The 57,671-nt window shown below is 43.4% G+C and carries 59 protein-coding genes (1 of these 59 running past the window's edge); 22 read left to right on the plus strand and 37 right to left on the minus strand.

All coding sequences use genetic code 11. The features are described from left to right. A partial coding sequence (locus K1X84_02410) for an acyl-CoA carboxylase subunit beta (protein ID MBX7150465.1) occupies positions 1–1,244 on the plus strand: 1,244 nt, incomplete at its 5' end. 575 nt (positions 1,245–1,819) lie between these two features. Here the strand turns inward: K1X84_02410 and K1X84_02415 are convergent. Together K1X84_02415 and K1X84_02420 are read right to left on the minus strand one after the other, a co-directional pair. Beyond that, positions 1,820–4,126, minus strand: a complete 2,307-nt coding sequence (locus K1X84_02415; GenBank protein MBX7150466.1) for a TonB-dependent receptor — start codon at positions 4,124–4,126, stop codon at positions 1,820–1,822. 10 nt (positions 4,127–4,136) lie between these two features. Then, complete coding sequence (locus tag K1X84_02420; GenBank protein MBX7150467.1) at positions 4,137–5,303, minus strand: hypothetical protein; 1,167 nt, start codon at positions 5,301–5,303, stop codon at positions 4,137–4,139. Between the two features lie 185 nt (positions 5,304–5,488). On the opposite strand from K1X84_02420, the gene K1X84_02425 reads away from it, so the two are divergent. Both K1X84_02425 and K1X84_02430 read left to right on the plus strand, forming a co-directional pair. Beyond that, positions 5,489–5,959: a DUF4442 domain-containing protein gene (locus K1X84_02425; protein ID MBX7150468.1), complete on the plus strand. Its 471-nt coding sequence runs from the start codon at positions 5,489–5,491 to the stop codon at positions 5,957–5,959. After that, positions 5,956–6,942: a nitronate monooxygenase gene (locus K1X84_02430; GenBank protein ID MBX7150469.1), complete on the plus strand. Its 987-nt coding sequence runs from the start codon at positions 5,956–5,958 to the stop codon at positions 6,940–6,942. Before K1X84_02425 ends, K1X84_02430 begins: the two co-directional genes overlap by 4 nt. Here the strand turns inward: K1X84_02430 and K1X84_02435 are convergent. From K1X84_02435 to K1X84_02450, 4 genes are all read right to left on the minus strand, one after another. Then, complete coding sequence (locus K1X84_02435; GenBank protein ID MBX7150470.1) at positions 6,939–7,883, minus strand: bifunctional helix-turn-helix transcriptional regulator/GNAT family N-acetyltransferase; 945 nt, start codon at positions 7,881–7,883, stop codon at positions 6,939–6,941. The genes K1X84_02430 and K1X84_02435 overlap by 4 nt on opposite strands. 66 nt (positions 7,884–7,949) lie before the next feature. After that, entirely contained in the window at positions 7,950–9,038 is a 1,089-nt protein-coding gene (locus tag K1X84_02440; GenBank protein MBX7150471.1) for a hypothetical protein, read from the minus strand. Positions 9,039–9,040: 2 nt separating this feature from the next. Further along, positions 9,041–9,514 carry a peptidylprolyl isomerase gene (locus K1X84_02445; protein ID MBX7150472.1) on the minus strand — a complete coding sequence of 158 codons (474 nt, stop codon included), beginning with the start codon at positions 9,512–9,514 and terminating at the stop codon, positions 9,041–9,043. 34 nt (positions 9,515–9,548) lie between these two features. Then, a complete protein-coding gene (locus tag K1X84_02450) occupies positions 9,549–10,148 on the minus strand; it encodes an arylesterase (protein MBX7150473.1) in 600 nt (199 codons plus the stop codon). A 161-nt stretch (positions 10,149–10,309) separates the two neighbouring features. On the opposite strand from K1X84_02450, the gene K1X84_02455 reads away from it, so the two are divergent. The 4 genes from K1X84_02455 to K1X84_02470 all read left to right on the plus strand — a co-directional run bounded on the left by K1X84_02455 (position 10,310) and on the right by K1X84_02470 (position 15,110). Next, positions 10,310–10,996: an ABC transporter ATP-binding protein gene (locus tag K1X84_02455; protein ID MBX7150474.1), complete on the plus strand. Its 687-nt coding sequence runs from the start codon at positions 10,310–10,312 to the stop codon at positions 10,994–10,996. A gap of 82 nt (positions 10,997–11,078) precedes the next feature. Beyond that, entirely contained in the window at positions 11,079–13,571 is a 2,493-nt protein-coding gene (locus tag K1X84_02460) for an ABC transporter permease (protein ID MBX7150475.1), read from the plus strand. 107 nt (positions 13,572–13,678) lie between these two features. Continuing rightward, positions 13,679–14,554, plus strand: coding sequence for a hypothetical protein (locus K1X84_02465; GenBank protein MBX7150476.1), 876 nt, complete (start codon positions 13,679–13,681; stop codon positions 14,552–14,554). Between the two features lie 115 nt (positions 14,555–14,669). Then, entirely contained in the window at positions 14,670–15,110 is a 441-nt protein-coding gene (locus tag K1X84_02470; GenBank protein ID MBX7150477.1) for a hypothetical protein, read from the plus strand. 98 nt (positions 15,111–15,208) lie between these two features. Here K1X84_02470 and K1X84_02475 read toward each other — a convergent pair whose 3' ends face one another. Both K1X84_02475 and K1X84_02480 read right to left on the minus strand, forming a co-directional pair. Further along, positions 15,209–15,649: a hypothetical protein gene (locus tag K1X84_02475; GenBank protein ID MBX7150478.1), complete on the minus strand. Its 441-nt coding sequence runs from the start codon at positions 15,647–15,649 to the stop codon at positions 15,209–15,211. A gap of 19 nt (positions 15,650–15,668) precedes the next feature. Then, positions 15,669–15,953, minus strand: a complete 285-nt coding sequence (locus K1X84_02480; protein MBX7150479.1) for a hypothetical protein — start codon at positions 15,951–15,953, stop codon at positions 15,669–15,671. Positions 15,954–16,334: 381 nt separating this feature from the next. Here K1X84_02480 and K1X84_02485 point away from each other — a divergent pair, with 381 nt between their 5' ends. The 6 genes from K1X84_02485 to K1X84_02510 all read left to right on the plus strand — a co-directional run bounded on the left by K1X84_02485 (position 16,335) and on the right by K1X84_02510 (position 23,203). Continuing rightward, positions 16,335–17,516 carry an alanine--glyoxylate aminotransferase family protein gene (locus K1X84_02485; GenBank protein ID MBX7150480.1) on the plus strand — a complete coding sequence of 394 codons (1,182 nt, stop codon included), beginning with the start codon at positions 16,335–16,337 and terminating at the stop codon, positions 17,514–17,516. 131 nt (positions 17,517–17,647) lie between these two features. Continuing rightward, positions 17,648–18,877 (plus strand): hypothetical protein, encoded by a 1,230-nt coding sequence (locus tag K1X84_02490; protein ID MBX7150481.1) that lies wholly within the window; start codon positions 17,648–17,650, stop codon positions 18,875–18,877. Between the two features lie 38 nt (positions 18,878–18,915). Beyond that, positions 18,916–19,944, plus strand: coding sequence for a serine protease (locus K1X84_02495; GenBank protein MBX7150482.1), 1,029 nt, complete (start codon positions 18,916–18,918; stop codon positions 19,942–19,944). A 66-nt stretch (positions 19,945–20,010) separates the two neighbouring features. Then, on the plus strand, positions 20,011–20,940 hold the full coding sequence (locus tag K1X84_02500) for a DNA-3-methyladenine glycosylase (GenBank protein ID MBX7150483.1): 930 nt from the start codon (positions 20,011–20,013) through the stop codon (positions 20,938–20,940). 9 nt (positions 20,941–20,949) lie between these two features. Next, positions 20,950–22,092 (plus strand): glycosyltransferase, encoded by a 1,143-nt coding sequence (locus tag K1X84_02505; GenBank protein ID MBX7150484.1) that lies wholly within the window; start codon positions 20,950–20,952, stop codon positions 22,090–22,092. Between the two features lies 1 nt (position 22,093). Next, on the plus strand, positions 22,094–23,203 hold the full coding sequence (locus tag K1X84_02510) for a glycosyltransferase (GenBank protein ID MBX7150485.1): 1,110 nt from the start codon (positions 22,094–22,096) through the stop codon (positions 23,201–23,203). A 41-nt stretch (positions 23,204–23,244) separates the two neighbouring features. Here K1X84_02510 and K1X84_02515 read toward each other — a convergent pair whose 3' ends face one another. Further along, positions 23,245–24,378 carry an alanine--glyoxylate aminotransferase family protein gene (locus K1X84_02515; protein MBX7150486.1) on the minus strand — a complete coding sequence of 378 codons (1,134 nt, stop codon included), beginning with the start codon at positions 24,376–24,378 and terminating at the stop codon, positions 23,245–23,247. Between the two features lie 11 nt (positions 24,379–24,389). Continuing rightward, complete coding sequence (locus K1X84_02520; GenBank protein MBX7150487.1) at positions 24,390–25,232, minus strand: WYL domain-containing protein; 843 nt, start codon at positions 25,230–25,232, stop codon at positions 24,390–24,392. A gap of 164 nt (positions 25,233–25,396) precedes the next feature. On the opposite strand from K1X84_02520, the gene K1X84_02525 reads away from it, so the two are divergent. The 5 genes from K1X84_02525 to K1X84_02545 all read left to right on the plus strand — a co-directional run bounded on the left by K1X84_02525 (position 25,397) and on the right by K1X84_02545 (position 29,537). Further along, positions 25,397–25,819 carry a single-stranded DNA-binding protein gene (locus K1X84_02525; protein MBX7150488.1) on the plus strand — a complete coding sequence of 141 codons (423 nt, stop codon included), beginning with the start codon at positions 25,397–25,399 and terminating at the stop codon, positions 25,817–25,819. Between the two features lie 184 nt (positions 25,820–26,003). Then, positions 26,004–27,092 carry a recombinase RecA gene (gene recA, locus K1X84_02530; GenBank protein MBX7150489.1) on the plus strand — a complete coding sequence of 363 codons (1,089 nt, stop codon included), beginning with the start codon at positions 26,004–26,006 and terminating at the stop codon, positions 27,090–27,092. Positions 27,093–27,196: 104 nt separating this feature from the next. Beyond that, complete coding sequence (locus K1X84_02535; GenBank protein MBX7150490.1) at positions 27,197–27,655, plus strand: single-stranded DNA-binding protein; 459 nt, start codon at positions 27,197–27,199, stop codon at positions 27,653–27,655. Between the two features lie 541 nt (positions 27,656–28,196). Then, the gene (locus K1X84_02540; protein MBX7150491.1) at positions 28,197–28,472 is read left to right on the plus strand and encodes a hypothetical protein; all 276 of its coding nucleotides are present in this window, start codon (positions 28,197–28,199) and stop codon (positions 28,470–28,472) included. Between the two features lie 132 nt (positions 28,473–28,604). After that, the gene (locus tag K1X84_02545) at positions 28,605–29,537 is read left to right on the plus strand and encodes an EamA family transporter (protein ID MBX7150492.1); all 933 of its coding nucleotides are present in this window, start codon (positions 28,605–28,607) and stop codon (positions 29,535–29,537) included. A 13-nt stretch (positions 29,538–29,550) separates the two neighbouring features. Here the strand turns inward: K1X84_02545 and rny are convergent, their stop codons facing one another. The 4 genes from rny to pheT form a co-directional block, all read right to left on the minus strand. Further along, on the minus strand, positions 29,551–31,113 hold the full coding sequence (gene rny, locus K1X84_02550) for a ribonuclease Y (protein MBX7150493.1): 1,563 nt from the start codon (positions 31,111–31,113) through the stop codon (positions 29,551–29,553). A gap of 162 nt (positions 31,114–31,275) precedes the next feature. Next, positions 31,276–31,560 (minus strand): cell division protein ZapA, encoded by a 285-nt coding sequence (locus tag K1X84_02555; GenBank protein ID MBX7150494.1) that lies wholly within the window; start codon positions 31,558–31,560, stop codon positions 31,276–31,278. A 92-nt stretch (positions 31,561–31,652) separates the two neighbouring features. Then, positions 31,653–32,123, minus strand: a complete 471-nt coding sequence (locus K1X84_02560; GenBank protein MBX7150495.1) for a hypothetical protein — start codon at positions 32,121–32,123, stop codon at positions 31,653–31,655. 21 nt (positions 32,124–32,144) lie between these two features. Then, positions 32,145–34,559, minus strand: a complete 2,415-nt coding sequence (pheT, locus tag K1X84_02565; protein ID MBX7150496.1) for a phenylalanine--tRNA ligase subunit beta — start codon at positions 34,557–34,559, stop codon at positions 32,145–32,147. Positions 34,560–34,763: 204 nt separating this feature from the next. Between pheT and K1X84_02570 the strand changes: the two genes are divergently transcribed. The 3 genes from K1X84_02570 (at position 34,764) to msrA (ending at position 38,625) form a co-directional block, all read left to right on the plus strand. Next, the gene (locus K1X84_02570) at positions 34,764–35,567 is read left to right on the plus strand and encodes a polyphosphate kinase 2 family protein (protein MBX7150497.1); all 804 of its coding nucleotides are present in this window, start codon (positions 34,764–34,766) and stop codon (positions 35,565–35,567) included. 153 nt (positions 35,568–35,720) lie between these two features. Beyond that, complete coding sequence (gene tkt, locus K1X84_02575; GenBank protein ID MBX7150498.1) at positions 35,721–37,829, plus strand: transketolase; 2,109 nt, start codon at positions 35,721–35,723, stop codon at positions 37,827–37,829. Between the two features lie 193 nt (positions 37,830–38,022). Beyond that, positions 38,023–38,625 (plus strand): peptide-methionine (S)-S-oxide reductase MsrA, encoded by a 603-nt coding sequence (gene msrA, locus K1X84_02580; protein ID MBX7150499.1) that lies wholly within the window; start codon positions 38,023–38,025, stop codon positions 38,623–38,625. A 100-nt stretch (positions 38,626–38,725) separates the two neighbouring features. Here msrA and K1X84_02585 read toward each other — a convergent pair whose 3' ends face one another. The 3 genes from K1X84_02585 to K1X84_02595 all read right to left on the minus strand — a co-directional run bounded on the left by K1X84_02585 (position 38,726) and on the right by K1X84_02595 (position 42,081). Further along, complete coding sequence (locus tag K1X84_02585; protein ID MBX7150500.1) at positions 38,726–40,684, minus strand: 2-oxoisovalerate dehydrogenase; 1,959 nt, start codon at positions 40,682–40,684, stop codon at positions 38,726–38,728. A 217-nt stretch (positions 40,685–40,901) separates the two neighbouring features. Further along, on the minus strand, positions 40,902–41,579 hold the full coding sequence (locus K1X84_02590; protein ID MBX7150501.1) for a heme exporter protein CcmB: 678 nt from the start codon (positions 41,577–41,579) through the stop codon (positions 40,902–40,904). 19 nt (positions 41,580–41,598) lie between these two features. Next, positions 41,599–42,081: a GNAT family N-acetyltransferase gene (locus K1X84_02595; protein MBX7150502.1), complete on the minus strand. Its 483-nt coding sequence runs from the start codon at positions 42,079–42,081 to the stop codon at positions 41,599–41,601. A gap of 162 nt (positions 42,082–42,243) precedes the next feature. On the opposite strand from K1X84_02595, the gene K1X84_02600 reads away from it, so the two are divergent. Beyond that, positions 42,244–43,044: an acyltransferase gene (locus K1X84_02600; protein ID MBX7150503.1), complete on the plus strand. Its 801-nt coding sequence runs from the start codon at positions 42,244–42,246 to the stop codon at positions 43,042–43,044. A gap of 64 nt (positions 43,045–43,108) precedes the next feature. Here K1X84_02600 and rsgA read toward each other — a convergent pair whose 3' ends face one another. The 20 genes from rsgA to ffh form a co-directional block, all read right to left on the minus strand. Continuing rightward, complete coding sequence (rsgA, locus tag K1X84_02605) at positions 43,109–44,170, minus strand: ribosome small subunit-dependent GTPase A (protein ID MBX7150504.1); 1,062 nt, start codon at positions 44,168–44,170, stop codon at positions 43,109–43,111. Positions 44,171–44,337: 167 nt separating this feature from the next. Continuing rightward, complete coding sequence (locus tag K1X84_02610; GenBank protein ID MBX7150505.1) at positions 44,338–45,315, minus strand: hypothetical protein; 978 nt, start codon at positions 45,313–45,315, stop codon at positions 44,338–44,340. A 124-nt stretch (positions 45,316–45,439) separates the two neighbouring features. After that, positions 45,440–46,474: a 2-oxoacid:ferredoxin oxidoreductase subunit beta gene (locus tag K1X84_02615; GenBank protein ID MBX7150506.1), complete on the minus strand. Its 1,035-nt coding sequence runs from the start codon at positions 46,472–46,474 to the stop codon at positions 45,440–45,442. Then, positions 46,458–48,311: a 2-oxoacid:acceptor oxidoreductase subunit alpha gene (locus tag K1X84_02620; GenBank protein MBX7150507.1), complete on the minus strand. Its 1,854-nt coding sequence runs from the start codon at positions 48,309–48,311 to the stop codon at positions 46,458–46,460. Before K1X84_02620 ends, K1X84_02615 begins: the two co-directional genes overlap by 17 nt. Positions 48,312–48,345: 34 nt before the next feature. Beyond that, positions 48,346–48,879 (minus strand): CBS domain-containing protein, encoded by a 534-nt coding sequence (locus K1X84_02625; GenBank protein ID MBX7150508.1) that lies wholly within the window; start codon positions 48,877–48,879, stop codon positions 48,346–48,348. A gap of 7 nt (positions 48,880–48,886) precedes the next feature. Then, on the minus strand, positions 48,887–49,297 hold the full coding sequence (locus tag K1X84_02630) for a CBS domain-containing protein (GenBank protein ID MBX7150509.1): 411 nt from the start codon (positions 49,295–49,297) through the stop codon (positions 48,887–48,889). A gap of 119 nt (positions 49,298–49,416) precedes the next feature. Then, positions 49,417–49,971, minus strand: coding sequence for a hypothetical protein (locus K1X84_02635; GenBank protein MBX7150510.1), 555 nt, complete (start codon positions 49,969–49,971; stop codon positions 49,417–49,419). Then, on the minus strand, positions 49,972–50,610 hold the full coding sequence (locus tag K1X84_02640; GenBank protein ID MBX7150511.1) for a ribonuclease H-like domain-containing protein: 639 nt from the start codon (positions 50,608–50,610) through the stop codon (positions 49,972–49,974). It lies immediately after the preceding gene. 3 nt (positions 50,611–50,613) lie between these two features. After that, entirely contained in the window at positions 50,614–51,138 is a 525-nt protein-coding gene (locus K1X84_02645) for an adenine phosphoribosyltransferase (protein MBX7150512.1), read from the minus strand. Between the two features lie 98 nt (positions 51,139–51,236). Beyond that, positions 51,237–51,512, minus strand: a complete 276-nt coding sequence (locus K1X84_02650; protein ID MBX7150513.1) for an acylphosphatase — start codon at positions 51,510–51,512, stop codon at positions 51,237–51,239. After that, positions 51,509–52,498, minus strand: coding sequence for a diguanylate cyclase (locus K1X84_02655; protein MBX7150514.1), 990 nt, complete (start codon positions 52,496–52,498; stop codon positions 51,509–51,511). Before K1X84_02655 ends, K1X84_02650 begins: the two co-directional genes overlap by 4 nt. 17 nt (positions 52,499–52,515) lie before the next feature. Beyond that, complete coding sequence (locus K1X84_02660) at positions 52,516–53,211, minus strand: SDR family NAD(P)-dependent oxidoreductase (GenBank protein MBX7150515.1); 696 nt, start codon at positions 53,209–53,211, stop codon at positions 52,516–52,518. A gap of 89 nt (positions 53,212–53,300) precedes the next feature. After that, positions 53,301–53,600 (minus strand): hypothetical protein, encoded by a 300-nt coding sequence (locus tag K1X84_02665; protein MBX7150516.1) that lies wholly within the window; start codon positions 53,598–53,600, stop codon positions 53,301–53,303. A 9-nt stretch (positions 53,601–53,609) separates the two neighbouring features. Further along, positions 53,610–54,440, minus strand: coding sequence for a geranylgeranylglycerol-phosphate geranylgeranyltransferase (locus tag K1X84_02670; GenBank protein ID MBX7150517.1), 831 nt, complete (start codon positions 54,438–54,440; stop codon positions 53,610–53,612). 68 nt (positions 54,441–54,508) lie between these two features. Then, positions 54,509–54,883: a 50S ribosomal protein L19 gene (gene rplS, locus K1X84_02675; protein ID MBX7150518.1), complete on the minus strand. Its 375-nt coding sequence runs from the start codon at positions 54,881–54,883 to the stop codon at positions 54,509–54,511. Between the two features lie 28 nt (positions 54,884–54,911). Further along, the gene (trmD, locus tag K1X84_02680; protein MBX7150519.1) at positions 54,912–55,643 is read right to left on the minus strand and encodes a tRNA (guanosine(37)-N1)-methyltransferase TrmD; all 732 of its coding nucleotides are present in this window, start codon (positions 55,641–55,643) and stop codon (positions 54,912–54,914) included. 24 nt (positions 55,644–55,667) lie between these two features. Next, positions 55,668–56,189: a ribosome maturation factor RimM gene (gene rimM / locus K1X84_02685; GenBank protein MBX7150520.1), complete on the minus strand. Its 522-nt coding sequence runs from the start codon at positions 56,187–56,189 to the stop codon at positions 55,668–55,670. A gap of 29 nt (positions 56,190–56,218) precedes the next feature. Beyond that, positions 56,219–56,449, minus strand: a complete 231-nt coding sequence (locus K1X84_02690; GenBank protein MBX7150521.1) for a KH domain-containing protein — start codon at positions 56,447–56,449, stop codon at positions 56,219–56,221. A 70-nt stretch (positions 56,450–56,519) separates the two neighbouring features. Further along, positions 56,520–56,933 (minus strand): 30S ribosomal protein S16, encoded by a 414-nt coding sequence (rpsP, locus tag K1X84_02695; GenBank protein MBX7150522.1) that lies wholly within the window; start codon positions 56,931–56,933, stop codon positions 56,520–56,522. A gap of 135 nt (positions 56,934–57,068) precedes the next feature. Then, a protein-coding gene (gene ffh, locus K1X84_02700; protein MBX7150523.1) for a signal recognition particle protein crosses the window boundary here: on the minus strand, positions 57,069–57,671 show its end. Its footprint extends 732 nt past the window's final position; the window shows 603 of its 1,335 coding nt (coding positions 733–1,335); the start codon falls outside the window, past its right edge; its stop codon occupies positions 57,069–57,071.

The following is a 57,671-nucleotide window of genomic DNA, read 5'->3' on the forward strand; positions in this document are numbered from 1 at the left end:
AAATTGCGATGAAAAATAATCTGCCGATCATTTATCTGGTCGATTCGGCTGGCGTTTTTCTTCCTTTACAGGATCAGGTTCTTCCCGATGAAAATCACTTCGGCAGGATTTTTTATAATAATGCGCGCATGAGTGCGATGGGTATCACACAGGTCGCTGCAGTGATGGGACCGTGTGTAGCCGGCGGCGCTTATCTGCCGGTCATGTGCGATAAATTTATCATGGTTGAAGGCTCAAGTTTATTTCTTGCAGGACCGGCTTTAGTGAAAGCGGCCATCGGTCAAGTGATCGATGCGGAAACACTCGGCGGTGCGACGACTCATAATGCCATCAGTGGTACGGCTGATTATCACGAGCCGAATGATGATGCCGCTTTACAAAGAATTCGTGACATTCTAGGTAAAATTCAGCATCGTCCTTTTGCTCCTTTTAATATCATTGAATCGGCTGAGCCTTTCCATGCCATCGAAGAATTGATGGGCCTTTTGCCTGAAGGTTTAGGCCAATACGACACGCGGGAAATTATTGCGCGTATTATTGACCGCTCGGAATTTGACGAATACAAAGCGACCTACGGAAAGACAATCGTTGCGGGTACCGCGCGAATAGGAGGTTATGCTATTGGTATCGTTGCCAATCAAAAAATCGTTCAGCGGACGGCTAAGGGTGAGATGCAAATGGGGGGAGTCATGTATAATGAAGCTGCAGATAAGGCTGCACGGTTTGTGATGAATTGTAACCAGGACGGTATCCCGCTTTTATTTTTGCACGACGTTAACGGATTTATGGTGGGAAGAGATGCCGAGCATGCCGGCATTGCCAAAGACGGTGCGAAACTGGTAAATGCGGTGGCCAATTCCATTGTGCCTAAGATTTCAATAGTCATCGGCGGTAGTTATGGCGCGGGTAATTATGCGATGTGCGGTAAAGCGTACGATCCGCGGTTTATTTTTGCCTGGCCTACGGCCAATATTTCCGTCATGGGCGGCAATCAAGCGGCTTCAACGATCACTGAAATCAGGCTTGCGGGGAAACAGGTGAGTGATGAAGAAAAGAAAAAATTGTACGAAGAGATACGGTCTAATTATGAAAAGCAGGGAAATCCGCGATACGCCGCGGCACGGCTGTGGGTCGATGCGATCATTCATCCGGTCGAAACAAGGAAAGTAATTATTCGATGCCTTGATGCGGCTAAAAATAATCCGAATATTCCGCCTCCGACGTTTGGAGTGCTGCAGGTGTAGCAACTAAATTGAAATCAACATTTCGTAGTTTATTCCATTACTGAATTACTGCAAATTTAACGGTTGTGTTGCCGATGCCCGGTGCTTCTATGAGGGTAATATACATACCGCTTCCAACCGGCTTACCTCAGTCATTCGAGGTCCCACATTCAAGTAAATTTCAGAGAAAATTTGAGTTGATGATTTACGAGTAGCGAATTGCTCAATCAATTTTTTTAAAAATAACAATGGGCCTGTTGCTGGCTTACCTACTCGGATCGTGTTAACAAGAGGACGATTATGCAAAAATATTTTGAGAACCCATCGCATTCCAGCATTATCAATTCGACCCATTGGCCATCGATTAATTTGTCCCGGTGATAATTGGCATTGCTATTGCCAACATTAAGAACAATGGCTTCGTCGGTTCCATTGTCGATTGTTAAAACGACCATTTCAGGCCTAAGGTATTCAATTTTGTTTGTGTAGATGTGCAACCATCGCCATTAGAATAATCCAGATGACCTCCTTCCCAATAAGTGAAAGTCTTATAAAAGTTAGTGAACTTGCAATACAAAACAAATAAATTTTGCGAATTATTTTGGGGATAGTGGAATATCAAGTTCTAGGGCTAATCCGATCGAAAAAAAACGCGGAAAATAAACTTGTTCGTCGATTGAAAAGCCGGTTAATCGCTCATTTTCAATATGACGTTTCCATCCGTATTGACGGATATTTTTATGATTCAGGGCATTGATGATGTTTGCGTATGTAATAAAGCTCATTTGGTCAACATACCATTTTTTTTCGAGCTTAATATCGAGGCTGTAAAATATCGGGAGCCGTTTGCTGTTTTTGGTGTCGGTTAAGTAGAATATTTTACTGTTTTCAACAGCACTATCGCCGATAATGCGTACAAGGCTGGGTGTATAAGGGTCACCTGTATGGTATCGTAACAAAGTGCTCAGCGTAAATTGACGGCTAAAATTGATAACGTTGTTCAGTGTCAGGACATGGGTACGGTCGATATCACGGGCCGTTGTCTGATTCAAATAATTGGTAATGCGGCTAAAAGCTAAAGAATAACTCAAGCTGAAGAGATTGGACCGTCCGTACCGGATGCGAACAAAAAAATCTGTTCCAGCAGAGTAGCCTTTTTTTGTATAATAAGGCTTATCAATGATACCAATCCCTTCGATACGGTTGAAAAAATCGAAGCGATAGTCATCTGAAAGGTGTTGATAATCTTTATAATAAAGATCCAGCGTCATGTCAGTTTTTTCATTGTAAGCATAAGCCAAACTTCCTACATAATGAACGCTTTTTTCGGGCTTACCATCGAGTTTAGATTGATTCTGGTAAGTCCGCATTTTGTAGAAACTATCGGGTTGATAATACCACCCGTAGGCCAGCTTTGCATTTAAGTTATCCGCAAAAGCGTAACTGAAAGCTATTCTTGGAGCTAATTGGACATAGTCGCTATAACTTTGTTGGGAGACTCGCCACCCGCCCAATATATTTAATTTATCGGTGATTGTCCAAGTATCTTGAAGATACGCAGCGAGGGTATGACCGTCAAAATCCGTATCAACAAATATTACGTCCGTTGACACTGCAATGTCTGAAGTTTCTGTGGGATTTATGCGAAATTCTTGGTAATAATAATTAGTAAAAAATTTATTAACTTCAAACCCTGCTTCGATGGCATGACGGTCCCGCAACTTCCAGTAATGATCCTGTTTAAGAGTAATGATTTGAGTAGAACGCTTATCAATATTATTGTTCGAGAAGCTGCCGTCGAATGAAAAATCAGATTTTTTTGATAATTGCTGAAAACCCAGTGTTGTTACGAAAAACCTATTTTCACTGGATACATTCTGCCAGTTAATCCATCCGTATAGATTCTTTTTGTAACTATCAAAAAACTCACGACTGATAAATGAACTGTCTTGATCATAGGCGATTCGATCGCTCAGAAATATGGTATTGAATGATAAAGTATTTCTTTTATCAACTTTGTAATCGAGCTTATTCCAGATGTCATATACAGTTGACGGAAAATTGGTTTCAGTTGCTTTTTCGATGAAGTACGTATAAGTTCGACGACCACTAAAAAAATTATTGACCCGATTGCTAATTTGTTGGTTCAGTCCCACCGAGGCATTCATGAAATCAATAGAGCCTTTGAGATAATCGTTATCGACGCGGTCGATCGTTTTTGCTTTAAGAATACCTGACATTTTATCGCTGTATTTGGCTGAAAACCCTCCTGTGATAAGTTTCATATCTTTGACGAGGTCGGAACTAATAATACTGAAGGGGCCATCGATTTCTTCAAGATGAAAAGGTTCATAGATTTCGAAATTATCGATCAAAATTGATGTTTCATCGGGGTTGCCACCTTTGATGTAAGGTTTGGAACTCCACTCGCTATTTGATACTCCAGGCAGCACCTGAAGACTTCGATAGACGTCTTTTGAAAAAAGTGTAGCCGTTGTCGTGATTTCTTCCGACGTCACGCTCGATGCTGTTCCACCATCAGATGACAATTCAATAACTCCGGGCGTAATTTCGATTGGCTCAAAAAGCAGGGACTGCTCTTCGAGACTGACATTGTAAGTAACATTACGTCCGATATATATTTTACGTGAAAATTCTTTATATCCGATCAAAGTAAATACTAACGTATAGGTCCCGGTTTTAATATGTTCAATTTTGTAATAGCCGGTTGTATCGGAGATGTCGCCTTTTTGAATTTCGGGAATTTGAACACTGACGTAGGATAATCCATTACCCGTAAATTTATCCTTCACTATTCCTTCAATCGAATATATCTTTTCTTGAGCTGTTAACGATAATTGAGTCGCGAGGAGTGTTAACAAAATCAACCGGACATATCGCATAGTAGTTCCCTTATTCCAAATTACCTTCGGCGTCTAATTTCATCATATAAATGTCGGAATTGCCGCGCGCTTGAGTGTATCCAGTAACAATGATGCTTCCGTCGTCTAGAGCCAAGCAACCGGTAGCCACATCATCTCCCTGTTTACCATATAGTTTTTCCCATAACAAGTTGCCATCAATTCCAATTTTCGCTACATACAGTTGCGCATTCAGGCCATGAACCAACATTGATCCCACAATGATAAAACCGTCAGTGACTTCTGCGATGCCGAAGCCCTGATCAATATAACTTGAGCCTAGAAGATTTGACCACACCATATTGCCACTGGAGTTTATTTTAAAAACCCAAATGCCCGTGTCTCCGCCAGGATCCGGTATGTATGAACGAGATGTAACAACAAAGCCTCCATCTTGCGACTGAATCACAGAATAAGGTTCATCTTGATTTCTATTATCATATGTCATCTCCCATATCGGATCGCCGGAAGCATTTAATTTAATCAATAGGACGTTCCAGTTATTATTGGTATCGACTCGATACCCAGCCACTAAAAAGCCTCCATCGGGTGTGACTAAAATTTTCCGCACTTTTTCTCGCAATGCACTGCTTAGCGGTTTGGTCCACACCGTATTACCCGTTTGATCGAGGTGCGTAATAAAAATATCCGTATTATACGAAGGTGGAACTGATACGGTATAAGCGATGACAAATCCGTTGGCAACGCGAACTATAGATCGACCTTCATCTTTTCCGTTATCGCCGAAATTTTTGGACCACAGTAACTGACCATTTTTATCTAACCGAACCACCAAGGCATCACTATTGTCGCCTTTTAAAAAAACAGTTCCAACGGCGGCCATGCCGTTATCATCAGTAGCTACCAGTTCTTCACATCGATCCAAAAATGAACTGCCAATAGTTTTTGACCAGATTAAATTAAATTCTTGATCAATTTTCAGGAGATAAAAATCATAATTGTGTCTGATGCTGTTGGTATATCCTGCTAAGAAAAATTGTCCATCTTTGGATTGGACAATAGCTTGAGCAAAATCTTCACCGTCAAATCCCAATGTCTTATCAAAATATTTTTTCCCCGGTGGGCCGGTAAAAGCATCGCAAGCCGATATCAAGAAAACGATCCCTAAGAAGGGCCATACTTTTTCAAAAAACAGCATAATTTTGTCTTTCCAGGACGGGTAGTGTCAATGAGAAAAGGAAACAATAGGCAAAACGATAATAGAAATTTTTTTTAAAAGTGTCAATGACATAACTTATGTTACAATAGCATTGATTTAAACCATTGCTTTCCATGTAACGTTTTGCGACTTTGTTAAAGGTTCAAAATGGTTTTAGGAGTCGCATGCCATCTACTACAAATTCATTGGTCAAACAATGGCAATTCGTCAATCGTTTGCCATTAGGTAAACATATTTTTAGCAGGATGATCGGCTTATATATTCCATACACAGGGAGTATTTCTGCAAAAGTTATTGAGCTAAAGCCCGGTTATGCGCGAGTACAATTACGGGATCGCCGAAAAGTTCGCAATCATCTGAATTCAATTCATGCAATTGCCCTGGCAAATTTGGCAGAATTTACAGGGAATTTGGCTGTTGTGGCCGGGATGCCGAGGGATGCTCGCTTTATTGTCAAAAACTTTTCTATCGAATATCTGAAGAAAGCCCGGGGTACTTTGATTGGTGAATGTTCTTCTGCAGTGATCGAATCCAATGCAAAACAGGATATTGAAGTAAAGGTTGCCATCAAAAATAAAGACGGAGAAATTGTGGCAGCGGCCGTAATGCAAACATTGATAGGACCAAAAAAATGATCACACGTTTTACGCGCCACGCAGGCGTTGATTATCCCATTATTTGTGGCGCCATGTTTCCATGCAGTAATCCCGAATTGGTAGCTGCTGTGTCTGAAGCCGGTGGTCTGGGAATCATTCAGCCGCTCTCCATGGTGTATGTTCACGGGCATGAGTACCGTGAAGGTCTTCGTTTCATTAAGCGGCTGACAAAAAAACCGATTGGGCTGAATGCCACAGTGGAGAAATCATCGAAAGTATATGAAGACAGACTTAAGCGGTGGATTGATATTGGAATTGAAGAAGGGATTCGTTTTTTTGATACGTCACTGGGTAATCCGAAATGGATTGTCGAAAAAGCTCATGCCGTCGGAGGAATCGTCTATCATAAAGTGACTGAACGCAAGTGGGCGCTTAAAGCGGTGGAGGCCGGGGTTGATGGATTGATCGCGGTCAACGATCGCGCGGGCGGACATGCCGGGACATTGTCCATGCAACAACTGCTCGACAGCATTCGCGATCTGGGTTTACCGGTGATATGCGGTGGCGGAATCGGGGATGAGAATGATTTTGTTGCTGCACTTAAAATGGGATATGATGGCGTAATGATGGCGACACGATTCATAGCGACGGAAGAATGTACGGCTCATGGTGATTACAAACGTGCTTTGGTTCAGGCAGGGGAAAACGATATTGTGTTGACTGAACGCGTGACGGGTGTTCCGTTGTCGGTTATTCGGACAGAGTACGTCGAAAAAATAGGATTGAAAGCAGGGCCGATCGCCCGCCGAATGCTAAAGCACCGTCAATTGAAAAAATTGATGCGCATGGTGTATGCGTTACGATCGATGCGGCAATTGAAACATTCCTCAATCAACGGTAATCGTTCTACCAAAGATTATTATCAGGCCGGTAAAAGCGTTCACGGCATCCATGCGATCGAACCCGTTACAGCTATCGTCCGACGATTTGTTCAGAAAGCCGAAATGCCGGTGAGCAGTTAAAGAGCAAGGCGCATTGCGATGGTTGTGCGCCGGTAAGGCGACGGTGATGTAAAAGGTGTTTCAACAAAACCCAATTTTTTATACAAGGCGCAGGCGGCGATCAATTTACGGTTGGTTTCCAGAACGATTGCTCGCGCTTTTTGTTTTTTAGCCCATTCAATAGCCGTCACCGCCAGTTTTTTTCCAATCTGTAATCCTTGTACTTTCTCCGTCACAGCCATTTTGGCCAATTCGTATTCACGCGGTTGATGGAGGATCATTGCACAAGTGCCGACAGCTTTTCCATCGTGTAATGCAATGAATATTTGCCCTCCTGATTTTAAAATCGATTCCGGACGCGATAGAATCTTCTTGTCTAAATCCTCAATTTTAAAATATTTTTTTAACCATTCATAGTTAAGTGATTTGAATACGGATTTATATTGGACTGAATACAGGACTATTTTCACTGCATCCATTTTTCGCTCTTTGATTTTTTCTTCTACACGCTGAAATAAGCTTTTTCGCTGAAGAACCGTTTCGATATTGTCGAACATATTAAGTATATCAATCCGGGTTTCCTGTATGGCCTCCCTCGCTGCCTTTTCAATGTCCTCCCAGGTTTTTTGCAAATCGGAGCTCATATCATGTCCTTTTTCCGTCAAAGCAAGTAATCGCCGGCGTTTATCCTTCTTATCCTGAATGCTTTTGATCAAACCTGCTTTTTCCATCTCTTTGGACAATTGAATGATGGCTGGATGAGAAAAACCGAGCGTGTCAGCTAATTCTGTGATCGATTGCGGGGATTGTTGAATCAATGCGTAAAATATCAAGAACCAACGGGATTCAAAATCGAAATGTTGTTCTTTATAAATAAGATTTACATCCTGCATCAGTCGGTCGCTGATACGTTTGAAGCGGCTTCCAAGAGCCAATTCTCCCAAAGATTTTGTTAGGTCCATTTTTTTATATTGTCAATTACGTAATTACTTACATAAAATATATAATTGATCGTAAATGTGCAACGATTAGTTTTGGACAAACAGTCCGGCGGGAAGATAAGCGATGGTCAGACCGAATACGAATCGGTGAGATTCATCGTAGGATGTATACAAGCCCGGCATAAACTTTTTAGGACGAATAACGGCTGGATAGATGTTTAATTGTGCGGTATAATATTTCGGACCCTGAAGAAGCAGTGAGGTCATCAGGGAGTGGTTTTTATCGTAAAAAAAGCCAATCGCACCATCCAGGTTCGGCGTGATATAACGAGATTGTTCCGTGCCACGCACGTTCAATTTATTCACTACCACTCCGCCTCCTACAGAAAAATAATGCAAACGATCGGGAGTATAGGTCAAACCTGCCATCGCGTGAATGCCCCAATAGATGAACGCGCCGTAGTGGCTTTCGGAAGAAAAAGGTTTTTTGATGGCAAATTGTTGTCCGGCGTTTTCCATAAAATGATTGGACGGATTGTACACCGGTTGCAACGACCAGTCGTATAAGGGCAATGTGTGTGAGAAAAAATATCGCACGCGATGAGAACTAAAGAGCAGGAAGCCTAACGGGTTAAAGATCAACATGTCGGAAATCGGATCCACGTTGGTGCCTTGATAGGCTCCGTTCTCATTAACTTCATTCATGAATTGATATGTAGTGGTCGTAAGGAAGGACCAGACATAAGGGAGTGGAATCTGATGATAATCAAACCACTCGGCCAGTTTTACGTACTGCATACCATTACCGATAGTGTGGTTCATAAGATTCGGTGCAAATTGCATGGATTTAGGCTTAAGTGTAAAATTAAAAAATTCTCTCTCCCAAAAATTACCCCAACCGTAACGATTGATATTTTTGATAGGATGAGAAATATTTTTCCAGACGCCTTTCATACCATCACGGTAGGAAATGCTTGTAATATCCTTGCTATGCGCTCCATTACGCAGGATATCATAAGAACCGTTGAGAATTAGCGATCCGGGGTTGAAATATAAATCGGAGCCGAATTGGTTAGCGGGGTTGTAGAAATAATATTGTTTATCCTGCCCTGATGAAGGGCAGGATAGCATCGCTGACATAAAAAAAAGAAAAGCCCCAAATTTTAAAAAACGCATCGCTATTTTTTAGTCGCCTTAATAATTTTTTGTTCAGCGAGCGGTCGATCCATTTTATCCGTCGCCGTTTGTTCAATTTTTTGAACAATATCATAACCGGAAATGACTTCGCCGAAAATGGTATGTTTGTCATTAAGCCATGCGGTCGGAACGGTGGTTATAAAAAACTGGCTGCCGTTTGTTCTCGGGCCGGCATTGGCCATTGCGAGCAATCCTTTGCGGTCGAATCTTTCCTTGGGACTGAATTCATCTTCAAACGGTTTGCCCCAAACCGATTGCCCACCACGACCGGTGCCGGTAGGGTCGCCGCCTTGGATCATAAAATTTTTGATCACACGATGAAAAATAATGCCGTCGTAATATCCTTTTTCAACCAGCTTTTCAAAATTTTCGCTCGCTTTTGGAGCCGCGTCAGGTTTAAGCTGTACTTCAATGGTACCTTGCGTGGTTTCCAAAATGATAATCGATGCGCTCATAGAATCTCCTTCTTAATGGATGAATGATTAAAAATTATTTTACAGATTGAAGAATGGGTTTCAAATACTTCCAGACAGTCTCGGCAACGATTTTGTGGCCTTCAGGTTTGGGATGGATTCCGTCGGATAAATTCAAATCGGGTTTGTCGGCAACACCTTCCAACAAAAAAGGAATCCTTTCAATGCCATTCGTTTTTGCAAGATCGGGGAAAATTTTTCGAAAAGTTGTCGTATAGGTTTCACCCATGTTAGGCGGAACTTCCATACCAGCAATGAGAATTTTTGTTCCGGGATATTTTTCTTTAGTTTTAGTAATAATCGCCTGTAAATTTTCTTTAGTGAGATTGAGAGGAATACCGCGCAAGCCGTCGTTGGCTCCCAATTCTAAGACCAACACATCAATTTTTTGTTTCAGAAGCCAATCCATTCTGCGTAGTCCGCCGGACGTTGTTTCGCCACTGATACCGGCATTAATAATTTTAAAATTTAATCCGGCTTGATCGATTTTATTCTGAATCAACGAGGGGTATGCTTCGGAAGGTTCAACACCAAAACCGGCCGTAAGACTATTGCCGAGGAATACAATGTTTTTTTGATCTTGCGAAAATACCGTGGAATAAAAAAAGAAAAACATGGTGATGTATCGAAACAAAATCAGACCTTCCAGTATTTTGTCATCGGAAGTTGTAGTAAGAACAAATTACTTCGAAAATGCGTATTGTGATTCTAATAACGGATCGTTATGTTATTTCCGTTTTTAATCGGGCGAATCCAACATACTAAAATTCATTAACTATGTCCACAGTTTTAAGCGTCACTCATCTTACTCAATCTTATCGAAGCGGTCATCGCGAACTCACTGTTGTCAAAGATATTAGCTTTTCGGTGGAAGCAGGTGCGTCGTGTGCGATCGTAGGCCCTTCGGGAAGCGGCAAAACCACGTTGCTAGGTTTATGCGCCGGTTTAGATCGTCCGACGGCCGGTTCCGTCGCACTTAACGGGGTTGTTCTCGACGGGCTTGACGAAGACCAGCGTGCCATAATTCGCAATCAATCCGTCGGATTCGTATTTCAGAATTTTCAGTTGATTCCAACGTTGACGGCGCTAGAAAATGTCATGGTGCCGATGGAATTGCGCGGCGAAAATCATGCCGAGGTACGTGCCAGAGAATGGCTTGAACGCGTGGGACTGGGCGACCGACTGGACCATTATCCGGTTCAACTTTCCGGCGGCGAGCAGCAACGTGTAGCGCTGGCACGCGCCTTTGTTACCAAACCCACTATTTTGTTTGCCGACGAGCCGACCGGTAATTTGGATGATGAAACAAGTCACAAAATTGAAGAACTGCTTTTTGAACTTAATCACGAAGCCGGTACGGCGCTAGTCTTAGTTACACACAATTTAGAACTTGCACAACGGACGCAACGAATTATCCAATTAAAAGGGGGGCATGTTGTTAACGATAGTCCCTTTAAAAAATGATTGGTAATAATAAGAAATTAACAAACCAAAATTATTCGATATTCTTAATTGCTCATTATTCATTATGAAGTGGCTTCTAAAAATGGCTATTCGTGATAGCCGGCAACATCGCGGTAAATTATTATTGTTTACACTGTCGATTATCATGGGCGTCGGAGCTATGGTGGCCATCGGATCGATGAATGATAATTTTAAACGCGATGTGGACGATCAAGCCAAGTCGTTGCTCGGAGCCGATTTGGTGTTATCCAGCCGTCAGCCTTTTAAACCTGAGACGGAAACATTGATCGATTCGATCGGCGGCGAGCAATCGCGCGAGATCAGTTTCGCGTCGATGATTGTTTTCGTTAAAAACGGCGGAACGCGGCTGATTCAAGTGAAAACCATCGAAGGTAATTTTCCATATTATGGCGCATTAGAGACGGAGCCGATAGAATCGGAAAAAAAATTCCGTGTTTCACAACAAGCGCTTGTCGATGACGGGCTGATGATTCAATACGGCGCCGTTTTGGGTGATTCAATTAAGTTAGGTGCGATGACGTTTCAAATTGCCGGGAGAATCAAAAAGATTCCGGGCGAATCGGCGGCCACATCCCTCGTCAGCCCGCCGGTGTACATTCCGATGAAATATTTGAATGAAACCAACCTCCTACAACGCGGCAGCAGGGTTCTTTATAAAATATATTTCAAAATAAATGATTCTGAAAAAATTGTCGAATCGATTAAACCGCATATTCAGAAATATCAATTATCGTACGAAACGGTCGAGAGCCGGAAAGCCGCCTTAGGAAGATCGTTTGATAATCTATATCGGTTTTTGAACCTGGTGGCGTTCATTGCCTTGTTATTGGGCTGTGTGGGAGTGGCCAGTTCCATTCATGTGTTTATCAAACAAAAATGGTCAACCATTGCAGTGTTGCGATCGATGGGAGCGAAATCGTCGCAGGCGTTTTTAATTTATTTGATACAAATCGCAGCGATGGGTTTCTGGGGTTCTCTCACAGGCGTCTTGCTGGGTATCGGCATTCAAACGATTTTGCCTAATGTGTTTAAAGATTTTTTACCGGTAGAAGTCAATTGGAGTTTATCATGGGTGGCTATTGGTGAGGGATTTGCCATTGGATTTTTGATGGCCATGCTGTTTGCCCTGTTGCCTTTGTTGAGCGTACGAAAAATTTCGCCGCTCGTCACCTTACGTTCGTCTTACGAAGAAAAAAAATCCGGATTCAGAGAGCCGTTGCTCTGGATCGTCATGACGGTTATCACAGCCGCCGTATGCGGATTTGCCGGAGCGATTACCGGTGATTGGGTACAAGGCGTATTCTTCACCATTGCGATTGCCTTGGCATTCGGGCTGATAATTCTTGCGGCGCGACTATTGATGCGAGTTGTTAAACAATTTCTGCCGCGGGCCTGGGGGTACGAATGGCGGCAGGGTTTGGCGAATTTATATCGCCCGAACAATCAGACGATCATTCTGATGCTGTCCATCGGACTCGGTACATTTTTAATTTCAAGCTTATATCTCACGCAGCAAATGCTGGTGGACCAATTATCCATCGCAGGGAGCGGCACGCAACCGAATGTCGTGCTGTTTGATATTCAAACCGATCAGGCCGAAGGTGTTGCTGAAACCGTACAATCGCTGGGTCTTCCGATCATGCAGCGCGTGCCGATTGTCACCATGGGACTTGCCGGCGTAAAAAACAAAACAATTGAAGAAATCCGAGCCGACACAACATCGCGCGTGCCCCGCTGGGTCAGAGAATTCAGATGCACTTACCGCGATACGCTGACAAATACGGAAACGATCATTCATGGGCAATTACAAAAAGCGGTACGTCTACCGTCGGATACCATTTTCATTTCCATCGAAGAAAGTATGGCTGAAAATCTTGATGTTGCTATCGGTGATACGGTCGTTTTCAACGTGCAAGGTTTGACCGTGAACACGTTGGTCGGAAATATCCGAAAAGTTGATTGGCGCCGCGTGCAGCCGAATTTTTTTGTAGTCTTTCCAACCGGCGTTCTCGAAGGCGCGCCGCAATTTTCTGTACTCGTAACGCGCGTAACATCGAATGAGGAATCCGCTCAGTTACAGCAAATCGTTGTTCAAAAATTTCCTAATATTTCCATCGTTGATCTTACGTTGATTTTAAAAACCGTTGACTCACTTCTTAGTAAAATTTCCTTTGTCATTCGTTTTATGGCGTTTTTCAGTATGCTGACGGGATTTATTGTTTTAATCAGCGCTTTGATCACAAGTCGTTATCAAAGGTTGAATGAAAGCGTACTGTTGCGGACTTTAGGCGCTGTGAGACGGCAAGTGTTACGAATCATGGGAATTGAATACTTATTTTTAGGAGGGTTGGCTGCGCTGACAGGATCCATTTTGGCGCTTGGCGGTGCGTGGGCGCTGGCTTATTTTGTATTTGAAACGCCATACGATCCGGCGTGGTTGCCGGTTGTGAGTGTTTGGCTTGTAGTGACGGCGATGACAATCATGATCGGTATATTCGTCAGCCGCGATGTACTTGAAAAGCCGCCGTTGGAAGTGCTTCGTTCTGAAGTGTGATAAAGGTTATTTAACCGTCAGGTCTGCAAAAAATTTTATTTACATCTCTGATCGATGCTGCATGCATAACACTTATCGCTGTTCATAACTAATTGAGAGGAATTATTATGAAGTTTAAAAATTTTATTACCGTTTTGTTATGCATTTTCTTTATAGCCACAGGCTGTGATTCCGATAAAAAACAACCGGTTGAATTTTCTACACAAACTGAAGCTGAGCAATCGTATGAACAGCTTCAATCCAGCCAGACCGATCCTCTGGAGATTGTTAATAAAGTTTTAGAGGCTGCATCGTTCAGCGAATCGTTTGACGGGAGCGCGGATGGCCTGAGTAAACATCGGCTCGGTAAACGCCGCACAATGATGAAGGCAAATTCCGTCAGCTTTACATACAACAGCAATACGGGATATTGGACGCTGGATGCCGATACAACTGAGAATGGCGTAAATTTTTCATTATTTTATAAAGTTCGCTACACACCAAGAGGATTATTCGGTCTTGCGACGGAACTGACTGATCGAATGGAATATGAAACTCATGTTAATGTGAATGGCGTTGTCGTCGATTCCAGTGAAGGCGCGTTGGGCGATTCCGTCGACGTCACGCTCGATTATTCGGAAAATTACGATATTCAGAGCGACGAACCTTTTGTGACGAATACGAATTTTATTACAATCACGGGATCGACGAGTGCGTCGAGTGAATTCTCCGTAGCGCAATTGACGGCCACAGCAAGTTATAATTATGACGTCCATGCGTTGAAGATTTTCGGGCCATTTAATGACGCAGAGGATGAACCGGAATATCCGGAAAGCGGATCGATCCATTTTACAGTCGATTATTCGGTTACCGCACCGGAATTGTCAGGCTCCTATTTCATCGAAGGAACCATAACCTTCGATGGCGATAATACGGCAACACTGGAGTACGGCGGATTCACTTTTATTCTCAATCTGGATGATGGAACGGTAACGCCGGTGTAGTTTTTAGTAGAAAATTCAATTAATGAAATAGCGTGGCGAAAAAAATTGCCGCGCTATTTTTTTAGGCGCCCAATCTGCATGTTGTATAAAATAATGATATGAAGTATCTTCCACGATGAATATTGCTTCTTACCTCACACAACGCGGCTCGATATATTTCTGGAAATACAAAACCGACGGATGGCTTGGCAGTGAATGGCATTTTACGGCCAATGCCGTAGGTTGGAATTTTTTTGTCGAGTTATTGAATCAAATCGAAAGATCAGATTCTGACTGTACTTTTTTGATTAGCACAAAAGCCGTGACTCAAAAAATTCTGCGTGTACCGGATTTTAATTCGCCTTATGAGAATCGGGATGGATTAAGACTGACTTATTCGCCATTCGAATCGAACTATTATGAATGGAGTTTAAGCGATAATGAACATATTGTTGACATTTCATTCGGCAAAGCCATTCTTCATGAATGGCGGCGTGTTATGACGGAGTCTGAAGAAAGGGAAACGAGCATCGGGCTCGAGGACGATCACACGATTTTTGTGTGGAGGATCGCTTAATTAACGGTAAATTCGTTCCAATATACGAGGAAACGTATTTACGATTGAATGCGTGATTATGTGACGACCGAATTGTAGGAATTCTTTATACAAAAAATTTAGGGTTTTGGAAATGATAGGTGTAGGCCCATGGCTAACCATAAGCCGTTATTATCGAAACTTCTACGCCCTGATATTGGAAATGAAAAACCGACTTGTGAGGATAATTTAAAATACTCAAATCCGAAACGCAGCGTGGCCGCAGGCTCGGCGAAAACAGCATAATGACGTCCCTCCGTCGATAATTTTTCAGCGCCATCGTTTAAAATTTCGGTCTTGGTATAGTTTGAAAACTTAATTCCGGTTATTCGAAAAGAGAGAATCCGTTCAAATCGACGGTTTATCCATCCTTCGTTGCCTTGAACAAAAAACTTATAATAATTTCCCTCTACTAAAATGCTTGCGTCAGGGAAAAGTTTTGGTTTGGGTTCCAGATGATCAATCGAACCAAGACCGATACCTGCCAAAAAATTAATGCGTGTTTTTTGTGCTTCAGGCAATGAGAATCCAAATCCAAGTTCAACATCTTTTTTTTTCTAAATCTCGGCATTCATCGCATTGATTATAATCAATCCACTCTCCGTTGAGAATTGCAAAAAAGTTATTGGTTAAGTATTTACCGTTTTGCAATGTAATGTTGTTGAGGCCGGATTCGTTATAATTATAATGGATATTAAAATCCCATGGAATATTTTTTTCAGGGAATGAAATATTGAGAATGTTAGGTTCATAGGCAGAGATTTGAGATAAAACTATTTTATCTGAAAATAAAGCCAATAAAAAAAGCACGATGATTTTTTTCATTGTAAACCCTTTATGGTTACTGCTTACAAAATATAATAAAACATAATAAGATATAATACTGATATGTCTCAGTATACAGTAAATATGTGATAAGGCAACTAGCAAAATTGGTAGTTTTTCATGTAAAATATTGCGAATATGTATAAAATGACAACCAAAATTGGTTGTTTTTCAGTTTGAGACACTACCGCAAAAAATTGACAAAAACCTTTTAAAAAACGTATTATTGTCATGTGCTCCGCTTAATTAGAACTTTTTAGTAATTTTCAATTTCCAATTTTCAATTTATTCCATTATCTTTAGCTGCTTTCAAAAAATGCCACTAATCCGGCATTCCTTTCTTTCCCGCATTTCATTAAATTGCATTAAATAAGGCATACTATGGTAACGAAATCTTTTCATCCTCCGATGCGAACATTGATGGGTCCCGGGCCATCGGATGTCTATCCGCGCGTGTTGGAAGCATTATCACGTCCGACCATCGGCCATCTCGATCCTAAATTTGTCGAAATGATGGACGAAGTCAAAGCGCTTCTGCAATATGCTTTTCAAACTAAGAACGAATTGACTATGGTCGTTTCCGCTCCCGGCTCGGCCGGTATGGAGACGTGTTTTGCCAATTTAGTTGAACCCGGTGACAAAGTAATCATCTGTCAAAACGGTGTTTTCGGCGGCCGTATGAAAGACATGGCCGAACGTTGCGGCGGTCAGGCTGTTCTGGTTGAGGATGCCTGGGGAACAGCGGTAAGTCCCCAAAAATTGGAGGACGCGCTGAAAAATAACCGTGACGCCAAGTTGGTTGCTTTCGTGCAGGCGGAAACGTCGACGGGCGCTTTATCCGATGCGAAAACGCTGGTTGATATCGCGCATAAATATGATTGCATCGCTATTGTCGATGCGGTGACGTCGCTGGGCGGCGTTCCGGTGAAAGTGGACGAATGGCAAATTGACGCGATTTATTCCGGAACGCAGAAATGTTTGTCATGTATTCCGGGGTTGTCGCCGCTGAGTTTCGGTCCGCGCGCCGTGGAGAAGATCAAAAACAGGAAAACGAAAATTCAAAGCTGGTTTATGGATTTGAATTTAGTCATGTCCTACTGGAGCGGAGGGACGAAACGTGCGTATCATCATACGGCGCCGATCAATCCTTTGTATGGACTCCACGAAGCGCTGGTCATTTTGCAGGAAGAAGGATTGGAAAATTCTTGGGCGCGGCACAGGAAACATCATTTAGCGCTCAAAGCCGGTTTTGAAGCCATGGGATTACAATTCATTGTTCCCGAAAATCAGCGGTTGCCGCAACTCAATGCGGTGACCATTCCACAAGGTATGGATGATGCGACTGTGCGAACGGCATTACTTAATTCGTATGGCCTTGAAATCGGCGGTGGACTGGGGTCGCTCGCCGGAAAAATCTGGCGCATCGGTTTGATGGGCTATGGGTGCAATATGAAAAACGTCGTGACTTGTTTGACAGCCATGGAAACGGTTTTGAGTGGACTCAGAGCAAAGATTAATAAAGGCGTTGGATTACATGAGGCATATTCAATATTTCATCAATGACAAATTATCAATTAACAACGATCAATAGACAATTAATCAATACGGAGAAGAAAATGTCACGAAAATTTATACTATTAGTTATGGCGTGTGGTTTGTTTGTAACCTCCTGCAGTAAGGAAAATACTATGACCATGAATCAGGTTGCCGAAAAGTATGTTAAATTGACCTTAAAAATCGGATTGTATGATGCCGATTACATTGATGCGTATTACGGACCGGCGGAATGGCGTCCTGCACCGGATACCGTCAAGTCTGACGATACAACTCAAATTCGTGCGCTTGAAAAAGAAGCCGATGAATTGCTCAATCAACTTCAGGCTATTCCGCGGACGAATATTTCTGAAATGGAAGAATTGCGTTATAAGTTTCTTTATAAGCAATTGGTTGCTGCACGTACTAAAACACAGATGTTACTTGGACGTAAATTGACCTTCGATGAGGAAGCCGCAGAATTGTACGATGCACAGCCTCCGAAATACGATCAACCGCATTTTGAAGAGATCCTGAAAAAATTGGATGCTGCGCTTCCCGGCAAAGGCAATATCATTGACCGCGCCAATAACTTTCGCAATCAATTCGTCATTCCTAAAGCGAAACTCGACACGGTTTTCAAAGCTGCCATTGCCGAGGGGCGTCGTCGTACACTGCAACATATTAAAATGCCGACGAATGAAAATTTTGTCGTCGAGTACGTGACGGATGTTGCGTGGAGCGGATATAATTGGTTCAAAGGCAACAGCTTCAGTGTAATTCAGGTGAATACCGATTACCCGATTTTTATCGATCGTGCTGTTGATCTCGCCAGTCATGAAGGTTATCCGGGACATCATGTATTTAATACACTGGTTGAAAACAGGATGATGAAAGAAAAAGGTTGGATGGAATATTCCGTGATGCCGCTGTTTACCCCGCAGGCATTGCTCATGGAAGGCAGCGCAAATTACGGCATTGACGTTGCCTTTCCGGCCGCTGACCGCATGCGGTTTGAAAAAGAAGTCCTTTTTCCGCTTGCAGGCCTTGATTCGAGTTTAGCCGATAAATATTATGAGATCGAACACCTTAAAAAAGAATTGGCGTACTCCGGGAACGAAGCGGCCCGTGCTTATCTGAATGGTACGATGAGTAAAGAAGACGCGATTGAATGGCTTATTCAATACGGATTATATCCGCGTGAACGTGCCGAACAACGTATCCGATTTATGGACAAATACCGTGCGTACGTGATTAATTATAATCTCGGTCAGGATATGGTCGCTCAGTATATCGAACGCAATGGCGGCACGCCCGATAATCCCGATAAGCGTTGGCAGTTGTTCGAACAATTGCTGTCTACACCACGTACGCCGTCCGGATTAAAATAAATCACGCTGACAATCCCGTTAAACAAGGGAAGGCGTTTATGAACACAGTAAGATGGTTGCTGTTGCTGACGTTCGTGCATATTTCATGCGCGAAGCGAATTTATGACGTTGCTTATCCGACGCTTGGTGATGGAAAGTATGACAGCGAATTTCCATACAAAGATTGTTCGAAGCAGTTGGCTGAAATAAGCGAAACTGTGAAAATGATCTATTCCACTGCGTTTTACAAAACGTATCTTTTTCCCGAAGAAGCACAAGTAAGACCGGTGGACTTTAAGGACGAAGCCATTCTGAAAAAATCGAACAAAACTTTGTATTCGCATAACTCAGTTTCAGGAACGGCTACGATTCTGTATTATCAGGATAAAAAAATAGCACTGCTGACGTGCGCACATATCGTTGATTTTCCGGACACAACGTATAGTTATTATTCACGGGGTCAGGAAGGTGATGTCATTAAAAGTGTATCCATTCGGGAAAGACAGACCAACTTTGTCCGTGATTTACCGGAGGGCGGCGAAGTTGAGATTCTGGCAAGCAATGTCGCACTCGATATTGCCATCATTGGACAAACTTTAAAGTCACTGCCTGAGCAGCCTTTGTCGATTTTTAAATATCCGATTGGTAAGTCCAAGGAGCTTGAATGGGGAACGTATTTGTATATCATCGGTTATCCGATGGGGTATAAGATGATCACCAATGGTATCGTTAGCAGTCCTAATCGCGATAAAAAAGGATCGTTTCTGACGGACGCACCGTTCAATCGCGGTTTCAGCGGCGGTATCGTGCTGGCTATCCGCGACGGCGTGCCTAACTTTGAATTAGTCGGGATGGCCAAGTCGGTGGCGGCTAACTATGAATTTATTTTGACGCCTTCGAAAGAATTCGATCAGTCGCTCTACAATCCGGGCATGCCGTATGAAGGTGAAGTTTTTGTCGAACAAAAAACGGATATCCGGTACGGTATCACCAATTCAATTTCCACCGAGACGATAGGCCAGTTTATCCGCGACCATAAAACGGATATTGAGGCAAAAGGATTCTATTTGCAAACCTTATTTCCATGAGCTTGGAAATATTTTGAAAGTGCATCAAAAATTTTTATATTGCCCGCCAAAAAATGGCGGGAGTCAATGAATACTTTTTCAACGACATTACATCCTTTACCTCCGTACGATTTTAATATTTCCATTCACTCACATCGGAATAAACGTTATCATTACGATCAATACGATCGTAGCGGTTCCGTATATAAATGTGCGATTGATATACGCGGCAATGCTGCCTTGATTACTTTATCCGATAAAGGAACGCCTAAAGAGCCTCGGTTAAAACTGTCCATTTCCGGCGGTCACATCACCAAAAACGATTTGAAATGGGTCAAAACTATTGTTGGCAGACAATTTCTTCTCGACCTGGACTTGAAAAAATTTTATTCAGGGATTAAGCATGATTCGGTTATGCGTGCCGTCACCAAACAATTCTACGGGCTTAAACCGAATTCGTCCGGAGATCTGTTTGAATGTGTTACACGGTGTATCATGAGCCAGCAAATCAGCGTGCACGTCGCCGATAAAGTTGAAATGGAATTTGTCAGGAAGTTCGGTGCATCGATTGATTCCAATAACGATACATTTTATGTTTTTCCGACGGCACACCGGGTAGCGGAATTGACCAAATCCGATTTACGCCGTGTAAAATTTTCAGAGCGTAAAGCCGAATACTTGATCGATTTGGCTAAAGCCATTGTACGCGGCGATATTGATTTGAATGCGATGGAAACATTGCCGAATGATGAATTTCGGGCTGAAATTACTAAAATCCGAGGGATCGGGCACTGGACGGCAGAATGCTGCTTAATGCATCTTGGGCGTTGGGAAATATTCCCGCGCGGCGATTTAGGATTGCATCAAGCCGTGCGACTTTTTTATGGTTTTAAAAAGAAAATTGGTGAAAAAGAAGTCGTCAAAATTGCCCGTCAATGGGCCGGCTGGGAGTCGTTGGCAACTTATTATTTATGGCACGCGTTGACGCATGCAAGAGCGAACGGCCAACAGAGTTAGAAAGGATTCATGGAATACAACATCATCGATATTTTTCTTTCGTGTATGGCCACGGTATACGGTTTATTTGTTCTCATCCTGACAGGCGCGTTATTGATCTATCGTTCGCCACGCTCTCAAAAAGACTTTTTTGTCAGCGTATTGATCCCTGCCCGAAACGAAGAGCGCCATATCGGCGAATGCCTCGAAGCTCTGGCGCTCCAAGACTATAATCAGGATAAATTCGAAATTATTGTGATCAATGATCGTTCGACGGATCGAACTTCGGCGATAGCGCGAGAATTTGAGAATAAATTTAAACACTTTACCATCGTTGACATTAAAGAAATGCATGCAACGATGGCTCCCAAAAAAAATGCGCTCAATGAAGGTATTAAAATTGCCAAGGGCGAAATTATTGTGTGCTCGGATGCCGATTGTTATGCCGAAGTCTCGTGGATCCGTTCGATGACTGAATGCTTCACGTCCGAAGTAGGCATGGTCATAGGCTATTCACCGATCAAACCGCTAAACCGCTGGTCGGTATTTCACCATTTTGTGGCGTTGGATTCATTAGCCCTGGCATCAGCCGCGGCGGCAAGTTGCCTGTGGAATAAACCGGTCACGGCTACAGGACGGAGCCTGGCGTATCGGAAAGAAGTTTTTAATGAAGTCGGCGGCTTTTCAAAGATCGCTCATTTTGTTTCCGGCGATGACGATCTGCTGCTGGGCCTCGTAAAAAAGACGAAATGGAAAATGGCGTACACTATCCGGCGCAATTCTCTGGTCGAAACACATCCGCCATTGACGTTCAGGCAATTTGTTAACCAAAAAATTCGTCAGGCGTCGAAAGGACGGCATTATTCGGTGAATATGGTTATTACATTAGTTTTATATTACATATTCAATCTCATGCTGATGGCGTACGCACCGCTGTATTGGTTGGATGGGCACAAGGATTTTTGGAAATGGTACCCATGGATAATGAAATTTTCCTCTGATTTTGTTTTACTTTTTGTCGGCGCCGTACGATTTAAAAAACTCTTTTACCTGAGTATGTATCCGATATTGGTCTTTTTACATCCATTATATATCGCTGTTTTTGGTGCGTGGGGACAATTTGGAAAATTTGACTGGAAAGATACCACGCATGATAAGCATTTGAAAGTTTAGTATGACGGCAATTATTATTCTATTTGCGATGGTCTTGGGAATCTACGTTGTAACGGGATTACTCTTTGTTATGGGGCTATTTATGCCGGCATCGCAGAGGAATGCCGTAAGGCCTTTCGTGTCCGTTATTATTGCGGCTCGTAATGAGGAACAATCGATACCGGATTGTTTAAATAGTGTTTTGAATCAAACGTATCCTTCCGATTTATTTGAAATCATTGTCGTCGATGATCGTTCCAATGATCGTACACCTGAAATAATCCGTGACTTAACAAAAAGAAATCCATCTGTAAAATTGATTCAAATAAAAGAAAAACCTGAGAATATTTCCGGCAAGAAAAATGCATTGGAGCAGGGTATCAAAGCTTCGCGGGGTGAGATCCTGCTTTTTACGGATGCGGATTGCGGTGTAAAAATTACATGGATCGAAGGTATTGTTAAATATTTTACGAAAGATGTTGGTTTGGTCATAGGAGCGTCGTTTACGAGGGGAGCGACGTGGTTTGAGCGGCAGCAGTCGTTTGATTTTGCAGCGATGAAAGCGGCGGCGTGCGGGATTACTAATTTAGGATTGCCGTTTGCTGCGAGCGGGCAGAACCTGGCCTATCGGCGCGTCGCGTTTGACGAAGCAGGTGGGTTTGAAAAAATCCGGCATCGTATTTCCGGCGATGATGTTTTGATGATGCAATTGATCAGACAATTAAAAAAATGGAAAATTGTTTTTGCCGGTGATGCCGGAACTTTTAATTCAACGCGCTCCGAGCCGACATTGAGCGCTTTTATTCATCAACGCGCACGATGGGCGTCGAATACGGAAATGATGCTGACAATGAGCCCGTTATTTTTTACGTATCTCGTCAGCGTCTACGGACTTAATGTGTTTTTAGCTGGCGGGTTAATCTGGGGCATCTGGAATAAGTTGATGCTGGGACTCGTAGTATTCGGCTGGATCAACAAACTGATCATTGATTTCCTTGTAACATATCTCGGTTTTCAAAAATTTCAAAAACCGTTTTCATTTTCGTTTTTTTTGACATGGTTTTTTCTGCAGGCGCCGTACGTTCTATGGGTTGGTTTGCAAGGTGGATTACGATTATTTAAATGGAAATGAGTTACCACACTTTAAAACTGCGTTGCAAATCCAGTAAAATTTTACGAATTCACATATTCCTGAAAAGTTTTTACTCCGGCGCCGGTTTCAAATTTCCATCCTAAACGATGCAGCGCATTTTCAATTCCGGCGATAACCGTCACCATATCAAATACATCATAATAACCTAAATGTGAAATTCTGAAAATTTTACCTTTCAGATGATCCTGGCCGCTCGCTAAAGTCATACCAAAATCGCTGCGCAGAATTTTGAATATCTTATCCGCATCGAGCCCTTCAGGAACTTTAACCGGCGTGACGGAATTGGCCGGCTTTTCGGCAAATACTTGCAATCCCAACGCTTTTACCGCACGGCGGCAACCTTCGGCCATAACGCTGTGGCGTTTCCATACGTTTTCAATACCTTCTTCTTTGATCATCCGCAGCGTTTGTTGTAATCCTAGGATCAGGGAAATTGCCGGCGTGAAAGGCGTTGTATTAGCCCCGAGTTCTTTGGCGGCGCGTTTGAAGTCGAAATAAAATTTAGGTAAATCCGACGATTCGCGTGCTTTCATCGCCCGTTCGCTCACGGCACAGAAGGCCAAACCGGGAGGCAACATCAATCCTTTTTGCGATCCGGTTACGACCGTATCAAGTCCCCATTCATCAAAACGTAATTCCATAGCGCCGACAGACGTCACGCCGTCGACCATGATCAACGCATTGGAATTTTCCCGTATAATTTTCGCCATTTCTTTTACATCCGTAAAAGCACCGGTCGAAGTTTCGCTATGCGTCATGACAACCGCTTTAATGTTCGGGTTATTTTTTAATTTTGTTTTGACATCGTCGGGATTAGCCGATTTACCCCATTCAATTTTCATGACGTCTACATTAATTCCGTAGGCTTGCGGAATTTTTGTCCAACGTTCGCCGAATTTACCGCCCTCGATATTTAAAATCGTATCGCCTTTGGAAAGGCAATTCACAAAAGCGGCTTCCATTGCTCCTGTGCCTGAACTGGCAAATGTCAAAACCGGTTGTTTGGTCTGGTAGAGATATTTCAGGTTCTCATTCACTTCGATAAAAATGTCTTCAAAATCTTTGTTCCGATGGTGAATGATCGGATGGGCCATGCTGAGTTGGACATGCTCGGGAATCGGCGTTGGTCCGGGAGTAAAAAGTCGCTTTTTCATAAAGACCTCGTTTAGTCAGTTTGATATTTTTTTGTAATGGCTTTAGCTTTTTTGAGGACAGCTGTTTTTAATTCAACCGGTTCCAATACTTCGACGGCGTCGCCCCAACCCATGACCCAGGCGATAAACTCGTTGGATAACTTCACCCGAAGCGTAATCTCAAAACCTTCGTCCGTATGATGAATTTCCTGATTCTCAATCCAGAATTTATCGGTCATGTATTGTTCCAGGTCATCCGAAAATCGCAGCCTGACGATGACCATTTTACCGCCTGTAAAAGAACCCCATGAATTTTTGAATAAATCATTGACTGACGGAATTTCTTTTACCGGCGACGGCTGTTTTGTAAAACGAAATTGGCCGATACGTTCGATGGTGAACATCTTCAGTACGTCTTGATGTATGGCGATCAGGTAATGTGTTTTTCCGGCATTGTAAAAAGCTACCGGCGTTATCGTGCGCCACTGAAGCCGATCTGTTTTTGCAGAACGGTATTCAATTTCCATCACCCGTTTGTCACAGATAGTTTTGACCGTATTGATGAAAAATGAAAGCGTTTTATTCGAAAATTTCTCAAGGACCAATGAGAGGTTTTTGATCGTTTCATTTTTAGCAAAGGCAAGATAGGTCGTGACGAGTAAATTGATTTCGGAGAGGTTTATCTCGACGCGATAGGCTTGTTTCCGTGAAAAAACGCGGATGCCCATGTCGCGAAGCACTTTGACGTCCCGGCGGATCGTTGCTTCGCTGGTAAGAAAAATGCCCGCAAGATCGTTTTCGGAATATTTGTCCGGAAATTCAAAAATTAAAGCCGCTATTTCAATCTGGCGTTGGAGTTCGTCAAGTCGGTTCATATATCAGCATTTATCGGAGCAAAAGTGCGGTTTTTTAATTTTTTCTCAAATTTTGAGAATTTTTGACCGGAACTACTACTTAAATTAAGTACGTAATCAATGACGAACAATAAACAAAATAATTAATAACTCAAACAACAAAACAAAAAATAATGGAGGTTACCATGTCAAAAGGAACATTAAATCGCGCGATCCTGATCGGAAGATTGGGCAAAGATCCTGAATTACGCTACACAACCGGCGGCATCCCGATCACGTCGTTTAGCCTGGCTACAGGCCAGTCTTATAAAGACAAAGACGGTAAAGTCGTCGAGCAAACCGATTGGCACAAGATCATTGCATGGCGAAAGCTCGCAGAAATCTGCGGGCAATACCTGAAAAAAGGTTCGCTCGTGTGCATTGAAGGCCAATTAAAAACGCGCTATTACGACGATAAAGACGGCGTCAAACGTTCCATCACGGAAGTGGTCGCTGAAACGTTACAAATGCTCGGTGCAAAGATGGAGTCGGACAAACCGGCTGAACCGGAAGAACCGGTAGCCGAGTTGGTCGCCGAAACAACCGGCAACGAGGGAATGCCGTTTTGAACTTCCTTCACTGAGTTCCCGGAAATGAGGGGGCTTTATAAGCCCCTTCGGCTCACGGGTACGAATTTTCCATAATTTTAAATTTGCGTCTGATGGACAGTTTTTATACTTTGAGCAACTTCCAAAAAGATTTTAAATCAATCCATATTTATAAAAACAATAGCGTTTCAGGAGAATTTTTAAAATGGCAGAATTGAAAAAAGATGATGACACGATCGTCGTCGATAAAGAAAAAAAGGCATCGTTGGAGCGGACCATTTCCGATATCATGAAGGAATATGGCAAAGGTTCTATCATGCGATTGGGCGAACGTTCGGCGATGACGGTCGACGTATTTTCGACCGGTTCGATCGCGATTGATGCCGCGCTCGGCGTCGGAGGAATTCCGCGCGGCCGTATTACTGAAATTTTCGGCCCTGAATCGAGCGGTAAAACTACGCTGGCCTTGCACGTGGTGGCTGAATCTCAAAAACTGGGCGGCATCGCCGCATTTATCGATGCGGAACACGCTCTCGATCCCGTTTATGCCAAACGCCTTGGCGTCGATACGGATAATTTACTGATTTCACAGCCGGATAACGGTGAACAGGCTCTGGAAATTACGGAGCGTCTTGTGCGCAGCAATGCGGTGGATATTATCGTTATCGATTCGGTTGCGGCTTTAGTGCCACGCAGCGAAATTGACGGTGAAATGGGCGACGCGACGATGGGTGTGCAAGCGCGCCTGATGAGTCAGGCGATGCGTAAATTAACCGGCGCCGTGAGTAAATCGAAAACATGCGTGATTTTTATCAATCAGGTGCGCGACAAAATCGGCGTGATGTTCGGGAATCCTGAGACGACGACCGGCGGGCGCGCGTTGAAATTTTATACGTCGATCCGGATCGATATTCGCCGTATCGGACAAATCAAAGCCGGTGAACAAATCGTCGGTAATCGAACCAAAATCAAAGTTGTTAAAAACAAATTGGCGCCGCCGTTCAAAGAAGTCGAAACCGATCTGATGTACGGTTTCGGAATTTCCCGCGAAGGCGATCTGATCGATCTGGCGACGAATATGAATATTGTCCAGAAGAGCGGAACCTGGTATGCCTTTGACGATGAAAAAATCGGACAAGGTCGTGAAAATGCCAAACAGTTTCTGATCGACAATCCGGACACATACAAAAAAATCGAAACGAAAGTCCGGAAGGAACTGGGTCTGACTGCGGCGACTGAAACTAAAGAAACGCCGAAGCAAAGTCCCAACAGCGTTGAGAAAAAATCGAAGTAATCGGGCATTGTCGCTTTGGGCGAACAGGGGAGCGACAGAGCTTAATTTTATACGGTTATTTCCCATAAGCTCTGAATAACCGTAAATTTTCACAGGAAGTAATTATGGCAAAAGGAACATTAAACAAAGTCATTTTAATCGGCCGCCTCGGCAAAGACCCGGAACTGCGATACACACCGACCGGAGCCGCCGTCGCAACTTTTAACGTTGCCACCAACGAATCGTACAAAGATAAAGAAGGCAAAGAAGTCGATAATACCGATTGGCACCGGATCGTAGCGTGGAGGAAACTGGCCGAAATCTGCGGACAATATTTGAAAAAAGGTTCCTTAGTCTATATCGAAGGAAAACTTAAAACGCGTAACTATGACGATAAAGACGGTACGAAAAAATACATAACGGAAATCGTCGCGGACAATATGCAGATGTTGGGTGGACGAATGGGCGATAGCGGCAACGAGCGCGTCCCGCCGCCAATGTCGGATTCCGACACTACGTCGTCCAATTTATCCAATAACTCAGCCGAGCCTTCCAGCGACGCGAATGATGATCTGCCGTTTTGAATCAGGTTTTTTCAAGATAATACCAATTTAGGGACTTTCTCATCAAAACCCTGTATATCTGTATTGAGTTGCTTGACGGTTGCCATTGGATAACACGTATGAACGATGTCTATTCGTCGTCACGATTAGTAGTTCACAATTAGATAAGTTGTTTTTGAGGTCTTGCTGATAGTGGGGCGTGCTATCAATTTAGTCATAAAATTTATAGTCGTCACGCTAACATATGACCGCGAGGTGCTTAACTGGTGGTCTGATGTATATCTATTTGTAGTTATTTATGAAAAAGCCATTTTCTTTTGTTCTGGCATTCTTGATTAACTTTTGTAGCTGTGAGTATGCTCCGATAGTTTCAAACAAATCCCCCGATTTTCATAGACAAATCGAGCGAGTAATCATCCTATTTAGATCTGAGAAGGAACAATCAGAGTTATGCGAGCTTTTCGGAGTACGTATAATTGAAAAGCTTCAAGTCTCGAAAGTAGAATGCCGGTTCTATTCAGAAACATTCAATCGCGAATCAATAGAATTGGATGAAACTCGAATGAATTTAGATTCTATAACTGAGAGTTTCAACGCTGATGCATTCTTGAGAATTGATTTCGTTGGGCAAACTGTTTGGTCCGGTTCACAGGTTACTCGCCAAAAAGACTTTAATTCAAGTTTGTTTGATCTAAAAGGTAACAAGAAAAGAGTTTGGCGATCGTACTTCCACTTGACTACAAAAGCTGATATGTTTTACAATAATAATCGGTTGGATGCGGCTGATCTAACTGATCTGCTTTTTAATCAACTTAAAAAAGATAGGATTATTAATTAGGCGTCGTACTATCAGATAATTTATAATAACTTGTGTTTGTGTATATGTCGCTAGAATGGATAATAAGATTCAGTTACCGCTACATAGAGATCAAGCTTTATTCGCAAGTACATTATTATAGTAGTCAAACAAATGAACACTGCCACTATTACCAAAGAACATCAAACACCAAAGCTGGTTTTAGCTTTTATCGCAATTTATTTCGTTTGGGGCTCGACATACCTTGCTATTCGCTATGCTGTGGAAAGCATTCCGCCGCTCCTGATGATGGGAACACGATCGCTCATCGCCGGGCTCATCATTATAGCGTGGAGTTGGATGCGTGGCGATGAGAAACCGAAAGCTGAACATTTACCCGCATTGTTCATTATCGGCGCTTCATTTTTTCTCGTGGGGCATGGCTTGCTGGCATGGGCGGAACAAACCGTTCCTTCCGGACTTGCGGCGTTGCTCGTTGCATCGGAACCGGCGTGGATTGCATTGATAGAGTCGCTTGTGGCTCGGAGTTATACCTTAAGCTTAAAAGGAATTGCCGGATTGATTGTAGGTTTTGTTGGGATCGTTTTGCTGGTTGCTCCCACTGGAGATTTCGGTACAGGCAATACCGATGTAATTGGCGCAATGGCGATTATCGTTGGTGCGCTGTCATGGTCAGGCGGCGCGGTCTATTCGCGTTTTGCAAAACTTCCATCGTCGCCGATGATGACGGCTGGTTTTGAAATAATAATCGGTGGAGTATTGTTGTTGTTGACGGGAATAGTATTCGGTGAGATGGGAGAACTTCACGCCGTTTCTCTTCGCTCGCTGTTGGCGTTGTTGTATCTTATTATTTTCGGTTCCGTTATTGCGTTCTCGGCCTACGTATGGCTGCTCTCACAGATATCGGCAACGAAAATTTCAACTCATACGTATGTTAATCCGGTTATTGCAGTGTTACTCGGGTGGATATTAGCAGATGAACCGGTGACTTTCCTTACGCTCGCTGCTGCCGCGGCAATTATGCTTTCCATTTATCTGGTCTTCAGCGACCGGACACATACGGAAAAGGAATTAGCGGGTAATTAATATTTCGTACAAATTACTTCGCAAAATCTACAGCGCGATATTCCCGAATGACCGTAATCTTAATCTGTCCGGGATATTCCAGTTCCGATTCAATTCTATGAGCAAGATCGTCGGCTAATTGAATGACCTTTCCGTCGTCAATCTGGTCATAGTCAACCAGCACCCGTATTTCACGTCCCGCCTGAATCGCAAAAGCGTTTTTAACCGGTTGAAAATCTTTTGTGATAGTTTCCAATTTTGTTAAACGTTTGACGTAATTTTCTAAAGAATCTCGTTGCGCACCGGGACGTTCTTTGCTGATCACATTCGCCGCATGAACAAGTATGGAAATAGGGTGGGAGATCGTAGGGGTTTCATGATGCTGTAAAATGGCTTGCTGAACAATCGTGCTTTCACCGAATTTGCGGGCAAGATCAGCGCCGACAACGGCATGATGTTGATCCGCGCGATCTACGGCGTATCCGATATCGTGAAGGATACCAGCGCGTTTGGCTAATTGTGCATCGTAGCCCAACTCCGACGCCAGAAGCCCCGCAACTGATGCCGTTTCGATGCTGTGCTGAAGAAGGTTTTGACCGTATTTCATCCGGTAACGCAGTTTACCGATCAATTTGACAATTTCAATATGAGCGCCATGAACGCCTACTTCAAATAACGCTTGTTCGCCGTAATTAGTGATTTGTTCTTCCAGATCGCGTTTCGCTTTTTCAACGACGTCTTCGATACGACCCGGATGAATACGTCCGTCGGTGATGAGCGTTTCCAAAGCCATGCGCGCGATCTCACGCCGGATAGGATCAAAACCGGAAATTAAAATCGTTTGTGGCGTGTCGTCGATCAGCACTTCGCAGCCGGTCATAGTCTCGAAAGCCCTAATGTTCCGGCCTTCGCGGCCAATAATGCGGCCCTTCATCTCATTGCTGGGCAATTTTATTGCTGTGGCCGTGCCTTCAACAGCATGGTCGATCGCCGAACGGTTGATCGCCTGAATCAATACATTACGTACTTCTTCTTTGGCGGAAACTTCAGCCTGCTCTTTGATCGTACGGATCGTTTGAGCCGCTTCAGTTTTGGCTTTGTCGATCAGATTATTCATCAAAACCTGTTTGGCTTCTTCGACGGTCATGCGTGCGATTTGCTCAAGCTTTTCATTTTGTGTCCGGATCGATTCTTCCAATTCCAGCGACTTTTTATCATAATCCGCGATTTTTTGCTGCAATTGCGATTCGCGGTGAAGTATATCTTTTTCTTTGCGCGTGACAAAATCGCCCTTCTGCTCGATATTGCGTTCACGTGCCAGAAGCTGGTCTTGTTGTGATTTGATCTGCCCGCGAGTGGTTTTGGTTTGATCGTCGAATTCCTGACGTTTGCGGTACCATTCGTCCGATACTTCGATCAGTTTTTCTTTTTTTAAGTTTTCGGCGTCATTGACGGCGGCATCGCGTATCTTTTTGGCTTCTTCGTCGGCTTCCCGAATGCGTTTCGCTACGTTGATCTTGATCGCAAACGTTTGTCCGAAGATAAATGCCGCTACGGTGACAACCAGCCCGGCGAGTATAAATATGACTATTTCCATGAGTGGAGTGACAGTTCCTTGGTTTTCGGTTTCGGTTAAATAAAAATCCCTGAAATTAAAACTGCAATGGCATACTTGAATTCACCGCAGTTTGAATTTCAGGGATACGTTAAGTTTATCTCGTAAAAGAAATAGGCAAAAAGTCGTTTCCGGCCGTCAGAATTATTTCTGAGTAAACAGTGAAATTTCCTCGTTCGATTCGACCGGTGTAGCGTCCTGATCGGGCAACAAATCCATCAATTTTTGTGCGCGGGTTTCGTAAGAGTCAACTTGTTTGTTTTGTTCTTCCCGTGTCTTGAAGAATTCGTCGGTAATGTTGAGTGCGGCCAGGATCGCCACTTTCAGGGACGATTTAATCGTACCGGCGCTGTTAATTTCGCGCATTTTTTGGTCAACATATTTGGCAATTGTCTGAATATGATCCGGATCCGCGTCGCCTTTGATCATATAATCGGATCCGTAGATGTTGACTTTGACGGTATGTTTGTCCACTGTTTTCTTATCGCATTAAACTTAACACCTGCGGTGTTAATACAATTTTATATGGATGAAATAGTTTTTTCTAATTGTCCTAACTTCGACAATGCAGTTTCGATATGCTCTCGAATCGCATTACGGTCAAAAGATGATTCCGTTGTTGACTGCGATTGAACCTGCTGCATTTCTTCCTTAAGCTTTTCATGAGTCTCATGTGCTGTCTCGAATTCCTGTCTCAGAAGGTTATACGCGCTTTGCAATTCCTGAAAAGCTGCTTCTTTAGTTTTTAAAAGAGCCTGTTGTCTGCGAATAATCTGTTCTTTTTCTTCGAGAGAATCGCTTGACGTTTCAGGTGTCGTTTCACGCTGGAGTAATTGGGTCTTGAGTTGTTCGTTTTCTTTTTGTAAAACATCGAAACGTTTGAGCCATTGGCGCATACGTTGCTCTAATAATTCCATCGGATCAGTCGATTCCATATCCCAAGCCGTAGTTTTGGTTTTCGTAGTGCGGGATTTGGTAGTCGACGCATTCATCCGGCGATGCCAAAGGTTATGTCACTGGCGCAACGATGCCTGAAATTGTTTTTCCGTACGTTGCAGGATTCGTTTAATGACGGTATCAACTTCTTCTTCTGTCAACGTACGTTCGTGCGATTGAAAAATTAATGAAAATGCTAAACTTTTTTTGTCGTTTGGAATCTGATTGCCCGTATAAACATCAAAAACATCTAAGGCTTGCAAATGATCACCTGCTTCTTTCCGGATAACTTCAATAAGTTCCTTGGCAACAAGATTACGATCGATGATCAGTGCTAAATCACGCCGTACTGAAGGAAAACGAGGAATCGGCGTGTATATTAATTTATTTTGTGTTAATGCCTGAAGTTTTTGGAAATTCAGTTCAAACGCCCAAACGTCCGCATCAATGTCAAAATGTCGTAAAAGGGTCTTGGACAAACGTCCGAAACGGCCTAAAATTGTGTCCGAAAAATCATTCTCTTTGGCTAAAATTTCCAAAGAGTTAGCGGAAAAAACTTCTTGGTCATGATAATGATTAAATTGAATATTGTCAAGTAGAAACTTCCTCCCAAGCCGCGTCAAAATGCTCTTTAAGTCAAAGAAATCAAATGCTTCCGGTTTTGAACTCCAATGAATAGGCGCTCTCTTACCGGTCGCACATCCGGCCAAAATGATTTTTTCTTTTGGTAACACTTCGTTAATATGATGATACGTCCGGCCAATTTCAAAAATCCGAATATCAAGGTTTTTTCGGTTCAGATTCGTACGCACCACTTCCAATAGGCTTGGTAGCATCGAGATACGCATTACACCCATTTCTTCACCGATCGGATTCATCAGCTTCACAAATTCTTTTTCAGATTGCGGCGCAACAGCTAACTGATCCTTCGCAAGAACCATTGAATTGGTGACCACTTCATAGAAGCCGTTTTCTTTCATGGTTTCGCGAACACTCATAATAAATTTGCCGTCCGTATCGGCAGAGGCATCGTAGTGTACGTAGGCTCCGGAAGAGGTTGGTAAATTGGAGTAGCCGTGGATACGTGCAACTTCTTCGATCAGGTCGACGGCTTCTATCAGGTCACGTCTGAAACTTGGCGGCGTTACGTCGAAAACACCTGTCGAGGTTTCACGAACAGTACAATTTATTTTTTCCAGGATGTTTTTTATTAAAGCTGCCGGAAGATTTTCACCAAGAAGTTTTTTGACAGCCTCAGTCGTGAGTTGAATCGATTGGGGAGTGATTGAAGTTTTGACAACATCAATATGACCTTTGGCAATTTCTCCGCCGGCCGTTTCTTTAAACAGTTGAATGGCACGATTGAGCGCAGTGAGCGATCCTTCCGGATCAACTCCGCGGCCAAACCGATTCGATGCATCGGAATGAATGCCAAGATGTTTGGCGGAACGGCGAATGCGTTTGGAATCGAAATAAGCCGATTCCAAAAGTACATTAACCGTTGCATCGGAAATTTCAGAATTTTTTCCGCCCATAATTCCACCGATACCAATTGAGCGCTTCGCATCGCAAATCATCACGGTTTCATTATTCAAAATGTGCGTCTTTCCATCGAGCGTGACGAAGCGATCGCCTTCTTTGGAAGAACGGACAATGATCGCATGACCTTCTAATTGATCATAATCAAAAGCGTGCAGAGGTTGACCGCACTCCAGCATGACGTAATTAGTGACGTCAACAATATTATTGATTGAGCGAAGCCCGCTTGCCTCAAGGCGTTTTATTAACCATTCAGGCGATGGACCAATTTTAACGCCACGAATGGCTCTGGCCGTGTATCTCGGGCATCCGATGCCATCTTCGATAATAACGGACGCCAATTGACTGATTTCTTGAGACGTTTCGTCAATTTTAATTTCCGGGAGTTTGATAGATTGATTTTCAATAATGGCTATTTCTCTGGCTATTCCTAATACGCTCAAACAATCGGGGCGGTTGGATGTCACATCAATATCTAAAATCGTATCGCCGATTCCCATGAAGTTCGCAAAAGCCTGACCGAGAGCATGAGCCTTTGCCATGTCCAATTCCCAAATCCCCGGCGATTTTTCTTTTTCAAAGCCAAGTTCGCTTTTAGAACAAATCATTCCGTGGGACTCTTCGCCGCGGATTTTGGCTTTTTTGATTTCAAAATTTCCCGGCATGACGGTTCCGACCGTTGCAACAGGGACAAGCTGCCCGGCCTTCACGTTAGAAGCTCCGCAGACGATACTTAAAATTTCCTTGCCGATATCGACTTTGGTCAATGATAATTTATCAGCATTGGGATGTTTTTGGGCTTCGAGCACTTTGCCGATTACGACACCGGGAAACGGATCAAGTTCGATAATCGCTTCGACATTCAAACCGTTCATCGTCATCCGGTGCGCAAGTTCATTTATAGGCAGCGTGATCGTGACGTAATCGTTGATCCATGAGAGAGAAACTTTCACTTCCGACTCCGTTGTGTTGCTTTGAATTGCTAAAAATCAGACTTTTTAGCGTGAAAAATTTTTTGCGTTAAAAAACTCGTAAAGTATAGGATTGTTTAACCGAAAAATCAATGCACAAGTCTGCAAAAAATCATTGGCCATTCATCCAAGAAAATCGGAAATTATGAGGTTAGGCACGATCAACTTAACTTACTGGAGGCGAACATGGTTAAAAAATTCAGAGTGCCGCCGGAAACGTCGGTTTCCCTCAAAGATTATGATCCCGATTATACTGCCGGTTATGAATCGGCAGACGATGCCCGGGACGAATTCAAAAAACTTAACCTCAAAATGATCGAGTTACAGGAATTAATGTATGCGCAAAAAAAACATGCTTTATTGATCATTCTGCAGGCCATGGATGCGGGCGGCAAGGATGGTACGATCAAAAATGTGATGCGCGGCATCAATCCTCAAAGCTGCGTGGTGCACAGTTTCAAAGGTCCGTCGGAAGAAGAACGTTCTCATGATTTTTTGTGGCGTATTCATAAAGCGGTGCCGCCGCGCGGCTCCGTTGGAATTTTCAACCGTTCGCATTACGAGGACGTTTTGGTTACACGCGTTCACGGCATGATCAACGACAAAGAAGCCAAAGAACGGTTTGAGAGGATTAACGAATTTGAAGAATTGCTGTACGATAGCGATGTCGCTATCGTGAAATTTTTTCTGTACATCTCCAAAGACGAACAGAAAAAAAGACTGCAGGAGCGTCTGGATGACAAGGAAAAACACTGGAAGTTTTCACCTAACGATTTGAAAGAGCGTAAACTCTGGGGGGATTACATGAACGCTTTCGAAGACGTTTTTTCGAATTGCAGTAAAAAACATGCGCCTTGGTATATTATACCGTCGAATAAAAAATGGTTCAGGAATCTGGCTGTTGCGGAAGTCATTGTCGATACCATGGAGGACTTGAAAATGCACGTTCCGAAACCCGCGGAGGATTATTCGAAAGTCGTGATTGAATGATTTGAGCGTTGACAACTTTTTTATTTATTCATCCGATACATTTTTTTATTGCACATCGCTCTTGCAGAGATTAACTTCTTGAGCAATTACCGCCCTTGCTTTTAATTTTCTTCAAATAGACCCGCTCACGAATTTTAAACAGGAGGAGATTTCATGAACTCCATTGAGTCGCTTTGTATCAATACGATTCGTACATTGTCGATGGATGCCGTTCAACAGGCGAATTCCGGTCACCCGGGAACGCCGATGGCGTTGGCGCCGGTAGCCTTTACGTTGTTCGACAAATTTATCAAACACAATCCGAAAAATTCCGACTGGCCGAATCGCGATCGGTTCGTATTGTCTGCCGGCCATGCATCGATGCTTTTATACAGTACATTACACATCAATGGATACGATATCTCTCTTGACGATATGCGTAATTTTCGTCAGCTGCATAGTAAATGTGCCGGTCATCCGGAATACGGTTTAGCTCCAGGAATTGAGACAACGACTGGCCCCCTCGGGCAGGGTGTAGCCAACAGCGTCGGTATGGCCATTGCCGAAAAGTGGCTGGCTAAATATTTTAATCGTCCGAATTTTGACTTGATCAACTATAAAATTTTCGCCATTGCCGGCGATGGTTGTATGATGGAAGGCATTTCTTCCGAAGCAGCGTCGTTAGCGGGGCACCTCGGATTAGATAACCTGGTCTGGCTGTATGACAATAATCATATTACTATCGAAGGTAAAACGTCGCTGGCTTTTTCTGAAGACGTTCATAAACGATTCGAAGCATACGGATGGTTTGTGCAACATCTTCCTGACGCTAATGATACATCGGCTATCGTTTCAGCCTTGCAAAATGCCAATGCAACTAAAGGCCGTCCCTCATTGATTATCATCGACAGTCATATTGCGTATGGAGCTCCCAATAAACAAGATACGCATGGCGCACACGGTGAGCCTTTGGGTGAAGACGAAATCAAAGCGGCGAAAAAAAATTACGGGTGGGATCCTGATAAAAAGTTTTTCGTGCCCCAGGAAGTGATGAATTATGCGCAACAAATGACGGTGAAGGGTCAACAATCTGAGGCGGATTGGCAGAAACGATTTGCGGAATATGCTCACGCATTTCCTGAATTAGCAAAGGAATTTGAATTAATTCAAAAACGAGCAATGCCTGAAAACTGGGATTCGGAAATTCCGGTATTTCCTACCGATGCCAAAGGATTGGCGAGCCGTGAGTCCAACGGGAAAATTCTTAATGCTGTAGCTAAAAAAGTTCCGTGGCTGATCGGTGGCGCGGCGGACCTCGCACCGTCGACCAAAACTTTGATCAACGATGGAGGACACTTCTCAAAAGAAAATTTTGGCGGACGTAATTTCCATTTCGGAATTCGCGAGCATGCGATGGGTGCGATCGTAAATGGCATGACGTTGAGTAAGTTGAGGACTTACGGAGCCGGCTTTTTGATTTTTTCGGATTACATGCGACCGACCTTCCGGTTGGCATCATTGATGGAGCAACCTTCGGTATTTATTTTTACCCATGACAGTATTGGAGTAGGTGAAGATGGTCCGACGCATCAACCTATCGAGCAGATAGCCTCGTTGCGTGCAATTCCAAACCTTGAAGTCATTCGTCCGGCGGATGCGAATGAAGTGGCTGAAGCATGGCGATATATTATGGAATTGAAAGATCGCCCATCGGCGTTGATATTGACTCGTCAGGCTTTACCGACGTTTGATCGTTCACGATACGGTTCAGCCAACGGGTTAAAACGCGGCGGGTACATTATGGCTGATTGCAAAGGCACGCCGGAGGTTATATTGATCGGTACAGGTTCGGAAGTTCAGCTGTGTGTCGGCGCTTACGAACAGTTGACAAAGGAAGGTATCAGGTGTCGAGTCGTGAGCTTGCCGTGCTGGAGCTTATTTGAACGCCAAAGCGATGCGTATTGGGAAAAAGTAATCCCGTCGTCGGTTCGTTGTCGAATCGCGGTTGAAGCCGCGTCGAGCTTTGGCTGGAGACGTTATACCGGTATCGATGCGGACGGAGGTATCGTCGCCATGAGAGATTTTGGCGAATCCGCTCCTATCAAAGCGTTGTTAGAAGAATTCGGTTTTACAGTCGAAGCTGTAGTGAAAATGGCCAAAGCGAAGCTGCGCTCTTTCCAAAAGAAAGAAAAGCCCAAAGCTGCTCAAAAAACAACGAAACATTTGGCCAAAAGCAATAAATCAAAGACTATAAAAAAGAAGAGCAAGTCCAAAAGAAAATGAATTTGCTTTATAAGCATCAAAAAGGCTGGTTCAAAAAACCAGCCTTTTTTTATTTAAATTTTTCGGAATATTTGCCGTATTCGTCTCGTTATACTTCCAGCCCTAAATTTTAAAACATTGGAGAAATGGTATGGTCAAATTAATGATCGCTGCTTTATTATTGTCTGTCGCGGCCTGCAAAAAATCTACTGAAATGAAAGCTACGGAAGCAAAAGTCGAATCTGCGAAATCCGACGATTCAAAAAAAATCGTACCGGCAGGCGTCAAACCCGATACGGCTATATTTTCAGGAGGATGTTTTTGGTGTATGGAAGGGCCGTTTGAAAAACTCGACGGCGTTTTTGATGCCATTTCAGGATATACCGGCGGGCATAAGCGCAATCCAACTTACGGCGAAGTAGGAAGTGGAACTACAGGACATCGCGAAAGCGTGGAAATTATTTATGATTCGGCTAAGATCAGCTATGAACAGCTACTCAATGTCTTTTGGCGGCAAATCGATCCTACGGACGACGGAGGACAATTTGTCGATCGCGGATTTCAATATACTACAGCGATATTTTATATGAATGAAGCGCAAAAAAAAGCTGCTGAAAAGTCGAAGGAAGAATTGACCAAATCAGGAAAATTTTCAGCGTCGATAGTGACCCCGATTTTACCTGCTTCAACGTATTATCCTGCCGAAGATTATCATCAGGATTTCTACAAGAAAGATCCTGATCACTATCACAATTACCGTAGCGGTTCTGGCCGTGATCAGTTTATTGAAAAAACGTGGGGTAAGTCAGCTCATTAAGACGGCGTTATTCGAGAAATTTCCGATAAGTTTCAGATTTTTACAAACAAAAAAGGGACTATTAATAATAGTCCCTTTTTATTTTGATCGAATAATAAAATTAGTATCGAACTAACTCTTCGATATCATGCATTATTTTTTCTTCATTCACCAGAATAGCGGCTTCAAGTATTCTTGAAAAAGGAATCGGTGCATCCGCACTGCAACAACGACGTACGGGCGCGTCAAGAAATTCAAAACATTCCTGCGTAATCCTGGCAGCAATTTCGCCGCTGAATCCTCCGGTAGCTTGATTTTCGGTCACGACGAGGACGCGATTGGTCTTCTGAATAGATTGACGGATTGTGTTCATATCCATAGGAACAATTGATCGCAAGTCGATCACTTCGACACTGATACCTTTTTCGGCTAACTTGTTAGCAGCGCGCAACGACCAGTGGACAGGAGTTCCGTAAGTAACCACGGTGACGTTCGTGCCTTCGCGGCGAATTCTGGCTTTTCCGAACGGTACAAAATGGTCGGCGCCTGTTTTCGGGCTTTGTGCAAAAATTTGATTATACAAAAATTTGGGTTCAAGAAAGAACGTGATTCCGCGTGATCGTATCGACGTACGCAATAATCCGCACGCGTCATCGGCGAACGAAGGAACGACGACCCGAACGCCGGGTAAATTGGCCATCACGCCTTCGACGTTTTGAGAGTGATATAAACCGCCGCCGATATAACCACCGCTGGCAAGCCGGATGGTAATGTTTGGGCAATTTTGGCCATTAGAGCGATAGTATTCATGGCTCGTTTCGACAATCTGTTCCATGGCCGGCCAAACATAATCGGCAAATTGCGCGGCTTCGATGACCACACGAATATCGTCTTTGAATCGCGACATACCGTTGGCGGTACCAACAATAAAATCTTCTGCAATCGGAGAATTGAAAACACGTCCACGGCCAAATTCTTGCTGCAATCCTTTCGTGGCATTAAAAACACCGCCTTTGTCTTTCGAAGCGACATCCTGTCCCCACATAAAAGTATTCGGATTGAGAGTAAATTCTTCGTGCAGAGTACGGTTAATTGCCTGCAAAATTTTTTCTGTTGGTTCACCGGCCTGAGTCTGAGTTTCTTCAACATCCATCGGATCCGGCGTGACAAAATATAATGCCGTTTCAGGATCAGGGGTAGGGGCTTCTTCTGCGCGGGCAGCCGCATCATCCACTTCACCTGTATTAGCCGATTCCAGGTCAAGGATTTCCTTTTCAGTAAAAATCCGTTCTTCGATCAAGAAACTGCGAAAATTGGCCAAAGGATCGAGGCGGTGCATCTCTTCCAATTCTTCTTTGGAGCGGTATAGTTCGTGGCGATCGCTGTTGGAGTGAGAATTGATGCGCACGCAATCGGCATGAACCAGCGCAGGACCTTTTCCCGAACGAACATACGCCATTGCGTCATCCATCGCACGGCGGCAGTCGAAGAAATTGCGTCCATCGCAATTGAAAATGCCGAGATTTTTCAGTCCGCGGTAATTGTCCGAAACGATACGGTTGGCAGTCTGTTCTTCTGATGGAACGCTGATGCCGTAATGATTATTCTGAATCACAAAAATAACTGGCAGCATTTCGCGGCTTGCGCCGTTCATGGCTTCATAGACATAACCTTCCGATGAGGACGCATCACCGAAACTCGCATACGCGATTCCTTCAGCTTTATAATACTTAATTGCCCGAGCGACTCCAACCGCATGAAGCGTGTGGTTGGAAACGCATGAGGAAACATTTTCGATCTGGATCGATGGTTTCGCGAAATGGTTGGACATATGCCGCCCGCCACTAGCCACATCGTCACGACGGCTGAGGCCGTTAAGCATAATTTCGTATACATTGATTCCCGCCGCGAGGCAGGTTAATTGATCGCGGTAGTATGGAAATAAGAAATCGACATTGGGGCGAAAGGATAATCCCAAAGCCAATTGAATGCCTTCATGCCCGCCGCACATAGCGAGGTATGACCATCCTTTGGATTGACGAATGAATTTCGAAGCTTGCTCGTCGATCAATCGGCTCATATGCGCCAAGCGATACCATTTCTTTAATTCATCTTTACTGACATTTGGACGCGCTGTTGCTTCGGGTTTCGCAAGTGCTTCCACGATGCTCCCTTCAAAAAATTGATACAAATGATGTTGTGTCTAATTAGCGAGGCTATTTAACGATTTTTTACAATTATTTCAAGAAAATTTCGCTGACAGAAAGGAGGAAAATTCGGAGAAAAAGCACTTAAATTTACTCTTCTAAAACATATTCGAAAGTCAAAAAAGCTCCAATGACAATGATGATGTCGAATGCGCCCATAATTTTCAGCCAATCAAAGGTGTCAGAAAAAGGGTCGCCACGAAGAATAACCGCCGTGCATTCAACCGAAGCGATTAATAACGGCACGGCAACAGGGAATAATAAAAGCGGAAGAATTACTTCCCGCATTTTGGTATTGAGTGAAATAGCCGAAAAGATTGTTCCGGCAGCAACAAATCCAAACGTACCGAAAGCGCAGGTTAACAATAATGCCGGGATTTCGGTTGAAAGTCGCAGATTAAAAAAAACGATGAATAAAGGAAGGATGACCAATTCAGAAAAGAACATAAACACGAATGCCGACAACATTTTACCGAGATAAATGGCTCCTTTGTCGATGGGTAAAAGCCGCAATGCATGAAAATTGCCATTTTCACTTTCCGGCGCAAAAGCACGGTTAAGCCCCAGCGTTCCGGCAAAAGTAAAGGCAACCCACAGAATGCCAGGTCCTACGGAGAGAGTTTGCTCCAATTCAGGATCGATGGTGAAATTGAAGACGACAAGAACCATAATTGCAAATAAACTCATAGCACTAAAAAATTCTTTCGTACGCCTTTCAGTCAGAAAGTCTTTATCAAATAACGCCCAGATTTTTTTTAACAAATCCATTCAAGCTCCATAACTGTAATTATTCTGCAAGTTTATCGAGCGCATTCCCGGTCACTCGAAATACCGTCCAATCGGACATTGGAACTGCGCCAAGACTTTGATAAAAACGGATTGCAGGCTCATTCCAATCCAATACCCACCATTCAAAACGTCCGCATCCTCGTTCTTTGGCAATCCGAGCCAGATATTGCAGCATAAATTTACCAAAACCTTTCCCGCGCATTTCAGGTTTCACAAACAGATCTTCAAGATATAAACCCGGCTTGCCAAGAAAAGTCGAAAAATTATGAAAGAAAACGGCGAAGGCAACCGGCGTTTTTTTCCAATAGCCGATCACTGCTTCTGCCGTCCGACGATTGCCAAACAGCGATTCACGCAAAGTGCTTTCAGAAGCAACCACCTCACTCGATAGTTTTTCATATTCAGCCAGCTCTTTGATAAACTGTAAAATCAAAGGAACGTCTTTTTCTGTGGCCGGTTGGATTTCAAATTCGGAGTTCATTAGTTTGCTTTTTTAAATACGACCCGCAAAACTAAGACAGATAAAGCACATTCTCAACAGAAAAATCCGGTGTTCATTATGATTGATTCTTATGATTTATTTTTCCAATTTGTTTTGCTGTCAAAGTAATGCCTCATTCTGATAATTATTGAAATAAGCGATATGCGTATAGGCTATTTACAATTTGAGCCGGTTTTCGGAAAGCCTGAAACCAACAAGCAAAAAATCGAACAGTTGTTAGGCAAAGAAACGTTTGATTTAATGGTGCTGCCGGAATTATCCCAATCCGGATATGTTTTTTCGTCAAAAAATGAACTCGAAGAATTGGCGGAAGAAATTCCTAATGGATCGTTTTGTTCATTTCTAAAAAAAATGAGTGCCGAAAAAGAGGGATTTATCGTTTCAGGAATTTGTGAACGTTCCGGAAATAATTTTTACAACTCATCAATTTTAGTTTCACCTGACGGAAAAATTGAAACGTACCGAAAACTGCATCTTTTTTATGAAGAAAAACTATGGTTCAGTCCTGGAAATATTCCATTGACGGTTCATGAGATTCGTCATGAGCAATGGGGAAGTGCGCGTATCGGAATGATGATTTGTTTTGATTGGCGGTTTCCCGAAGTTACGCGAATCCTTGCGTTGAAAGGCGCGCAGATCATCTGTCATCCTTCTAATTTGGTGATGCCTCATTGCCAGGATGCAATGATCACACGGGCTTTGGAAAATCATATTTTTACAATTACCGCCAATCGAACCGGGCGTGATGTCAAACCGGATAAGCAGATGCAGTTTACAGGGAAGAGCATTATGGTTGCGCCGGATGGAGCCGTCCTGAAAAAAAGCAGCGAGAAAGCGGAGGAAGTTTTATTAATTGACATCGATCCGGGTTTGGCGGATAATAAGAACGTGAACGCATTCAACGATGCATTTAACGACAGGCGTTCTGACTTTTATAGATGAATTTGGTATTTTAAATCTGTCCTAAATAAAAAAAGCTCCAAAAAAAAATTTGGAGCTTTTGATTTTACTTTCTTTTTGGATTTCTTTTCATATCCGCATGGATTTTTTTCCATTTCTTTCTTTCAAGCCTTGCCGCATTGTTGTCTTGCCGTAACTCGAGGTAATGTAATTCGCGGAGCATTTTCCGGTAATTTTTATACCGTTTTTCATCCAGAGTTCCATTCTCAAGTGCGGCTTTGACAGCGCAACCGGGTTCTTGATCATGGTGGCAATCCTTAAACCGGCATTGGGCTGCCAATGCTTCGATATCTGAAAAGGTTTGATTCAAACCCTCTTCACTGGCCCATAACTGCAATTCACGCATCCCGGGCGTATCAATAACCAATGCCCCTGACGCCAGTTTGATCAGTTCGCGGTGGGTTGTCGTATGTTTTCCGCGTGAATCGGCGACCCGGACTTCCTGCGTTTTCAAATGATCATGACCTATCAACGCATTAATGATCGTCGATTTTCCAACGCCGGATGAACCCATAAACACAGCCGTTTCATTCGGGCGAAGCCATGAGTTAAATCGTGACGGTGTATCGTCGTTTGTCGCCGATAAAGTAATGACGGGAATGGCCGACGCGATTGCTTCAATTGATTGAATCTGATTATTTAAATCCGTAGCGATGTCAGCCTTATTCAGTACAATGATCGGTTCCGCACCGCTTTCACGTGTAAGTATCAGGTAGCGTTCGATGCGCCTCGGACTAAAATCGGCGTCCAGTCCGTTGACAATAAAAACTTTGTCCACGTTGGCCGCAACAATTTGTTCTTCAGCTTCGATGCCGGCTACTTTGCGTGAAAACTTCGTCTTACGGGGTAAAACAGAATGAATGGTAGCGCTGCGTTCTTGCGCTCTGAGATCGATGACAACCCAGTCACCGACTGCGGGGAAGTCTGCGCGTCCTGCAGCCGTATACCGTAATTTACCCGATACTTCACCCCAAACTTCACCGATGGACGTGTACAATTCGTACCGCTCTTTATGTTCGAGAGCAATGCGGCCAACGGTAAAATCTTCCGGATAGTTATGAAGAAATGAATTTTCAAAGAACGTATTCCAACCGAATGTTTCTAACACGGTCGTTCCTCCTAATGAATAGTATTACACTTTCAATTACGGAGGATTAAAATTTCATAATTCGCTGGATAATTCAGATCAAGCGTTTATGAATGCCTCCGTAACCGGTTAATTTTGAAACCAGCATTCAGGGCAATCATAGGCTCTCCTTTAAGTTAATTTAATTTTTAATTTTCAGGTAAAACAACGCCACCGACTTTATACGCGGCTAAACCGCCGCCATCCATACCTATCCAGAGATTTCCGGCGGTGTCAAAATAAAGAACATTGATTCGGCTATTCGGGAGGTCTGAATTATTGGCTGTAAACACCTTCCATGAAGTACCTTCTAATTTCGCCAAACCTTTGTTGGTTCCGACCCATTTATTGCCATCAGCATCAATGGCAACCGCTTTGATCAGGTTATCGGGCAGTCCTGAATTCGAAGTCGTATAAACATTCCATGTACTTCCGTCGAATGAAACTAATCCACGGGAAGTAGCAACCCATTTAGTATTATTTTTGTCAAATGCAATTTGCCGGATATTTAACGACGGTAATTTTGAATTCGAAGTATCATATACCGTCCATGTCGAATCTTTCAGAGTTATTAATCCAGCGGCATTGGTACCAATCCATTTTACGCCTTGATTGTCAACCGTGACGAAATTAACCACATCGTCGCGAATACCTGAGGTAGCATTGGTATACGATTTCCATTCCGCACCTTCGAGGCGTCCAAGTCCGGCAGAAGTGGCAATCCATTTCGCACCGTTTTTGCCAATATCAATATGATTGACGTTATTACCGGGCAATCCCGAATTATCGGCATCATACCCTTCCCAATTGGTCCCATCATAAACGGATAAGCCCAATGCGGTGCCGAACCATTTGGTTCCCGAAGGATCAATCGCAACCGCACGAACTTCATTGTCGGATAAACCAGAATTGTTGACCGTCCAACGGTCTACCTTTTCAGTGGATTTATCAAGTTTGATCAATCCAGTCTTGGATCCGGCCCATATGATAGTACCGTCTTCCTGAATTTCATTGATAACGTCCTTGTCAGTAAATTTCATCCATTCAGGGTGTCCAGAACAACCGAATAAAATGACCAATGCAGGCAGGGTGAGCATCATTGTCATTTTTTGTAAAGTCGCTTTCATGTTTTAGCCTCCTTGTTGTGCACATTCTTTTACGATAGATTAGATAGTTCAGTCATTTAATTTTTAAGCTGTGCAGGTGGGAAAATACACCCGTTCGTGATGAGTCCGAACGGGTGCGTAATTATTAACTCACAATCCAAGTATCGCCCTTATGGAGAAGATCTTTCAGATTGCCTTTGCCCATTTTTTCTTTCGAAAAAGCAATCTGTGTTTTTACATCCTGATCGTAGCAATTATTTTCTACGGCGCGAAAAACACCTACCGGTGTAGGTAAAGTCGGGTCTTCCGTCATTTGACTATAAATAAACGCCAGTACCGGATCTTTGGATTTGACATCGTGTATTAACAGATCGTTCACAGAATGCTTACCGTCGGTCAGGCTCACAGAAACCGGCTTAAATCCGTCCAATTTAATTCCTTTGTCTTTATTCTTTCCGTACACAAGCGGCTTTCCGTGTTCTAAAAGAATTGTATTATCTAATTTGGTTTCTTTTTCGGTAAGCTGAGTAAATGCGCCGTCGTTGAAGATAATGCAATTCTGGTAAATTTCGATAAAAGCCGTACCACGATGTTGACCGGCTGCTTTCAAAACTTCTACCATCGCTTTGGGATCGCGATCGAGCGTACGCGCGACAAAGGAAGCGCCAGCGCCCAGAGCTACCGCCAACGGATTGAATGGATGCTCCAACGAACCCATCGGCGTTGATTTGGTAATTTTGCCGATTTCAGAAGTCGGAGAGTATTGTCCTTTAGTCAAGCCGTAGATACGGTTGTTGAACAAAAGGTATTTGATGTCAATATTCCTGCGGATGGCGTGAATGAAGTGATTGCCGCCAATACTCAGCGAGTCGCCGTCGCCGCTGATAACCCAGACGCTTAGATCGGGATTCGCGACTTTGATGCCGGTCGCAAATGCCGGGGCGCGTCCATGAATTGTATGAAATCCGTATGTATTCATGTAATATGGAAAACGACTTGAACAGCCGATTCCCGAAACGAATACGTATTTTTCTTTGGGAATACCCATATCCGGTAACGTACGCTGCACTTGCGCTAAAATAGCATAATCTCCGCATCCGGGGCACCAACGTACTTCCTGATCGGATTCAAAATCAGATTTGGTGAGAGGTTTTGGTGATATCTCAGTTTCTATGGCCATTGCTGCCTCCTAATATTGCTTCTATTTTATTTTCAATTTCTTTTGAGTTGAAAGGTAATCCAGAAATTTTATTCAGACCGATCGCATCGATCAGATATTCGGAGCGAATAACTTTTGAGAGCTGTCCGAGATTAATTTCCGGAATTAATACATGTTTGAACCTTTTCAGAATGTCACCGAGGTCGTTCGGCAAAGGATTGATCCAGCGTAAATGTACGCGGGATACTTTCATACCTTTTTTCATACAATGCTCAACGGCAGTACGAATAGCGCCATACGTTCCGCCCCAACCCAGCACAAGCAAATCTCCGGAGTCTGCTCCGGAAATTTCCGTCGGGCCAAATTCATTAGCGATACGATGAACTTTTTCTGCACGGATACGGCACATGTACTCGTGATTTTCCGGTTCATAGTTCACAGTGCCCATAATATTTTTCTTTTCAAGACCGCCGATACGATGTTCGAGTCCTGCCATTCCGGGAATAGCCCACGGACGAGTCAGTGTATCTTCCGTACGTTGATAAGGATAAAATTGATCTTTGTTAATATGTCGGTCAACATTGATCGCTGGTAATTGTTCGACTTCTGGAATGAGCCATGGCTCTGCGCCGTTACCGATATAACCGTCTGACAACACAATCACCGGCGTCATATAACGAATGGCTATGCGAATAGCTTCATAAGCCACTTCAAAACAATCCGCCGGACGCGATGCCGCAATGATCGGGATCGGGGATTCGCCGTTGCGTCCATACAGTGCTTGCAGGAGATCGGCTTGTTCTGTTTTAGTTGGCAAGCCTGTACTCGGACCTGCGCGTTGTACATCAACAATAACGAGCGGCAATTCCGTCATGATCGCAAGATTGATCGCCTCGCTTTTCAAACACATGCCGGGGCCGGAGGTGGTTGTCACTGCAATGTCACCGGCATAAGCTGCGCCGATGGATGCAGCTACAGCGGCAATTTCATCTTCAGCCTGGAATGTTTTAACGCCGAAATTTTTGAATTTTGCCATGGTGTGCAAAATGTCGCTCGCCGGAGTAATGGGGTAGGAACCAAGAAACAGTTCTAACCCGGCTTTTTGCGCCGCCGCAACGAACCCGAGCCCAATAGCTTCATTGCCGCCGAGATTACGGTATTTTCCAGGGGCTAATTTTGCAGGATTGATTTCGTATTTATTGACAAATGCTTCCGTCGCTTCGCAATACGCAAAGCCGCCTTTAAGCGCGAGGATATTGGCCTGTGCCAGCAACGGTTTTTTGGAGAATTTATCTTCGATGAATTTAATCGTGTATTCCATCGGACGATTGAAAAGCCAAAAGATCATGCCCAAAGCGAAAAAGTTTTTGCATCGCTCCATCGATTTAAAATCTAAACCGGTCTCGCGTAATGCGGCTTTGGTGTGAGACGACATTTCGACTCTGAAAAGTTGGTAACCGGACAGCGATCCGTCCTCGAGAGGGTTTGCCGTATAAGCCGCGAGTTTCAGACCTTTTTCATCAAAGCTTTCAGCGTTGACGATAAGGACGCCGTTGGGCTTTAGTGCTTTAATATTAGCTTTGAGCGCCGCCGGATTCATTGCAACAAGTACATCGACTTCATCGCCGGGCGTATGTATATCAAAACTTCCAATATGCAATTGAAACCCCGATACACCCGCAAGTGTTCCGGCAGGAGCGCGGATTTCTGCAGGATAATCCGGTAGTGTACCGACGTCATTGCCAAACAAGGCCGATGTATTGGTAAGTTCCGTACCGACCAACTGCATACCGTCGCCCGAATCTCCGGCCAAACGTATAGTTACTTCTTCAAGATTGAGAACCGATTCTACAGCCATACTATTTAAATCCTTTCATATAAAAACAGGATGTTTATGCGCCGTCAGCCTGTGAGGCTCCAAATCGTAATGGATTCGGAGGCAGGTTGATGACGTCCTCAGTGAAAAACGAGACGATATAATTTATCATGCCGCGGACGGACGTGTAACCGACCGGTTCATGATGCTCATTGATAATAGGAATGTGCCTGATGTTTTCAGTTGTAAAATGGCGGAACGCGTTGTGAATGGGATCCTTCATCGTAAGAACTTTGGGTTGTGCGATCATGTAGTTATCGATCTTTTCTTTATCGAGATCAAGTTCACGATGGGCAATAGTTTGCAAAATGTGACGTTCCGTCAGTATACCGACTAATTTTTTGCTTTTAGTGATGAGAACGCAGCCTACTTTATTTTCAACTAGTTTATCAATCGTCTGTTTCAATGTGCTGCCCAATTCTACACAGACAGGATCCGGCGGTTCCAGCAGCGAGACGGGATTATTGAAGTCCGATGCTGTAATTTCCGCTTCACCGCGGCTTTCTTCCATTTGAGTCATTTCATCGTCGAGATCGTAGACTTCAGCCATAGATGCCTCACTTTCCGATCGCTAATGCCGATGCGATGAATTGTAAAATTTCTTCGATTGTAATAACGCCTGTGGGAATACCGTGCTTATCTAAAACCGCAATATTTCTCGAACCGATGACAGACATCCGGTTTAATGCAAACGCAATGGAATCGTCTTCAAATAAATATTCAGGATTCGGCGTCATCAATTCGCGCACCATTGTCTTCATATTTTTTTTCTGGTGAACAAATTTCGTAACAATATCACGTTCTGTAATAATACCGGCTAACTGGCCATCGTTGGTTATCAGAACACAACCGGGCTTTTTTGTCTGGAATGTTTGAATAATTTCCGACATCGGAGTTGTCGGTGGTAAGCACACCGGCAATTTCGGATTTAGAACCGATACTTCTGATTGTACTAGCTTGACATTCATGGTCTAACCTTATGAATTCATTAGCATAACGCGATTGGCAGCATTGAAGCCCAAAGCAGTCGGAATATAGACATATGTTTTGTAACTAGCAAGGCTATTGGCTGGAAATTAGCGGATAGTTAAGATGTGGATTCGTCTTCTTCAGAAAGTTTTAGGAGTTCGACGATAGTGGCGTTTGTAATTTGGACGTCCGAGAGAGCTTCCTTTTTGGGCGAAGAAATTTCGGGTTCGGGCTGTGACGATGGTTTTTCTTCGACGGGTGTTTCACCTTTTTTCAGATTAATAATGGCTACACCTACGCCGGCCTCGACCTGAAGTCCTTCGGTTATATTGGTCATTCCGTTGATTTTTACAACATAATGTGCTTGTGCCAAAGGTTTAGCGCCCGTTGAAGTTGTTTCCGGAAGACCAACGCCATAGCGGATTTTACGTGCATGGCCAGGAACGCCGGTGACGCGCCATACTTCTTCGATACTTTTTTTATGAGGATCGGTTTCCAAGCGTACAATGCGTCCGATAGTAATGTTAAAAAAATCGATCATCATCGGAACAGTAGTAGCCGTGCTCCACTCGATATCCCAAAATTCATCGGCGTTCACCGTCTTGTGTTGCGGCTTAACCGCAATACCGCTGCCTTTGACCACGATTAAAAATTTATCTTTTTCGGAAGCCATTTACCAGTAAACCTCGACTGAAATAGTGGTATTGTTTTGAGTATCGTTGTATTTCACATGTTGATGAGCTTGGCCGTATTCGACAATTTCTTTCAGCACTTTTACGTCTTGCTTACAGTAATCAATGATGAGATCGATTTTGCCTTCTTTCCACCATTGTAATGCGAGAAGCCCGTCCGCACTTTTACCCGAATTTAGTGTAGCTGTGGCGACGGCTTCTAGCCTGATTCGGTGTTTCAACCGCTCACTAAGATACTGAGCCACATCGAATGATTTTTTTTGCATAACCGAAACGTCGCCGTAATGGGATAGAACCTTACTGTCAAAATTATCGCCATTGAATGATACAACCATATCATGCTTATTCATATATCGAATCATCTCAGGGATATCTTTTTCATGCCAAACTTTGAAATCATCATCTTTCGAATAAGTGATCGCAATCGAGATCAGCATTTTATCGGCGTGTTCCCATCCTCCAACTTCATCGGCGCGTTTCTGAGTTTCGACGTCATAATATACTAATCGTTTACCCTCGGTCAACCGAGCCGGAGCTTCATAAGTCGTCGATGCCAGTTCAAAGTGTGAGTAGCAACTGAACCAATATTCAGCCGGGTAACGCTCTTCATATAAAGACATAAGCTATTCTTTGTCGTATTGAACCAGCGAAATAACAGGATGCGGTGCCAGCCGTTGCCGCCCTTGCAAAAAAGTTAACTCAATAATTACACCGATGCCACCGATGTGTCCGCCTAACTTTTCAATTAATTCGCACGTTGCGGCGATCGTACCGCCCGTAGCTAGCAGATCATCGACGATCAATACGCGCGAGCCTTTTTCGATGGCGTCTTTATGCATGTGCAATTCATTCTTGCCGTATTCGAGATCGTACGTGGCCGAAATAGTTGCGGCTGGTAATTTTCCAGGCTTTCGTACCGGCACAAAACCGATGCCCATTTGATAGGCCAGTGCCGAACCAAAAATAAAGCCACGCGATTCAATTCCTACAACATAATCAAATTTTTGTCCGGAAAACTTTTGCAACAATTCATCGATACATTGTTTGAATTCAATCGGCCGTTTGACTAAAGTCGTAATGTCTTTAAAATTGATTCCAGATTTAGGGAAATCGGGAACATTTCGTATTATTTTCTTATAATCAGTCATGACATATTATTTTGATAACTAGAACTGTAATGATTTTAACGGGAATATATGACAAGGCAGGTAAATGGTAAAACAACAACGTGTGATTTGCAAGAGATTTAGTGAGTAATTTCAAAACTAAGAAATTCCCCTTGAAATTCCTTCCAATTCACCATGACATCACTGACTTTCGAAAACCGTGGGCCTGACTTCAAAAGCTCAATCAATTGATCGATGGTTTCACGATTTCCTTCGACTTCCGCGTAGACGTTTCCGTTATCCAAATTTTTGACATAACCGAGAAGTCCAAGTTCCGTGGCACGCTTATGCGTGAACCAACGAAAACCCACACCTTGTACAAAGCCAATAACCGTAATGGCGGCGCGTGCGTTCATCGACCGTTTTTATATTCTGCAACTTCGTTATATAAAATAACTTTATTACGTCCGGTTTGTTTGGCTTCATACAGCGCCTTATCGGCCCATTCAACCAACTGGAACTCATCGGTAATTCGATCATCGGGAATAGCCGCAACACCGACACTGATCGTACGATTGATAGAATTAACAGCATCTTTGAATTCGTGTGTTTCGACGTTTTTCCGAATACGATCGCCAACAATAAATGAACGATCAATGTCGGTATCGGGAAGTATAAGAATAAATTCTTCACCGCCGAATCTTCCGCAAATATCGACCAAACGGGCTGTATCCAGAATTATTTTGGCAATTTCTTTGAGGACGATGTCTCCAAAAGCATGCCCGTAAGTATCGTTGACACTCTTGAAATGATCGGCGTCAAACATCAGCACTGATAACGGCCTTTTATAACGAGCAGCACGGCGGTATTCATCTTCAAGTTTACGATTGATATAACGACGATTGTACAGTTTGGTCAATTCATCTGTTACTGAAAGTTCTTCGAGCTGTTTATTTGCCTGGCGGAGAGAATCATTGAGTTGTTTAATTCGAAGCATCGACCGAATTCGGGCGGTTAACTCGCTCATATCGTACGGCTTGGTCAAATATTCATCGGCGCCGCAGTCGAGGCCTTCGATTTTACTCATTAATTCACTTTTGGCTGTCAGTAGGATGATCGGAATAAACATGCCTTCCGGAGTAGCTTTGACGCGTTTGCAAACTTCAAAGCCGTTGAGTTTGGGCATCATGACGTCAAGGAGCATGATGTCAGGTACAAGCGCTTCGGCTTTTTGCAAAGCTTCTTCTCCGTCTTTGGCCGTATGGACTTCGTACTTCATTTTTGTAAGCAGAAGTTTCAAAATATACAAGCCGTCCTCGTCGTCGTCTACAACCAGTACGCGTACTTTTTTCTCAATACCGGCTTCGGCGATATCCGTTTCACTAGGGCTGAGTAGGGTCATCCTTCATCCTCGATGGGTTAAAAATCACCTATAGAAGGTTTGAGAGTAATTTCTTCAATTGTATTATTCAGCGATTGTTCATAAGCAAATAAAACCGCTTTGGCGACATCTTGCGTTTCCAACATCTTTGAGGTATCGAAGTTGCTGTTTTGTTCTTCCCAAAATGGCGTATTAACAGCGCCGGGAATTACGGCCGTCACTTTGATGTTGAATGCTCTCATTTCTTCTCTTAAAACTTCAGTAAATCCTAAAAGGCCGAATTTAGAAGCTGAGTAAGCGCCACAATTAGGAAAGCCTTTTTTACCGGCCGTCGAGACAATATTAAAAATATGCGGCCGGTCGCTTTGACGCAGCAAAGGAATCGCTCGCTGTGTCATAAGAAAAGCTCCGGTCAGATTGATACCTATAGTTTGTTGCCAATGTTCAATCGATGTTTCGGTAATCGGTTCAAAATAGCCAATTCCGGCATTATTGATCATGACGTCAATCTGATGCGTCACCGATCGAATAGCTTCAAAAGTTTTGGTCACATCCGCAACGGATGCTACATCACAGACAAAAGGATGAATCGAGTTGAAACGCCGGGTCAGTTGGTCTAAACGCTGTTGGGTCTTTGCTACGGCAATAATTTCAAATTGCCGTTCAATGAATGCCTCGACTAAAGCTGCGCCAATCCCTTTCGTTGCTCCCGTGATTAACGCAAACCTGCTCATGCCATTCAATGTTAATATATCTGACGTTACTCAGAAAAAATACAAAAAGATGACCGCAGTTTCAATAGCTTTTTTCCCGTTCAGGCTGGTCATTTACGTATAATATCGTGAATCAGGCTCGCGAGATTTTCTGTGGAAGGTTGATTCGAAGCATCTTCAATGGCCTTCAGGATATTGAATTGATCATTTGGTTCGGCCGCTTTTTTAGGTTGACGCTTCAATCTTTTGGCAACCATCAATAACTGTTGCAATTGAGTTTCATTCATCGCTTCAATGAGTTCTAACAGTTTTTCTTTTGGTTGAGGGTCCGAGAAATCAATATCACGAATGGACACGGATAATTCTTTATCATCGGTCTCCATTTCACTGTCGTCAAAAACAATACGCATAAATCTTTTTTATCCCAAGTAGATGGCCACTAAGCCGATCAGCATGTCCAGTTTAAGTAAATTGCTTAATCGATTCAAGTTTTTCGGAGAAAAATTTTTCCATACGGAAAAAATTGTAAAGAAAATTACAGGGTAGATCCCAATCAATACAATGGAAAAATACAATCCGGAATACTTTTGAAGCAAAAACGCCCAAAGGGTGAAACCGATCAAAGCAATAAAGGTAATCGTTGTTACTATTTGAGCGGCTTGAACTCCATACGCAATCGGTAATGTTCGCGCACCTAACAATGCATCGCCTTCCATGTCTTCCATGTCTTTGATGATTTCTCTGCCGAAGTGAAATAGGAATGAAAAAATAGCTGGAAAAAAAATTTCTTCAATTTTTCCGATTGCGACGCCACCGTATATAAAAGCGAGCGCCGTTAATAAGCTAACAACAAAATTTCCCCATATCGGTGTACGTTTTAGGTGTGTACTGTAGAAAAATAACATTACGAACGACACGATGGCGATGCAAAGACATTGCCAGTTGATCAAACCCGCTATCCAAATTCCGGCTGCTGAAACGACAATCCATAAAATTCGTACATTGGCTGGAGTAATGGAGCCAGCCACAAGAGGTCGTGACGGCTTATTAATTCGGTCGATGTCCAGGTCGTAATAATCGTTAATGGCATTGGCTGCGCCGCAGATTAATGCGGCGGATAAGGCCGCTTCAATGGCCGCTTCCCATGGGATCATTTGGTCATCGGCTGCAATTGCTACCGCTACAATGACCGAAACGAATGCAATAAGAACATTGAGAGGACGGAGAATTTGCAAATACGGTTTGATCATAAAATAAAATTAAAAAAGGGCATGCAATGCATACCCTTTTCTATTGAATACGATGGTATTATCAGAATTTATGCGTCGGCTTTGGGTTGTTCGGCTGGAGTTTCGACCCATTCAGCTACACGCGCGCCTTTGCCTTTGCGTCCTCTGAGATAGAAGAGTTTGGCGCGGCGGACACGCCCTTTTCGTACAACACTGATTTGTGCAATACGAGGGGAGTGGAGGAGAAAAATTCTCTCCACGCCAACACCATTGGAAATTTTACGAACTGTAAAGCTTGCCTGGATTCCGCTACCGCGGCGTTGTAATACTACGCCCTCAAAAGTTTGCAGGCGTTCTTTATCGCCTTCGATGACTTTTACCTGCACGGCAACCGTATCGCCGGGACGAAATTCGGGAATATCGGTACGTAATTGCGACGCCGTGTATGCACTCACTGGATTCATTGTTTCCTCCGTTATACGTGTATATTAATTATTTTTTTTTCGTTGTTTGATATACCAAATCCGGTCTGACTTTCCGGGTAATTTCTTTTTTCTTTTCTTCGCGCCATTGTGTGATCGCTGCATGATTACCGGACAATAATGCCTCAGGAACTTTCATGCCTCGATACTCGTCCGGGCGTGTGTAATAAGGACAATCAAGCAATTCATCCTGAAACGAATCTGTCAGAGCCGATATCGAGTCATGCAATGCGCCTGGAATTAACCTAATCGCAGCATCGATCATAACCATTGCAGGCAATTCACCGCCCGTCAACACGTAATCGCCGACTGAACAAGCGTCGGTAATCAGTTTATCATGGACGCGTTCGTCAATGCCTTTGTAGTGACCACAAATGAAGATCAGGCGTGTCTGCAATGACAATTCGACGGCTTTTTTTTGCGTAAAAACTTCGCCTTGAGGCATTGGCGCGATGATGCGTACATCCGATCCGACAAAGTCGCGTACATGGTTCGCAGAGCTTATTTCGGGCAAGCCGAGTAAATCTTCGATGCATGCAAAAATCGGATCGGCCTTGAGAATCATTCCGCCGCCGCCGCCGTAAGGAGTATCATCAATGGTACGATGTTTATCCGTCGTATATCGGCGAAGATCATGCGTTGTAATCGTTACCAATCCTTGTTTGACCGCACGCGCTATAATGCTTTGCGACAAAGGGCCGTCAAGCATCGTCGGAAAGGCGGTAATGATGTCAATCTGCAGCGCCATAAAAAATTTTAAAGAACATTAATCTAACAAACCGGGGATCACTTTGATCGTCACGGTCTTTTTTTTCGTATCGATTTTTTTTATAAATTCTTCAACAGCCGGAACCAGCTTTTTCGTGCCGTTACAATTAATTTCATATACTTCATGTGCCGGCATCTTCACGATATCACTCACTATTCCAACGGAATCACTGTTTTCATTAACCACTTTAAAACCAATCAAATCGGCAATATAAAATTCATCCGCCGGCAACTCATCCAATTCGCTTCGATCAATAGTAACATATCCTTGTGCATATTTTTCAGCATCGGTGCGATTGGTAATTTCCTGCAGTTTTATAATACCGCCTTGCGGAATTTTACGAATCGATTCAATATGCATAATATGAAACTGATCAAAACGATTGTGCACGTACACTTCAGTTTCTTTTTCCAGCGTCAAAATATAAGAATTGGCTGGAATAATTTTCAGTTCGCCTTTGATACCGTGGCTCCGCAAAATTTTTGCGATGGAAATTCTTGTTTTATTTTGCGAAGTCAAAATAGTTATGCGATTCTTTCAATCGCCTTTTATTCCAAAATCTCCAGCACGGCACGTTTACCGGCACGGGCGGAAGCGGCGGCCAGCAGAGTACGGAGCGCTTTGGCGTTTTGACCGCGTTTGCCGATCACTTTACCCAGATCGCCTTGACCGACTTTGAGTTCGAATACCGTTACGCGTTCGCCGTCTACTTCTGTGACTACGACTTCTTCCGGCTTATCCACCAGATGCTTCACGATGAATTCGATAAAGTTCTGCATCGCCATTCCTCCTTCAATTAGAGTTTACAGTTCAGTCGCAACTATCACGTTCAGAGAATCCAAATTCAAATTATTCGCTGGCTGCTGCTGTGCTGCCTTCCTGCTGAGGCTGGGTTTTTTTCTTTACCGCCTTGGTTTTTTTAATACGTTTTTCTGCGGCTTTTTTGACCTGATTGGCTTGCCATTTTTCCATTTCGGCTTGAATTTGTTCAGTAGTCAAACCTTTTGCGGTCAAACGCCATTTATGTAAAATACCAACTTTACGAAATAAGCTTTTAACGGTATCCGACGGCTGTGCGCCGCGCTGTAGCCATTTGATCGCTTTGGCTTCATCGACGTTCAATTGAGGCGGCGTGACAATCGAATTATAAGTACCAATTTTTTCGACAAATGCGCCGTTACGGGGTTTGGTCGAGTGCGCAGCGACGATTTTATAAAACGGTCTGTGCGTCTTTCCGGCTCGTTGCATTCTGAGCTTTAACAAGTGATTCCTCCGAAGTTAGTTTTTAATGAATATTAAAATAAAAATAATATATAAATGTTAATAACATACTACATGGGCTGTAAGTTTAATAAACTCAATCTTCATTAGCAAATATTTTTTTCGTCGACAATATGGTCACATCTTTCCGAATGGCATCATTTTCATCAGGTCGTTGGGATTCATTTTGCCCATTTTTTTCATCATTTTTTTCATATCATCGAATTGTTTAAGAAGCCGGTTAACTTCCTGAACAGAGGTTCCGCTTCCCCGGGCGATACGCATGCGTCTTTTACCATCTAAAATCTGAGGTTTAGAGCGCTCCATTTTGGTCATCGAAGAAATAATGGCAGTCATATGTATCATGACTTTATCGTCAATATTCAGATTTTTCATTTTGTTACCGAGACCGGGAATCATACCGAGAATACTTTCGAGAGAACCGAGCTTTTTGATCTGCTTCAATTGATCGGCAAAATCTTCAAGCGAGAATTCATTTTTTCGGAATTTTTCTTCGAGTTCTTTCGCTTTTTCAAGGTCAATGGTTTCTTGTGCTTTTTCGACAAGCGTTACGATATCGCCCATACCGAGAATGCGCGAAGCCATACGTTCGGGATGGAATTCCTCGATGGCATCCATTTTTTCGCCGGTGCCGATGAATTTGATCGGTTTGCCGGTAATACTCCGGATCGAAAGTGCTGCACCGCCGCGGGCATCGCCGTCGAGTTTGGTAAGAACAAC

The sequence above is a fragment of the bacterium genome (assembly GCA_019695335.1).
Lineage (GTDB): Bacteria > CLD3 > CLD3 > SB21 > SB21 > JABWBZ01.

What these genes read in the sequence shown, in the direction of transcription:
- K1X84_02535 (MBX7150490.1), top strand. Translation starts at nt 27,197, where the DNA reads ATGGCAAAAGGAACATTAAACAAAGTCATTTTAATCGGCCGCCTCGGC.
- K1X84_02545 (MBX7150492.1), top strand. Translation starts at nt 28,605, where the DNA reads ATGAACACTGCCACTATTACCAAAGAACATCAAACACCAAAGCTGGTT.
- K1X84_02620 (MBX7150507.1), bottom strand. Translation starts at nt 48,311, where the DNA reads ATGGCTGTAGAATCGGTTCTCAATCTTGAAGAAGTAACTATACGTTTG.
- K1X84_02665 (MBX7150516.1), bottom strand. Translation starts at nt 53,600, where the DNA reads ATGCGTATTGTTTTTGACGACAGTGAAATGGAGACCGATGATAAAGAA.
- K1X84_02655 (MBX7150514.1), bottom strand. Translation starts at nt 52,498, where the DNA reads ATGACCCTACTCAGCCCTAGTGAAACGGATATCGCCGAAGCCGGTATT.
- K1X84_02485 (MBX7150480.1), top strand. Translation starts at nt 16,335, where the DNA reads ATGGTAACGAAATCTTTTCATCCTCCGATGCGAACATTGATGGGTCCC.
- K1X84_02645 (MBX7150512.1), bottom strand. Translation starts at nt 51,138, where the DNA reads ATGACTGATTATAAGAAAATAATACGAAATGTTCCCGATTTCCCTAAA.
- recA (MBX7150489.1), top strand. Translation starts at nt 26,004, where the DNA reads ATGGCAGAATTGAAAAAAGATGATGACACGATCGTCGTCGATAAAGAA.
- K1X84_02420 (MBX7150467.1), bottom strand. Translation starts at nt 5,303, where the DNA reads ATGCTGTTTTTTGAAAAAGTATGGCCCTTCTTAGGGATCGTTTTCTTG.
- K1X84_02670 (MBX7150517.1), bottom strand. Translation starts at nt 54,440, where the DNA reads ATGATCAAACCGTATTTGCAAATTCTCCGTCCTCTCAATGTTCTTATT.
- K1X84_02560 (MBX7150495.1), bottom strand. Translation starts at nt 32,123, where the DNA reads ATGAATGCGTCGACTACCAAATCCCGCACTACGAAAACCAAAACTACG.
- K1X84_02650 (MBX7150513.1), bottom strand. Translation starts at nt 51,512, where the DNA reads ATGAACGCACGCGCCGCCATTACGGTTATTGGCTTTGTACAAGGTGTG.
- K1X84_02490 (MBX7150481.1), top strand. Translation starts at nt 17,648, where the DNA reads ATGAATCAGGTTGCCGAAAAGTATGTTAAATTGACCTTAAAAATCGGA.
- K1X84_02615 (MBX7150506.1), bottom strand. Translation starts at nt 46,474, where the DNA reads ATGGCCATAGAAACTGAGATATCACCAAAACCTCTCACCAAATCTGAT.
- tkt (MBX7150498.1), top strand. Translation starts at nt 35,721, where the DNA reads ATGAACTCCATTGAGTCGCTTTGTATCAATACGATTCGTACATTGTCG.
- K1X84_02520 (MBX7150487.1), bottom strand. Translation starts at nt 25,232, where the DNA reads ATGAACCGACTTGACGAACTCCAACGCCAGATTGAAATAGCGGCTTTA.
- K1X84_02555 (MBX7150494.1), bottom strand. Translation starts at nt 31,560, where the DNA reads ATGATCAAAGGCGACGCGGATCCGGATCATATTCAGACAATTGCCAAA.
- K1X84_02510 (MBX7150485.1), top strand. Translation starts at nt 22,094, where the DNA reads ATGACGGCAATTATTATTCTATTTGCGATGGTCTTGGGAATCTACGTT.
- K1X84_02465 (MBX7150476.1), top strand. Translation starts at nt 13,679, where the DNA reads ATGAAGTTTAAAAATTTTATTACCGTTTTGTTATGCATTTTCTTTATA.
- rplS (MBX7150518.1), bottom strand. Translation starts at nt 54,883, where the DNA reads ATGAATCCAGTGAGTGCATACACGGCGTCGCAATTACGTACCGATATT.
- msrA (MBX7150499.1), top strand. Translation starts at nt 38,023, where the DNA reads ATGAAAGCTACGGAAGCAAAAGTCGAATCTGCGAAATCCGACGATTCA.
- K1X84_02640 (MBX7150511.1), bottom strand. Translation starts at nt 50,610, where the DNA reads ATGTCTTTATATGAAGAGCGTTACCCGGCTGAATATTGGTTCAGTTGC.
- K1X84_02435 (MBX7150470.1), bottom strand. Translation starts at nt 7,883, where the DNA reads ATGGACCTAACAAAATCTTTGGGAGAATTGGCTCTTGGAAGCCGCTTC.
- K1X84_02635 (MBX7150510.1), bottom strand. Translation starts at nt 49,971, where the DNA reads ATGGCTTCCGAAAAAGATAAATTTTTAATCGTGGTCAAAGGCAGCGGT.
- K1X84_02505 (MBX7150484.1), top strand. Translation starts at nt 20,950, where the DNA reads ATGGAATACAACATCATCGATATTTTTCTTTCGTGTATGGCCACGGTA.
- K1X84_02610 (MBX7150505.1), bottom strand. Translation starts at nt 45,315, where the DNA reads ATGAAAGCGACTTTACAAAAAATGACAATGATGCTCACCCTGCCTGCA.
- K1X84_02525 (MBX7150488.1), top strand. Translation starts at nt 25,397, where the DNA reads ATGTCAAAAGGAACATTAAATCGCGCGATCCTGATCGGAAGATTGGGC.
- K1X84_02470 (MBX7150477.1), top strand. Translation starts at nt 14,670, where the DNA reads ATGAATATTGCTTCTTACCTCACACAACGCGGCTCGATATATTTCTGG.
- K1X84_02570 (MBX7150497.1), top strand. Translation starts at nt 34,764, where the DNA reads ATGGTTAAAAAATTCAGAGTGCCGCCGGAAACGTCGGTTTCCCTCAAA.
- K1X84_02495 (MBX7150482.1), top strand. Translation starts at nt 18,916, where the DNA reads ATGAACACAGTAAGATGGTTGCTGTTGCTGACGTTCGTGCATATTTCA.
- K1X84_02480 (MBX7150479.1), bottom strand. Translation starts at nt 15,953, where the DNA reads ATGAAAAAAATCATCGTGCTTTTTTTATTGGCTTTATTTTCAGATAAA.
- K1X84_02630 (MBX7150509.1), bottom strand. Translation starts at nt 49,297, where the DNA reads ATGAATGTCAAGCTAGTACAATCAGAAGTATCGGTTCTAAATCCGAAA.
- K1X84_02425 (MBX7150468.1), top strand. Translation starts at nt 5,489, where the DNA reads ATGCCATCTACTACAAATTCATTGGTCAAACAATGGCAATTCGTCAAT.
- rny (MBX7150493.1), bottom strand. Translation starts at nt 31,113, where the DNA reads ATGGAAATAGTCATATTTATACTCGCCGGGCTGGTTGTCACCGTAGCG.
- K1X84_02585 (MBX7150500.1), bottom strand. Translation starts at nt 40,684, where the DNA reads ATGAGCCGATTGATCGACGAGCAAGCTTCGAAATTCATTCGTCAATCC.
- K1X84_02455 (MBX7150474.1), top strand. Translation starts at nt 10,310, where the DNA reads ATGTCCACAGTTTTAAGCGTCACTCATCTTACTCAATCTTATCGAAGC.
- K1X84_02595 (MBX7150502.1), bottom strand. Translation starts at nt 42,081, where the DNA reads ATGAACTCCGAATTTGAAATCCAACCGGCCACAGAAAAAGACGTTCCT.
- K1X84_02625 (MBX7150508.1), bottom strand. Translation starts at nt 48,879, where the DNA reads ATGGCTGAAGTCTACGATCTCGACGATGAAATGACTCAAATGGAAGAA.
- K1X84_02450 (MBX7150473.1), bottom strand. Translation starts at nt 10,148, where the DNA reads ATGTTTTTCTTTTTTTATTCCACGGTATTTTCGCAAGATCAAAAAAAC.
- K1X84_02590 (MBX7150501.1), bottom strand. Translation starts at nt 41,579, where the DNA reads ATGGATTTGTTAAAAAAAATCTGGGCGTTATTTGATAAAGACTTTCTG.
- K1X84_02445 (MBX7150472.1), bottom strand. Translation starts at nt 9,514, where the DNA reads ATGAGCGCATCGATTATCATTTTGGAAACCACGCAAGGTACCATTGAA.
- K1X84_02540 (MBX7150491.1), top strand. Translation starts at nt 28,197, where the DNA reads ATGAATTTAGATTCTATAACTGAGAGTTTCAACGCTGATGCATTCTTG.
- K1X84_02440 (MBX7150471.1), bottom strand. Translation starts at nt 9,038, where the DNA reads ATGCGTTTTTTAAAATTTGGGGCTTTTCTTTTTTTTATGTCAGCGATG.
- K1X84_02415 (MBX7150466.1), bottom strand. Translation starts at nt 4,126, where the DNA reads ATGCGATATGTCCGGTTGATTTTGTTAACACTCCTCGCGACTCAATTA.
- K1X84_02660 (MBX7150515.1), bottom strand. Translation starts at nt 53,211, where the DNA reads ATGAGCAGGTTTGCGTTAATCACGGGAGCAACGAAAGGGATTGGCGCA.
- K1X84_02515 (MBX7150486.1), bottom strand. Translation starts at nt 24,378, where the DNA reads ATGAAAAAGCGACTTTTTACTCCCGGACCAACGCCGATTCCCGAGCAT.
- K1X84_02500 (MBX7150483.1), top strand. Translation starts at nt 20,011, where the DNA reads ATGAATACTTTTTCAACGACATTACATCCTTTACCTCCGTACGATTTT.
- K1X84_02690 (MBX7150521.1), bottom strand. Translation starts at nt 56,449, where the DNA reads ATGCAGAACTTTATCGAATTCATCGTGAAGCATCTGGTGGATAAGCCG.
- K1X84_02460 (MBX7150475.1), top strand. Translation starts at nt 11,079, where the DNA reads ATGGCTATTCGTGATAGCCGGCAACATCGCGGTAAATTATTATTGTTT.
- K1X84_02430 (MBX7150469.1), top strand. Translation starts at nt 5,956, where the DNA reads ATGATCACACGTTTTACGCGCCACGCAGGCGTTGATTATCCCATTATT.
- K1X84_02600 (MBX7150503.1), top strand. Translation starts at nt 42,244, where the DNA reads ATGCGTATAGGCTATTTACAATTTGAGCCGGTTTTCGGAAAGCCTGAA.